This window comes from Mycobacterium kyogaense (assembly GCF_003254575.1).
Lineage (GTDB): Bacteria > Actinomycetota > Actinomycetes > Mycobacteriales > Mycobacteriaceae > Mycobacterium > Mycobacterium kyogaense.
In genome coordinates this window covers 1-57,671 of record NZ_QJUA01000017.1, presented here as the reverse complement: position 1 = coordinate 57,671, position 57,671 = coordinate 1, and the positions used below count along the sequence as shown (strand labels likewise).

48 protein-coding genes and 2 riboswitches (1 of these 50 running past the window's edge) are annotated in these 57,671 nt (G+C 68.8%); of the genes, 23 read left to right on the top strand and 25 right to left on the bottom strand.

Going from position 1 to position 57,671, the window contains the following annotated elements; translation table 11 throughout:
• The 4 genes in view from DMB80_RS13805 to DMB80_RS13790 are tightly spaced (each overlapping or abutting the next) and all read right to left on the bottom strand, a layout consistent with a single transcriptional unit that may run on beyond the window.
• Positions 1 to 787, bottom strand: partial view of a hypothetical protein gene (locus tag DMB80_RS13805; protein WP_240431180.1) — the 5' portion only. 869 nt of this gene lie to the left of the window's left edge; the window shows 787 of its 1,656 coding nt (coding positions 1-787); it begins with the start codon at positions 785 to 787; its stop codon lies off the left edge, out of view.
• A complete protein-coding gene (locus DMB80_RS13800) occupies positions 784 to 2,742 on the bottom strand; it encodes a hypothetical protein (RefSeq protein ID WP_111510359.1) in 1,959 nt (652 codons plus the stop codon). Before DMB80_RS13800 ends, DMB80_RS13805 begins: the two co-directional genes overlap by 4 nt.
• Entirely contained in the window at positions 2,739 to 4,160 is a 1,422-nt protein-coding gene (locus tag DMB80_RS13795; RefSeq protein WP_111510358.1) for a glycosyltransferase family 2 protein, read from the bottom strand. Before DMB80_RS13795 ends, DMB80_RS13800 begins: the two co-directional genes overlap by 4 nt.
• Positions 4,153 to 5,580: a hypothetical protein gene (locus DMB80_RS13790; RefSeq protein WP_111510357.1), complete on the bottom strand. Its 1,428-nt coding sequence runs from the start codon at positions 5,578 to 5,580 to the stop codon at positions 4,153 to 4,155. Before DMB80_RS13790 ends, DMB80_RS13795 begins: the two co-directional genes overlap by 8 nt.
• 216 nt (positions 5,581 to 5,796) lie before the next feature.
• Here DMB80_RS13790 and pta point away from each other — a divergent pair, with 216 nt between their 5' ends.
• Positions 5,797 to 7,878, top strand: a complete 2,082-nt coding sequence (gene pta / locus DMB80_RS13785) for a phosphate acetyltransferase (RefSeq protein WP_111510356.1) — start codon at positions 5,797 to 5,799, stop codon at positions 7,876 to 7,878.
• Positions 7,878 to 9,038: an acetate kinase gene (locus DMB80_RS13780; RefSeq protein ID WP_111510355.1), complete on the top strand. Its 1,161-nt coding sequence runs from the start codon at positions 7,878 to 7,880 to the stop codon at positions 9,036 to 9,038. The genes pta and DMB80_RS13780 overlap by 1 nt, the downstream gene beginning before the upstream one ends.
• Here the strand turns inward: DMB80_RS13780 and DMB80_RS13775 are convergent.
• From DMB80_RS13775 to glnX, 4 genes are all read right to left on the bottom strand, one after another.
• A complete protein-coding gene (locus tag DMB80_RS13775) occupies positions 8,958 to 9,389 on the bottom strand; it encodes an STAS domain-containing protein (RefSeq protein ID WP_111510354.1) in 432 nt (143 codons plus the stop codon). The two genes, DMB80_RS13780 and DMB80_RS13775, sit on opposite strands and share 81 nt — an antisense overlap.
• 205 nt (positions 9,390 to 9,594) lie before the next feature.
• Entirely contained in the window at positions 9,595 to 11,904 is a 2,310-nt protein-coding gene (locus DMB80_RS13770; RefSeq protein WP_111510353.1) for a serine/threonine-protein kinase PknG, read from the bottom strand.
• Entirely contained in the window at positions 11,904 to 12,899 is a 996-nt protein-coding gene (locus tag DMB80_RS13765) for a glutamate ABC transporter substrate-binding protein (protein ID WP_111510352.1), read from the bottom strand. The genes DMB80_RS13770 and DMB80_RS13765 overlap by 1 nt, the downstream gene beginning before the upstream one ends.
• Positions 12,899 to 14,218, bottom strand: a complete 1,320-nt coding sequence (gene glnX / locus DMB80_RS13760; RefSeq protein WP_111510351.1) for a protein kinase G-activating protein GlnX — start codon at positions 14,216 to 14,218, stop codon at positions 12,899 to 12,901. Before glnX ends, DMB80_RS13765 begins: the two co-directional genes overlap by 1 nt.
• A gap of 158 nt (positions 14,219 to 14,376) precedes the next feature.
• On the opposite strand from glnX, the gene DMB80_RS13755 reads away from it, so the two are divergent.
• A complete protein-coding gene (locus DMB80_RS13755; protein ID WP_111510350.1) occupies positions 14,377 to 14,862 on the top strand; it encodes an NUDIX hydrolase in 486 nt (161 codons plus the stop codon).
• On the opposite strand, the gene thiE is transcribed toward DMB80_RS13755, so the two are convergent.
• Positions 14,852 to 15,508 (bottom strand): thiamine phosphate synthase, encoded by a 657-nt coding sequence (gene thiE, locus DMB80_RS13750; RefSeq protein WP_162938523.1) that lies wholly within the window; start codon positions 15,506 to 15,508, stop codon positions 14,852 to 14,854. The two genes, DMB80_RS13755 and thiE, sit on opposite strands and share 11 nt — an antisense overlap.
• Before the next feature lie 45 nt (positions 15,509 to 15,553).
• Positions 15,554 to 15,663, top strand: a riboswitch (TPP riboswitch).
• On the opposite strand from thiE, the gene thiO reads away from it, so the two are divergent.
• The 8 genes from thiO to DMB80_RS13710 all read left to right on the top strand — a co-directional run bounded on the left by thiO (position 15,656) and on the right by DMB80_RS13710 (position 23,814).
• Positions 15,656 to 16,675 (top strand): glycine oxidase ThiO, encoded by a 1,020-nt coding sequence (thiO, locus tag DMB80_RS13745; protein ID WP_240431179.1) that lies wholly within the window; start codon positions 15,656 to 15,658, stop codon positions 16,673 to 16,675. It overlaps the preceding riboswitch by 8 nt.
• Positions 16,672 to 16,869, top strand: a complete 198-nt coding sequence (thiS, locus tag DMB80_RS13740; RefSeq protein ID WP_111510349.1) for a sulfur carrier protein ThiS — start codon at positions 16,672 to 16,674, stop codon at positions 16,867 to 16,869. Before thiO ends, thiS begins: the two co-directional genes overlap by 4 nt.
• Positions 16,862 to 17,623, top strand: coding sequence for a thiazole synthase (gene thiG, locus DMB80_RS13735; protein ID WP_111510348.1), 762 nt, complete (start codon positions 16,862 to 16,864; stop codon positions 17,621 to 17,623). The genes thiS and thiG overlap by 8 nt, the downstream gene beginning before the upstream one ends.
• Positions 17,620 to 18,399 carry an SGNH/GDSL hydrolase family protein gene (locus tag DMB80_RS13730; protein ID WP_111510347.1) on the top strand — a complete coding sequence of 260 codons (780 nt, stop codon included), beginning with the start codon at positions 17,620 to 17,622 and terminating at the stop codon, positions 18,397 to 18,399. The genes thiG and DMB80_RS13730 overlap by 4 nt, the downstream gene beginning before the upstream one ends.
• A 32-nt stretch (positions 18,400 to 18,431) precedes the next feature.
• Positions 18,432 to 19,901, top strand: a complete 1,470-nt coding sequence (locus DMB80_RS13725; protein WP_111510346.1) for a flavin-containing monooxygenase — start codon at positions 18,432 to 18,434, stop codon at positions 19,899 to 19,901.
• Positions 19,902 to 19,911: 10 nt separating this feature from the next.
• On the top strand, positions 19,912 to 20,811 hold the full coding sequence (locus tag DMB80_RS13720; RefSeq protein WP_111510345.1) for an alpha/beta fold hydrolase: 900 nt from the start codon (positions 19,912 to 19,914) through the stop codon (positions 20,809 to 20,811).
• Positions 20,812 to 20,821: 10 nt separating this feature from the next.
• Entirely contained in the window at positions 20,822 to 22,345 is a 1,524-nt protein-coding gene (locus DMB80_RS13715; protein WP_420812180.1) for a M28 family metallopeptidase, read from the top strand.
• Positions 22,342 to 23,814 (top strand): M28 family peptidase, encoded by a 1,473-nt coding sequence (locus DMB80_RS13710; RefSeq protein ID WP_111510344.1) that lies wholly within the window; start codon positions 22,342 to 22,344, stop codon positions 23,812 to 23,814. The genes DMB80_RS13715 and DMB80_RS13710 overlap by 4 nt, the downstream gene beginning before the upstream one ends.
• Here the strand turns inward: DMB80_RS13710 and DMB80_RS13705 are convergent.
• Genes DMB80_RS13705 through DMB80_RS13690 form a run of 4 tightly spaced genes read right to left on the bottom strand, consistent with a single transcriptional unit; the run spans position 23,768 to position 28,028 of the window.
• Entirely contained in the window at positions 23,768 to 24,952 is a 1,185-nt protein-coding gene (locus tag DMB80_RS13705; protein ID WP_111510343.1) for an aromatic ring-hydroxylating oxygenase subunit alpha, read from the bottom strand. The genes DMB80_RS13710 and DMB80_RS13705 overlap by 47 nt on opposite strands.
• 40 nt (positions 24,953 to 24,992) lie before the next feature.
• The gene (locus tag DMB80_RS13700) at positions 24,993 to 25,886 is read right to left on the bottom strand and encodes an ABC transporter permease (RefSeq protein ID WP_111510342.1); all 894 of its coding nucleotides are present in this window, start codon (positions 25,884 to 25,886) and stop codon (positions 24,993 to 24,995) included.
• The gene (locus tag DMB80_RS13695; RefSeq protein WP_111510341.1) at positions 25,883 to 26,788 is read right to left on the bottom strand and encodes an ABC transporter permease; all 906 of its coding nucleotides are present in this window, start codon (positions 26,786 to 26,788) and stop codon (positions 25,883 to 25,885) included. The genes DMB80_RS13700 and DMB80_RS13695 overlap by 4 nt, the downstream gene beginning before the upstream one ends.
• Before the next feature lie 10 nt (positions 26,789 to 26,798).
• Entirely contained in the window at positions 26,799 to 28,028 is a 1,230-nt protein-coding gene (locus tag DMB80_RS13690; protein ID WP_111510340.1) for a polyamine ABC transporter substrate-binding protein, read from the bottom strand.
• A gap of 101 nt (positions 28,029 to 28,129) precedes the next feature.
• On the opposite strand from DMB80_RS13690, the gene DMB80_RS13685 reads away from it, so the two are divergent.
• Positions 28,130 to 29,503, top strand: a complete 1,374-nt coding sequence (locus tag DMB80_RS13685; RefSeq protein WP_240431178.1) for an aspartate aminotransferase family protein — start codon at positions 28,130 to 28,132, stop codon at positions 29,501 to 29,503.
• A gap of 13 nt (positions 29,504 to 29,516) precedes the next feature.
• Positions 29,517 to 30,653 (top strand): ABC transporter ATP-binding protein, encoded by a 1,137-nt coding sequence (locus DMB80_RS13680; RefSeq protein ID WP_111510402.1) that lies wholly within the window; start codon positions 29,517 to 29,519, stop codon positions 30,651 to 30,653.
• Here DMB80_RS13680 and DMB80_RS13675 read toward each other — a convergent pair.
• Positions 30,640 to 31,266 (bottom strand): TetR/AcrR family transcriptional regulator, encoded by a 627-nt coding sequence (locus tag DMB80_RS13675; RefSeq protein ID WP_111510338.1) that lies wholly within the window; start codon positions 31,264 to 31,266, stop codon positions 30,640 to 30,642. The genes DMB80_RS13680 and DMB80_RS13675 overlap by 14 nt on opposite strands.
• 102 nt (positions 31,267 to 31,368) lie before the next feature.
• On the opposite strand from DMB80_RS13675, the gene DMB80_RS13670 reads away from it, so the two are divergent.
• Both DMB80_RS13670 and DMB80_RS13665 read left to right on the top strand, forming a co-directional pair.
• A complete protein-coding gene (locus DMB80_RS13670; protein ID WP_111510337.1) occupies positions 31,369 to 32,994 on the top strand; it encodes a phytoene desaturase family protein in 1,626 nt (541 codons plus the stop codon).
• Positions 32,991 to 34,988 (top strand): acetate--CoA ligase family protein, encoded by a 1,998-nt coding sequence (locus DMB80_RS13665; protein ID WP_240431177.1) that lies wholly within the window; start codon positions 32,991 to 32,993, stop codon positions 34,986 to 34,988. The genes DMB80_RS13670 and DMB80_RS13665 overlap by 4 nt, the downstream gene beginning before the upstream one ends.
• Here the strand turns inward: DMB80_RS13665 and DMB80_RS13660 are convergent.
• Entirely contained in the window at positions 34,973 to 35,320 is a 348-nt protein-coding gene (locus DMB80_RS13660) for a cupin domain-containing protein (RefSeq protein WP_111510335.1), read from the bottom strand. The two genes, DMB80_RS13665 and DMB80_RS13660, sit on opposite strands and share 16 nt — an antisense overlap.
• Positions 35,317 to 36,546 (bottom strand): NAD(P)/FAD-dependent oxidoreductase, encoded by a 1,230-nt coding sequence (locus DMB80_RS13655; RefSeq protein WP_240431176.1) that lies wholly within the window; start codon positions 36,544 to 36,546, stop codon positions 35,317 to 35,319. The genes DMB80_RS13660 and DMB80_RS13655 overlap by 4 nt, the downstream gene beginning before the upstream one ends.
• A gap of 36 nt (positions 36,547 to 36,582) precedes the next feature.
• Here DMB80_RS13655 and DMB80_RS13650 point away from each other — a divergent pair, with 36 nt between their 5' ends.
• Positions 36,583 to 37,758 (top strand): acyl-CoA dehydrogenase family protein, encoded by a 1,176-nt coding sequence (locus DMB80_RS13650; protein ID WP_111510333.1) that lies wholly within the window; start codon positions 36,583 to 36,585, stop codon positions 37,756 to 37,758.
• Here DMB80_RS13650 and DMB80_RS13645 read toward each other — a convergent pair.
• A complete protein-coding gene (locus DMB80_RS13645; RefSeq protein ID WP_111510401.1) occupies positions 37,700 to 38,989 on the bottom strand; it encodes a uracil-xanthine permease family protein in 1,290 nt (429 codons plus the stop codon). The two genes, DMB80_RS13650 and DMB80_RS13645, sit on opposite strands and share 59 nt — an antisense overlap.
• Before the next feature lie 236 nt (positions 38,990 to 39,225).
• Between DMB80_RS13645 and kdpF the strand changes: the two genes are divergently transcribed.
• Genes kdpF through DMB80_RS13610 form a run of 6 tightly spaced genes read left to right on the top strand, consistent with a single transcriptional unit; the run spans position 39,226 to position 47,189 of the window.
• A complete protein-coding gene (gene kdpF / locus DMB80_RS13635; RefSeq protein WP_048423466.1) occupies positions 39,226 to 39,315 on the top strand; it encodes a K(+)-transporting ATPase subunit F in 90 nt (29 codons plus the stop codon).
• On the top strand, positions 39,315 to 41,006 hold the full coding sequence (gene kdpA, locus DMB80_RS13630; RefSeq protein ID WP_111510331.1) for a potassium-transporting ATPase subunit KdpA: 1,692 nt from the start codon (positions 39,315 to 39,317) through the stop codon (positions 41,004 to 41,006). Before kdpF ends, kdpA begins: the two co-directional genes overlap by 1 nt.
• Positions 41,006 to 43,147 carry a potassium-transporting ATPase subunit KdpB gene (gene kdpB, locus DMB80_RS13625; RefSeq protein ID WP_111510330.1) on the top strand — a complete coding sequence of 714 codons (2,142 nt, stop codon included), beginning with the start codon at positions 41,006 to 41,008 and terminating at the stop codon, positions 43,145 to 43,147. Before kdpA ends, kdpB begins: the two co-directional genes overlap by 1 nt.
• 1 nt (position 43,148) lies before the next feature.
• Positions 43,149 to 43,964, top strand: a complete 816-nt coding sequence (locus DMB80_RS13620; RefSeq protein ID WP_111510329.1) for a potassium-transporting ATPase subunit C — start codon at positions 43,149 to 43,151, stop codon at positions 43,962 to 43,964.
• Positions 43,939 to 46,512, top strand: a complete 2,574-nt coding sequence (locus DMB80_RS13615; RefSeq protein WP_111510328.1) for a sensor histidine kinase — start codon at positions 43,939 to 43,941, stop codon at positions 46,510 to 46,512. The genes DMB80_RS13620 and DMB80_RS13615 overlap by 26 nt, the downstream gene beginning before the upstream one ends.
• The gene (locus tag DMB80_RS13610; RefSeq protein ID WP_048423461.1) at positions 46,509 to 47,189 is read left to right on the top strand and encodes a response regulator; all 681 of its coding nucleotides are present in this window, start codon (positions 46,509 to 46,511) and stop codon (positions 47,187 to 47,189) included. Before DMB80_RS13615 ends, DMB80_RS13610 begins: the two co-directional genes overlap by 4 nt.
• Before the next feature lie 138 nt (positions 47,190 to 47,327).
• Here the strand turns inward: DMB80_RS13610 and DMB80_RS13605 are convergent, their stop codons facing one another.
• From DMB80_RS13605 to thiC, 7 genes are all read right to left on the bottom strand, one after another.
• Positions 47,328 to 48,485, bottom strand: coding sequence for an APC family permease (locus DMB80_RS13605; RefSeq protein WP_240431183.1), 1,158 nt, complete (start codon positions 48,483 to 48,485; stop codon positions 47,328 to 47,330).
• A 65-nt stretch (positions 48,486 to 48,550) separates the two neighbouring features.
• On the bottom strand, positions 48,551 to 48,817 hold the full coding sequence (locus tag DMB80_RS13600) for a membrane protein (protein ID WP_046363652.1): 267 nt from the start codon (positions 48,815 to 48,817) through the stop codon (positions 48,551 to 48,553).
• 8 nt (positions 48,818 to 48,825) lie between these two features.
• Positions 48,826 to 50,316, bottom strand: a complete 1,491-nt coding sequence (locus DMB80_RS13595) for a flavin-containing monooxygenase (RefSeq protein WP_111510327.1) — start codon at positions 50,314 to 50,316, stop codon at positions 48,826 to 48,828.
• 37 nt (positions 50,317 to 50,353) lie between these two features.
• A complete protein-coding gene (locus DMB80_RS13590; RefSeq protein ID WP_111510326.1) occupies positions 50,354 to 50,965 on the bottom strand; it encodes a septum formation family protein in 612 nt (203 codons plus the stop codon).
• Between the two features lie 15 nt (positions 50,966 to 50,980).
• Positions 50,981 to 51,598, bottom strand: coding sequence for an alpha/beta hydrolase family protein (locus tag DMB80_RS13585; protein ID WP_420812179.1), 618 nt, complete (start codon positions 51,596 to 51,598; stop codon positions 50,981 to 50,983).
• Positions 51,591 to 52,445 (bottom strand): bifunctional hydroxymethylpyrimidine kinase/phosphomethylpyrimidine kinase, encoded by an 855-nt coding sequence (thiD, locus tag DMB80_RS13580; protein ID WP_111510325.1) that lies wholly within the window; start codon positions 52,443 to 52,445, stop codon positions 51,591 to 51,593. The genes DMB80_RS13585 and thiD overlap by 8 nt, the downstream gene beginning before the upstream one ends.
• Positions 52,442 to 53,995 (bottom strand): phosphomethylpyrimidine synthase ThiC, encoded by a 1,554-nt coding sequence (thiC, locus tag DMB80_RS13575; protein WP_111510398.1) that lies wholly within the window; start codon positions 53,993 to 53,995, stop codon positions 52,442 to 52,444. Before thiC ends, thiD begins: the two co-directional genes overlap by 4 nt.
• Positions 53,986 to 54,097: riboswitch (TPP riboswitch) on the bottom strand. (Overlaps the previous gene by 10 nt.)
• A 135-nt stretch (positions 54,098 to 54,232) precedes the next feature.
• Here thiC and DMB80_RS13570 point away from each other — a divergent pair.
• Complete coding sequence (locus DMB80_RS13570) at positions 54,233 to 55,972, top strand: MFS transporter (RefSeq protein ID WP_240431174.1); 1,740 nt, start codon at positions 54,233 to 54,235, stop codon at positions 55,970 to 55,972.
• On the opposite strand, the gene DMB80_RS13565 is transcribed toward DMB80_RS13570, so the two are convergent.
• On the bottom strand, positions 55,969 to 57,525 hold the full coding sequence (locus tag DMB80_RS13565) for an HNH endonuclease signature motif containing protein (RefSeq protein ID WP_111510324.1): 1,557 nt from the start codon (positions 57,523 to 57,525) through the stop codon (positions 55,969 to 55,971). The genes DMB80_RS13570 and DMB80_RS13565 overlap by 4 nt on opposite strands.
• Positions 57,526 to 57,671: the final 146 nt, after the last annotated feature.

Here is a 57,671-nt window from a genome sequence, read left to right as displayed (position 1 = left end):
GCCGGCCCGCGACCTGGCTGGCGTTGCCGTACTGCGAGGACAGCGTGGCGAAGAACTCGTCGTTGATGATCCAGCCGGTGATCGCCCACACGAAGAACGCTGTCACGACGGGGAAGGCGACGATCACGACGTCGGCCGCGGCGGCCGACCAGCGGACCTCACGGGGGGCCCGCCGCCACGTCATCACGGCGACGAGGCCGACCGCCGCCGCGGCCGCCGGGATCACCTCGTAGCGCGCGAGATAGCCGACCCCCAAGGCGATTCCGGCCCAGCCGAGATCGCCCACCCACCGGCTGGTGCACCAGCGCATCAGGTAGCGCACGCACCACAGCAGGCAGAACATCTGCGCCGCCTCGCTCAACCCCGAGGCGCCGTAGATCACGATCATCGGGTGCAGTGCGAAGCCGGCCGTGGCGACGCGACGCAGGAGCGCGGAAACCCCGGCGTCGAAGGCGATCCGGCGAACCATCAGTGCCGCGCCGGACATGAAGAGCGCGCTCTGGATCACCCCCGCGAGCCCCGCGTGTTTCAGCGCGGACAGTCCGGGCCACTGGCTCAGCCACACCAGCGGGAGCTCCACCAGGCTGGGCAGCGGATTCCACACGAAGCCGATGGCCGACAGGTGGGGGTGCCGGGACTGCAGGGCGAAGCCGGCGTTGGCCACCCGGTTCGGGGCGTCGGGCTCGAAGATGTTGTACCGCAACACCAGAACCGAACCGACGACGGTGTAGAGGAGGCAGAGCGCGCCGAAGAGCGCGACGCCGGGCCACCGGCGTGACGGGGTCACGCGCGGCGGCGGCGGATCAGCACTGTCGCCCCGGCGGCCACGGCGGCGGCGCCGACGGCGGCGATGCTCGCCCAGGCCCACCACTGCCATCCCACGCCCGGTGCGGGCTGGTGGGGCATCGAATCACCCTCGCTGACCGACAGAGTCACCGTCTCGCCGGCGATGCCGGTGGCGACGACGTCGCCGGTGAGCGATCCCCACCGATTCGGCAGGCCGCGGACATGATCGAGCGTGGCGTCGACCAGCGTCCAGTCACCGGTGCCGGTGACCGCGACCACCGCTCGGCCGCTGTCGGTGAACGCCTGGACCATGCCCAGCGGTGCGTGGAGGTCGACCAGCGTGGTGGCCGCCGACGACGGGGCGCTGCCGACGTCCACGGTGTCGGCTGCGCCGGGCAGCAGCGGTGGATGCATCCCCGCGTCGGCCAGCCCGCGCCCACCGCTCACCACGAGTGTGCTCGAGCCGGAGGACGCCGCATCGGACAGTTCGGTCACTCTGGGCCGCAACGTGATCTGCGTCTGCTGGGCGATGAGGTTCAGAGCGGCGGCGGCGTAGCGCAGGTGCTCGGGGCTGTCGATCGCGACGTCGAAGTCGGGTGTGAACGCCATCGGCAGGGCCGCGAAGCCGCCGCGGTTACCCGCGCCGGGCCGCACCGTCACCGTGGACTGCGGATCGATCGAGAACGTCACACGATCGCTCAGCGGCGGGCAGTCCTGGCGGGGGATGTAGCGCAGTTCCACGGCCAGGCCCACATTGGAGGTGATCGATTCGGCCGGGATGTCACCGGTGATGTCGAGGGTGCCGGAGCCGTCGAGACTGTGGGCGGCGAGCACGGTGTCTCCCGAACGCACCAGCACCGATCCTTCGCCGCCGACGACCGGGGTGTAATGGGCTTTCAGATGCACCGCGGCCCCGTTGATCGCGCCGACACCGAACGCGGCGGCGTCGAAACCGGTGTAGAGCGTGGTGGTTCCGACCACCGAAGCCTGGGCCGAGATGCCGAGCTGACCGAACGTCTTCATGGTCGAGGACACGTCGGAGGCCTCCCGGCTCGACACCAGCGTCGCCGAGTTCCCCTGCGCCAGGCCGAGTCGCCGGTCGGTGAACAACCCGACCTGCGTGGCGAGCTGCTCCCCGGTGCCGGTGATCGCGAGGACGGCAGCAGGGGTGCCGGGGTTCTCCACCGTGATGCCGGGACGGCCGCCGTCGCGGATGTCGATCACGCGGGTGGTGCCCGAGAGTGACTGCAGCGAGACCACACCGGGCTCTGCGCCGGTGCTCACGTCGACGCGGACCGGCATCGGCCGGTAGAGCCGGGTGAGCTTGGCGACCAGATCCAGTGCGGCCTGGGCGACGGCAGGCGAGGGGGCGGGGTCGACGCGGATCACTACGTGGTCGAGGTAACCGGGAAGGAAGCCGGCGACAGTGGTGGGGTCGGGCGCGGGTCCGGAGAAGGTGGTGGCCAGACGGCTCAGCGTCACCGCGGGGGGCTGCGTGCACGTCGTCGCGGCGGGTCCGGTGTCGCGGACGACGAAGCTGAGTCTCGTTCGCCCGTCGATCACCTGGGCGGCTGAGGTGTCGATCGTGAACGGGACACTGATGGCGCCGGCGGGCAGTGGGATCACCCCCAGCACGACACCGCGGCCGTCGATGACGTCGACGCGGCCGTTGGTGACGTTGACGATGGAGCCGACCTCACCGGTCAACAGAGTCGGGGTCACCCCGTTGGGCACCGGAACGCTGACGTCTGCAGGCAGGTTCGCGCCGATGATGTCCATCCGATCGGAGAGCCCCAGCTGCGCCCAACCGATCGCCGGCGTCACCGACGGACCCGCCACCGCTTCCACGTACGGTTCGGCTGCGGCGGGCGAGACGCCGGGCAGGACGGCCAGACTGGCGGTCACGGCCAACGCGGTGACCAGGCGGGGGAGGCGTCGGGAAAGCGGGAGCGTCATCGAGGGGAACCTTCCGTGGGGACAGTCGTGGGTGTGTCGAGCGGGTGGCTGAGTCCGTGCACCGTCTTCTCCCAGAAGGACGGCCGAAACACCAACTGGTAGATGGCTTTCAGCGCTGCGATCGACTGCAGCACCCAGTACAGCGGGGTCAGCAGCGCGGCCCAGGCGAGATGCGGTTTGCCGAGCGCTCGGGTGACGATCACCCCGGAGTAGACCGACAGCGGCGAGCCGATGATGAACAACGTCAGGCACACGTAGTAGGTCATCGGCGGAAACAGCATCTCGATGAACGGGGGCCGGCCCAGCACCCAGACCAGCAGCGCGAACCAGAACGCGATGTTCACCGCACTGGTCAGCGGGACGCCACCGGTCATGTTGATCAGGCGCAGCGTGGCTTTGGTCCCGATCGTGCGATGAAGCCCGACGGGATCGCGCAGAGCCACGAGCATGGTCTGCAGGTAGCCCTTGTACCAGCGGGAGCGTTGGCGTATCCAGTTGACCACGTCGGAGTTGGCCTCTTCCAACGTGATCGAGTCCAGGATCAGCGTCCGGTAGCCATGCCGGGCGAGCCGCACCCCGAGATCAGCGTCCTCGGTGACGTTGAATTCGTCCCAGCCGCCGATTTCGCGCCAGACCGAGACGCGCATGTGGTTCGAGGTCCCGCCCAGTGGCACCACACACCGTGCCTGCTCGACGGCGGGCAGCACCACGCCGAACCATTGGTCGTACTCGAGCGAGAAGAACCGGGTGAGCAGGTTCTGCCGTTCGTTGAAGTAGCCCAGTCGGGCCTGCAGGCATCCGATGTCGGCGGGCAGCTGCCGGAAAGCGGCTGCGGCACGGCGTAATTGCAGCGGATCGGGAATGTCCTCGGCGTCGTAGATGGTGAGCAGCTCACCCCGCAGATCAGGCAGGGACATGCCGTAGTTGCAGGCCTTGGGCTTCGTCTTGGGTTGGCTGTGCGGGACGATCACGACGCGCACGGAGGTCAGGTCCGCATCCAGTAGCGCCGTCTGGGTGGCGATGTCGTCTTCTTCGACGAGGAGCAGGATCTCGAGTTTGTCTGCCGGGTAGTCGAGCTTGCCGACACCGTTGATCAGGTTGGACACGATCGAGGGTTCGTCGTAGACCGGAAGCAGCACGGTGTAGACGGGCAGGTCGTCGTCTGGGATCGCCAACGCCTCGTCGGCGTCGATGCGGATCAGCGCCGAGGCATGAAGACCTCTGAGCAGCAGCAGGTTTCGATCCAGGCTCGACACCAGGTACAGCAGAGCCGCCAACGCGGTCACGGCCGGCAGGATCACGTGCGGCCAGCAGGCCACAGCGGCGACGACCGGAACGGCGGCCAGTCCGGTGCGGAACAGGGTGCGCCGGCCCAACAGGGTGCGGGCGGACAGATGCTCCGCGAGGTGATCAGACACTGGCCACCGCGGCCACCGCAGCGACGACGGCGCGGGCCCGCACAGCGACCAGCTCGTCGATGTCCCCGGTGTCGTCGGGTTGTTGGCGGGCCAGCCACAGCAGTGGGCGCACCGACGCGGCGGGCATCGACAGGGGTGCGGGAGGTGGGACCGCTCCGGTCAGCGACTGACTGACGATGACGGTGATCCGCTGGTGCAGCGTCCCGCTGGTCCAGGTCCAGGTCACGGCGTACCAGGGCGCCTCGGCCCCGGTGGTGACGGAATCGGCGTTGCTGTGCAGGATTCGCGCGCCGTCGGGCATCGGGTGCGGTGCGGGGCGGTAGTCCAGAGGGCGGGCCGAGGGATACCAGACTGCGTCGGCCAGGTCGCGTAGAGCGCCCGCGTCGGGCGTGCTCATCACGTCCACGGCCGCCGCGGGCAGCCCGTCCACCGGAAGAATCGAGAAACGCTGCAGCGTGCTGTCCGGACCGAGGTAGTGGGTGATGAACGGGAAACTGCGCGGGGTGCCCCACGCTGTGCGCTGGATCCACCCGGGGTCCACGGACACAGCGGCGGCGCGCGATGGTGGGGCAGGCACGGTGAGCAGGGGCAGGGCCGCGGCCAGCAGGACCAAGAACGCCATCGCCGGCGCGGACCGCTTGGGCAGCGGAAAATCCTGCGGGACGGAGGGGTTGGTGCCCCGGACGGTCAGCATCGTCGCGACGGGTAGGACGGCGGTGACGAGCATCGTCAGCCCGATCGACTGTCCCGTTCCAGCGGCTGCCCACACGATCAGCAGACCGAGGCCGAGGCAGGCCATGGCCGCCACCGAGCGTCGGCGCCACGGCACTCCCGGGGTCCCGATCGCGACCGCCGCGGCGCCGATTCCCGCCGACACGGCCGCCGCCGCGCGGTCGCTGCCGCCGAGCTCCGCGGTGAGGAGCAGGAACGGCAGTGGAGTGGCGGTGGCCAGCGCGAACACCCAGACGGCCCACATGCGCACCACGTGCCGGACGCCGAAGAGCAGGATCAGCACACACGCAAACCAGACCACGCCAGTGAGTGCGGGCAGGCGCCACAGCCCGGCCAGTGTGGGCAGTCGCTCGGCGAGGACCGCGATCCCTGCGACGCCGGCGACGCCGAGGAGGACTGCGACGATCCAGTCCGACTCGGCGTCGCCGACGCCACAGGGCGGGTTCCGGTGACCGGCTGCGAGAGCGACGAGCAGCACGGGGACGGCCAGCAGGTAGGCGCAGCGCGATTCACCCGGTAGATCTCGGAATAACCCGAGGTAGAGCGGTGCCCACCCGGCGGCGCCGAGCGCGGTCGCGGCGAGCATGCGGACCACGAACGGCCTGATCCGGACGGCTTCGGCGACCGCCTCACCGGTGTCTGGCAGCGCTCGCAGAGCCCTCGTACTGCGCAGGTCCAGAACGGCCACGACACCCCCTCTATCGAAAAAACCCCGAGTCGTGCAATTTCAGCGATTCGCTTCAGAACGCTAATTAACGTCTCTGTCAGCATGTTGTACGCAGTGAACCATGTTCAGCAAACTCAGACAACTTACCGCGGAGTAAAATCGATCCCTCCGGTTCCGTAATGTGCGGCACACGCCACCGCGCTGGCCATCGCGGCGGGGATCGGGCAGGCTTTCGATGTGCCTGACGCTCCTCGGACTGCAACAGCGATCTACGTGGCCTCACCCGAAGGCGACACCGGAAAGTCGACGATCGCGCTGGGCATCCTGCACCGGCTCGCGGCGACCGTCGCCCGCGTCGGGGTGTTCCGGCCGATCACCCGCATCAGCGAGGGGCGCGACTACATCCTCGAGTTGCTGCTCACCCACACCACGGCGGGCCTGTCCTACGAGGAATGCGTCGGGGTGAGCTATCAGCAGCTGCACGACGACCCCGACGGCGCCCTCGCCGACATCGTCGACCGGTTCCACCAGGTGGCCGACCGGTGCGATGCGGTGGTGATCGTCGGCAGTGACTACACCGACGTCGCGACCCCCAGCGAGCTCTCCACCAACGCGCGCATCGCAGCCAACCTGGGTGCCCCTGTCGTGCTCGCGGTCAAGGGGCTGGGCCGGACCTCGGAACAGGTCGCCCAGGTCGTCGGCCTGTGCATCGACGAGATCGCCGCCCAGCACGCGCACACCGCGGCCGTGGTGGTCAACCGATGCGACCCTGCCCAGCTCGGTCAGGTCGCCGACGCGCTGAGCAGCGTGACGCCGCCGAGCTATGTATTGCCCGAGGAGCCGCTGCTGGTGGCCCCCTCGGTGGCCGAATTGCAAGCCGCCGTCGAGGGTTCGGTGGTCAAGGGTGACCACGCGCTGCTCGTGCGCGAGGCGGAGGACGTGCTGGTGGCGGGGATGACCGCCGAACATGTGCTGGAGCGGCTGACCGAAGGCGTCGCGGTGATCACCCCCGGCGACCGTTCCGATGTGGTGCTGGCAGTGCTCAGTGCCCATGCCGCCGAAGGATTCCCGTCGCTGTCCTGCGTCATCCTCAACGGCGGGCTGCCGCTGCACCCGGCCATCGACGCGCTGGTGAGCGGGCTCGGGCTACGGGTGCCGATCCTGCAGACGCGGTTCGGCACGTTCGAGACCGCCAGCCGTGTCGCGGCGACGCGCGGCCGGGTCACCACGGATTCGCCCCGCAAGGTCGACACGGCGCTGGCGCTGATGGACACCTATGTCGACACCGCAGATCTGTTGGCGCGCTTGACCCTTCCGATCCCCTCGGTGGTCACCCCGCAGATGTTCACCCATCAGCTGCTGGACCAGGCGCGCAGCGATCGGCGCCGCATCGTGCTCCCGGAGGGGGACGACGACCGCATCCTGCAGGCCGCCGGCCGGCTGCTCAAGCGCAACGTCGCCGACCTCACCATTCTCGGCGACGAGCAACAGGTGCGGGCCCGCGCGGCCGAGCTGGGCGTGGATCTGTCGGCAGCAGACATCCTCGACCCGCAGCGCAGCGAGCTGTGCGACCAGTTCGCCGAGCAGTACGCCGAGATGCGCAAGCACAAGGGGGTCACCGTCGAGCAGGCCCGCGAAACCATGCACGACGTCTCGTATTTCGGCACGATGCTGGTGCACACGGACATGGTCGACGGCATGGTCTCCGGCGCCAGGCACACGACCGCGCACACCGTCCGTCCGGCGTTCGAGATCATCAAGACACTGCCCGATACCTCGACGGTGTCGAGCATCTTCTTCATGTGTCTGGCCGACGAAGTGCTCGCCTACGGCGACTGCGCAATCGTGCCCGACCCCACCGACGAACAGCTCGCCGACATCGCGCTGTCGTCGGCACGCACCGCCGCGCAGTTCGGCATCGAGCCGCGGGTGGCGATGCTGTCCTATTCCACCGGCACCTCGGGCAGCGGAGCCGACGTCGAAAAAGTCAGGAAGGCAACTGAATTGGTCCGGATGCGAGATCCCGAACTACTGGTGGAGGGGCCGATCCAGTACGACGCGGCGGTGGAGCCGTCGGTGGCTGCCACCAAGATGCCCGATTCGCCGGTCGCCGGGCGGGCAACCGTGCTGATCTTTCCCGACCTGAACACCGGTAACAACACCTACAAGGCCGTGCAGCGCAGCGCCGGCGCGATCGCGATCGGTCCGGTGCTGCAGGGCCTGAACAAACCCGTCAACGATCTGTCCCGCGGCGCGCTGGTCGAGGACATCGTCAACACCGTGGCGATCACGGCCATCCAGGCGCAGGGGCGCAGCTGATGCCGGATACCGTCCTGGTCCTCAACTCGGGCTCGTCGTCATTGAAATACTCTGTCGTGCAACTGGATTCCGGGGCCACCGTGGCCGACGGGATCGTCGAGCGGATCGGCGACGATCCGAAGGTGCCCGACCACCGCGCCGCGCTCGACGTCGTTCACGAGGCGCTCGCCGGCGACGGCCACCGCCTCGACGAGCTCGGCCTGGTGGCGGTGGGACACCGCGTCGTGCACGGCGGCCCGGACCTCTACCGGCCCACCGTCATCGACGACGACACGATCGAACGCCTGAAACGTCTGTCCCCGCTCGCCCCCCTGCACAACCCGCCCGCGCTGCTCGGCATCGAGGTCGCCCGCGCGGCGCTGCCCGACCTGCCGCACGTCGCGGTGTTCGACACCGCGTTCTTCCACGACCTGCCACCCGAGGCGGCCACCTACGCGATCGACAACCAGGTGGCCGAGGAATGGCACATCCGGCGCTACGGCTTCCACGGCACGTCACACCAGTACGTCAGCGAGCAGGCCGCCGCCTACCTCGACGTCCCGCTGGCCTCGCTGCGCCAGATCGTGCTGCACCTGGGCAACGGCGCGTCGGCGTCGGCGATCGTCGGCGGCCGGCCGGTCGAGACGTCCATGGGCCTGACCCCGATGGAGGGGCTGGTGATGGGCACCCGCTCGGGTGACATCGACCCGGGCATCGTGATGTACCTCTGGCGCGAAGCGGGAATGTCGGTCGAAGACATCGAGACCATGTTGAATCGCCGCTCCGGCGTGCGTGGCCTCGGCGGGGAGATCGACTTCCGGGAACTGCACCGGCGCATCGACGCCGGCGACGCCGACGCCCGGCTCGCCTACGACGTGTACATCCATCGGCTGCGCAAGTACATCGGCGCCTACCTCGCAGTGCTCGGCGGGGCTGACGTCATCACGTTCACCGCCGGGGTGGGGGAGAACGACGCGCTGGTGCGCCGCGATGCGCTATCGGGGCTCACCGCGTTCGGGATCGAGATCGACGAGCATCTGAACGAGAGCCCGTCCCGCGCTGCGCGACGGATTTCGGCGGCGGGTGCGGCGACGACGGTGCTAGTGGTCCCGACCGACGAGGAGCTTGCGATTGCTCGGGCGTGTACGGATGTACTTGGCGGAGTCGGCGGCGACGGGTAGCTCGCGGTGCGGATCGCAGATGCGCAGCAGCCGCAGCACATGCGAGCCCGCCAGCAGCGACCAGCGCACACCCGCCCGGCTGCACAGCACGTCGATGTGGGTGAGCGCGGCAAAACCGGCGGCGCCGAAGAACTCCACGGTCTGCAGGTCGAGGATCAGCCTGCGGGAGTGGCCGAGCCGCTTCTCGATGTAGTGGGCCAGCGCAGCGGCGTTGGCGGCGTCGATCTCCCCGTGGATGGTGACGAGCACGGTGTGCGGCGGCAGCTCGCAGGCCGAGAAGGTCGCACGGTGCTGTTCCTCGCGCAGATCGAACGACGTCGGATCTGGGCGGAACACGCGCTGAGTGCTCATCGCCGTCTGTTCATGAGAGAGGCCTCCCGGGGCGAGATGCCGGAGTGGGGGATAGCAGCCCTGCGGTCTGAAAGCGTGGCGATGACGATACTACGGATTTCGTAGGTTGACCATAATCTTCTCTGGATTGGCCGAGGTGACGGCGACCGCCTGCCATGTGTCACTAAAGGTATAGACGCTTTCGCAACGGATTTCGTCGTCAGCGTCAAAAGGTCGACATGGGCCGCACACTGTTCGCGAGGTCGATCAGCGCGTAGCGGTGTGCCTGCGTCGGCGCCACCCGCGCGAGGCTCCGCAGCGATGCCTCCACGCCCAGTTGCAGCCCGTGTTCGGTGAACGGGAAACCGAGGATGTGGTTGGTGCTCGCGGTGTGGTCGGCGAGCCAGTCCATCGCGGTGCCGAGCACCAGCGCGCGGATCTGCAGCACCCGCGGTTCGGTGTCCGGCAGCGCCTCGACGCGGCGGGCCGCGTCGCGGATGTGTTGTTCGGTGATCTCCCCGCTGGACCGGCCGGACAGCAGCGTCACCGCGCTCGTCAAGCGGGCAGTCGTGAAATGTCGTGAGGTGGCGGGTACTTCGTCGAGCGTGCGCACCGCGGCGTCGCGTTCGCCCGCCGCAGACTGGGCTCTCGCGAGCCCGAAGCCGGCGGAGATCACGCCGTTGTCCGTACCCCACACGGTCTTGTAGAACTTCCGCTCGTCGGCGTTACGCGCCAGCTCTGCGGTCGCGGCCAGCGCCAGCTTGGGGGCGAGTTCACCGGGCAGGGTGTCCAGCACGTCGGTGAAATACTTTGTCGCGGAATCATAGTCAGCGGTCAGCAGGGCGGCGACGGCGCGGAACCAGACCAGCCGCCACCGCCAGCCGACCCGCTCGGCGAGTTCGTCGAGCTTGCGGGTCGCCTTGGCGACATCGCCGAGGTCCAGCAGCGCGCGGACCTCCATCAGCGGCAGCTCGATCGACTGCGACAGGTCGATCCCCTCCGAGTCCAGCGCGCCGTGGCGCGCAGCCCGCAGCGAATCCAGCGTCTGCACAGGCTGACTGAGCACCGTCGCGCTCAGGATCGTGGCGCCGACGTCGGTCGGGTCGACCAGCGGTACCTGCAGCGCGCGCACGATCTCCTGCGCCGTCAGCTTCTCCGAATGGACCTGGCCGTCGAGATACACGTCGGTGTGGGCAACCAGCAGATCCACCCCGAACGTCGATCGCGACCGGCTGAACGTGGTGGACAACCCGGGCCGCGGCAGCCCGGTGTCCTGCGCCACCACCTCGCGCAGCACGCCCATCAGCTGGCTGGACATCTCCTCGGCGCTGGCGAACCGCCGCCGGGGGTCGGGATCGATGGCGCGGCGCAGCAACCGGCCGAACGAGTCGTACTCGGCGAGCACCGGATCGTCCTCGGGCAGGCCGTCGGCGTAGCGGCCCTTGCGGGTACGCATCCGCAGCGTCAGCGCCGCCAGCGTGCGACCCACCGTGTAGATGTCGGTGGCCACCGTCGGCCCGGTCCGCACGATCTCGGGAGCCTGGTAACCCGGTGTGCCGTAGAGGTATCCGAATGAATTGATGCGTGACACCGCGCCGAGGTCGATCAACTTGAGCTGGTCCTCGGTGACCATGATGTTCTCGGGCTTGAGGTCGTTGTAGACGAGGCCGATGGAGTGCAGATAGCCCAGCGCGGGCAGGATCTCGAGCATGAAGCCGATCGCCTCGGCCACCGGAAGCCGGGTCCGCTCACTGGATTTGAGGTGGGTGGCCTGCTTGAGCGAGGTGCCGCCGACGTACTCCATCACGATGTAGCCGACCGGATTGCCGTGCTTGTCCTCGTGCTCGACGAAGTTGTAGATCTTCACGATGCCGGGATGGGTGACCTGGGCCAGGAATTGACGCTCGGCCATCGCGATGGCCTGGGCCTCGGCGTCCCCGGAATGCACCAGACCCTTGAGCACCACCGGGCGGTCGTTGACGTTCTTGTCGAACGCCAGGTACACCCAGCCCAGGCCGCCGTGCGCGATGCAGCCCTTGATCTCGTACTGGTCGGCGACGATGTCGCCGGCCGCCAACTGCGGCAGGAACGAATACACGCTGCCGCAGTGCGGGCACCAGCCCTCCGACAGCGCCTTGCCGTCCTTCGACGACCGGCCCACCGGCCGGCCGCAGTTCCAGCAGAACCGTTTCGACTCGGCGACCACCGGGTCCGTCATCAACGCGGTCAACGGATCTCGCGCCGGCACTCGCGGGATCTCGACCAGGCCGCCGCCGAGGCGACGGGTGGGGGACAGCGTGCGCGTCAGCGTCGTCGCCTGATCCTGCGGCTCGGTGTCCCCGGTGTGGAAGCCGGAATGGAACGTGTCGTCATCGTCGTCGTCGTCGAAGTTGGGCCGGAACACCGCCTGGGTGGCCATCGGCCGCATCGTCGAGATCGAGTCCTCGTTCAGTTCGGCCAGATCGGCGAACGAGGCGGGCTGGGTGCCGGGATCCTCCGCGTTGTCGTCGGCGTCGTCGGTGCGCTGGTCGGTCATCAGTCCGAGTACCTCGCCACCGGTGGAGAGGGGGCGGGCCCCAACACCGTCAACCACTTGCGGTACAACGTGTTCCACGTGCCGTCGCGGCGGATGCGCTCCAACGTCCCGTTGACGAACCGCACCAGGCCGGGGTTGTCGAGGTTCACTCCGATCCCGTAGGGCTCCTGGTTCATCGAGGGCCCGACGATGTGGAGGTAGGGGTCCTGGGACACCAGCCCGGCCAGGATCGAGTTGTCGGTGCTGACCGCGTCGACCTGGCGCTGCTGCAGCGCCACGAGGCAGTCCGCCCACGTCACCACGCCCACGATGATCGGTGGCGGCGCGATCTCCTGGATGCGCTGCAACGACGTCGTGCCCTTGGCCACGCACACCCGCTTACCGGACAGATCCTGGGCGCGGCGGATGGTGGAGTCCCTCGGGGCCAGGATGCGCTGATCGGCGGTCAGGTACGCCGTGGAGAAGTTGACCAGCTTCTTGCGCTCGCAGGTGATCGTCATGGTCTTCACCACCACATCGACCTCGTTGTTACGCAGCGCGGCGATCCGGTCCGCCGACGACAGGATGCGGTACTCCACCTGCGAGGGCGTGCCGAAGATGTCTCGGGCGATCTCCCCGGCGATGTCGACGTCGAAACCGGTGATCTCGCCGGTGATCGGGTCGCGGAAGCTGAACAGATTGCTGCCGATGTCCAGGCCGACGATCAGCCGGCCGCGGGCCTTGATGTTGGCCACGGCGTCGTCCGCCTCGGCCTCGGTGTCGAAGGGGCGCAGGCTCGCCGTGCGGTCGCACTGGTCGTCGGGCAGCGACGGCGGCTGCGCCGGACCGGGCGGCAGCTCGGCCATGCCCGACGGGGACGGCGGCGCGAGCGTGACCGTCGGCGTCGGCACCATCGGCGCGCTCTGCCCGCACCCGGCCAGCAACAGAGCACCCACCGCGATCGCCGTCAGCCTCTTCACGCGGCCCGGTTGTCTGTTCTTCGCGCGAGCGCTCATCACCTGTACTCGCTCAATCGCGGCCAGATGCCCAGCGCCACCGCGATCGCCGCCATGATCGACAGCACCGCGGCGCCGACCGTGGCCCCGGACAGCACCCGGCGCGCGTTGACGATCTCGTTGCGCAGCTGGGCGCGGCTCTGCTCGATGCCGTTGGTCAGGGCCTCGTCGAGTTTGTCGAACGCCGGCGTCGCATCGTCTTCGCCGACGCCGAGGGCGACCTGCGTCGCGGCCTGGTAGTTGCCGACGGCGATGTAGGCGGTGATCCGGTCGTCGGCGGCGCGCCAGCGGTTGAGCAGCGCGTCGGCATCGGCCAGGTTGGTCTTGTCGATGGAGTTGTCGGTGCCCAGGTAGCGGGCCAGCTGCTCCTGCATCTGGTCGATGCGCTGGTAGTAGGACTGCTTGCGGACGTTCTCATCGCCGCGCCGGATCAGCGACAGCGTCTCGTCGGCGCGGGCCTGCTGAGCGGTGATCGCGAGCGTGGTGACCGTCTTGAGGGATTCGGCCGCCGTCTCCTTGGCGCTGCGGCTGTCCGACGTCGAGATGATCAGCGCCGTCCCCACCCAGATCAGCATGATCAGAACTGCCAGGCCGCCGGCGACGAAGCCGATGTTGACCCGGCGCCGCGTCCGCTTGGCCAGCCACCGGTTGGCGAACGCGCCGAACAGCAGCGTGCCGACGACGATCAGGATGACGGGGCCGGGGATGCGGGTGGATGCGGTGGTCTCGGCGTCGACCCGGGCGGAGGTCTGCTCGTAGAGCCGTTGGGCGTCGGGCAGGATCTGCTGCTGCATCAGCGACGACGCCTCGGACAGATACGAGGAGCCGACCGGGTTGCCGGCCCGGTTGTTGGTGCGCGCGGTCTCGACCAGCCCGGTGTAGACGGCCAGCCGGGCGTTGATGCGGCCGAGCAGCTGCACCAGCGGCTCGTCGGTGAGCCCGCTGGACGCGCGCGCGACGGCGACCGCGGCGTCGGTGATGGCCTGCTCATAGCGTTGCCGCACGGCCCGCGGCTCGGCTCCGGCGATGAACGCGGTGGCCGCGGCGGCGTCGGCGACCGACAGCGTGGTGTAGAGCTGGCCGGCGGCGAACGCCAGCGGCTCGGTCCGGTTCAGCACGGTGGTCAGCGCCTGCTGACGGTCGTTGATCGTGGTCGAGGTCGCGAAGGCGCTGGCGATGACGAGGGCGGCCAGGATCAGCCCGATCGTCAGGATGCGGCCCGGCGTCGTCCACAGGAACCACCACCGCGGATGGGCGGTGACCGTCGGCGACCGTGACGCAAGAGGCTCGGTCGACGGGTGCGCCAACTCGACTGTCACGTGTGCGCGGACCTCATCCCGGTCTCGATCTCAACGGCGGTCATGCAACTCTAACGGTGCAAAATATCTGAGGGAATTCTAAGAGATTCGGGTCCGGCGCGTGCGGATTCGCGGTCGCGACTCGCCCTCGACCCGTTCTCGTTCCTTAAGCTGGACGGGTGCGTGGTGACGGTGACGGGTGGGTGGTATCAGCCGGCGGGACGGCCTACTGGGGCAGGCACGGGGCCGCCGGTCTGCTGCTGCGGGCGCCGCTGTCGGACGGATCGCTGGCGGTGCTGCTGCAGCACCGGGCGCCGTGGAGTCACCAGGGCGGCACGTGGGGACTGCCGGGAGGCGCCCGCGACAGTCACGAGACGGCCGAGCAGGCGGCGATCCGCGAAGCCCACGAGGAAGCCGGTCTGCCTGCCGAGCAGGTCGTGGTCCGGACGACGGTCGTCACCGCCGAGGTGTCCGGCTGGACCTACACGACCGTGATCGCCGACGCCGAGGCGGTGCTCGAGACGGTGCCGAACCGGGAGAGCGCCGAGCTGCGCTGGGTGGCCGAGGACGACGTCGCCGACCTGCCGCTGCACCCGGGCTTCGCGGCCAGCTGGAGCCGCCTGCGTGAACTCGCTGCGGGCATCCCGCCGCTCGCTAACCCGTAGCGCGCCCCGCCGCGGTGAGTGCCGCCTTCAACTCCTGCGCCGCCGCCCGCGGATCATCGGCGCCGGTGATGGCGCGCACGACGACGATGCGACGAGCTCCGGCCTCGAGCACCTCGGGAATCCGGTCGGCGTCGATGCCGCCGATCGCGAACCACGGCTTGGCGGGATGCAGGGCTGCGGTCGCGCGGACGAGGTCGAGCCCGGGCGCGGACCGGCCGGGCTTGGTCGGCGTCGGCCAGCACGGGCCCACGCAGAAGTAGTCGACGGGCTCGGCGATCGCCGCCTGCACCTGGTCGAGGTCGTGGGTGGAGCGCCCGACGGTGCCCGAGAAGATCTGCCGGGCCACCGGTAGCGGCAGGTCGTCCTGACCGAGGTGCAGCACGTCGGCATGCGCTGCGAACGCGACGTCGGCGCGGTCGTTGACCGCGATCAGGGCGTCGTGGCGGCGGGCGGCGTCGGCGAGCACCTCCAGCGCCGCCAGTTCGTCGCGCGCCTCCAGGGGGCCGAACTGCCGTTCACCCGGCGACCCCTTGTCGCGCAGCTGGATGATGTCGACACCGCCGGCCAGTGCGGCGTCGGCGAACTCCGCCAGATCGCCGCGCTCCCGGCGGGCGTCGGTGCACAGGTAGAGAGAGGCGTCACGCACACTGCGAACCGTAGCGTCCCCGCGACGTAGGCTGGACGGCGACAAGACCGTCCACACGGGAGTCCCGGGTACGGGGACTGAGAGTGAGCCCGCCGGCTCTGACCGTCGCACCTGATCCGGGTCATGCCGGCGAAGGGAGTAGCAGCTGTGAACCCGCACCCGAACCGGCTGGCCGTCATCGGCGGCGGCGTCATCGGCCTCGCCGTCGCCCGTCGCGCCGCCCAGGACGGCTGGCGCGTGCGGGTGCATCGGACCGGCACCCCCGGCGCCTCCTGGGTGGCCGGCGGCATGCTCGCCCCGCACAGCGAGGGGTGGCCCGGCGAGGAACGACTGCTGCAGATCGGCCTGGCCTCGCTCGCGCTCTGGCACGACGGCTTCCTCGATGGTCTGCCGCCCGAGGTCGTCACCTCCCGGGAGTCCCTCGTCGTCGCGGTGGACCGCGGTGACGCCGCCGATCTGAGGACGGTCGGGGACTGGTTGTCCGCCCAGGGCCACCCCGTCACCGCGACCACCGCGGCCCGCGACATCGAACCCCTTCTGGCGCAGACGATTCGGCACGGATTCGTGGCCGAGACCGAGCTCGCCGTCGACAACAGGGCCGTGGTCGACGGGCTGGCTGCCCACTGCGAACGGCTGGGTGTCGAGTGGGCCGGGCCCGTCACCGCGCTGGACGAGGTGAGCGACGCGGATGCCGTCGTGATCGCCAACGGCATCGACGCGCCCACGCTGTGGCCGGGCCTGCCGATCCGGCCGGTGAAGGGCGAGGTGCTGCGGCTGCGCTGGCGGCGCGGCTGCCTGCCGATCCCGAAGCGGGTGGTGCGGGCCCGCGTGCACGGCCGGCAGGTGTACCTGGTGCCGCGCGCCGACGGCGTCGTGGTCGGCGCGACCCAGTACGAGCACGGACGTGACACCGCACCCTCGGTGGCCGGCGTGCGGGAACTGCTCGACGACGCGTGTGAGGTGATGCCGGCGCTCGGCGAGTACGAGCTGGCCGAGTGCGCGGCGGGCCTGCGCCCGATGACCGAGGACAACGTGCCGATCGTCGGCAGGCTCGACGACCGGACCCTGGTGGCCGCGGGCCACGGTCGGTCGGGATTCCTGCTCGCGCCGTGGACCGCCGACACGATCGCCGCCGAACTGCGGGTGCGGGAAGGAGTCACGACGTGAAGCTAACGGTCAACGACAAAGCCGTGGAGGTCGACGGTCAGGTCACCGTCGCGGCGCTGCTCGACCGGTTGGGCTACCCGGAGAAGGGCATTGCGGTGGCCGTGGACTGGGCCGTGGTCCCCCGGTCGCAGTGGGACATCGAATTGACCGAAGGAGCGAAGATCGACGTGGTGACGGCGGTGCAGGGTGGTTGACACCGGAAAACTGAGCATTGCGGGCCGCGAGTTCGGCTCGCGGCTGATCCTCGGCACCGGCGGGGCGGCCAATCTCGCGGTGCTCGAGGAGGCGCTGGTGGCCTCGGGCACCGAGCTGACCACCGTGGCGATGCGCCGGGTGGACGCCGACGGCGGCACCGGGGTGCTCGACCTGCTGACCCGGCTGGGCATCACGCCGCTGCCGAACACGGCGGGCTGCCGCGGAGCCGCCGAGGCGGTGATGACCGCGCAGCTGGCCAGGGAGGCGCTGCAGACCAACTGGGTCAAGCTCGAGGTGATCGCCGACGAGCGGACCCTGCTGCCCGACGCGATCGAATTGGTGAGGGCCGCAGAGCAATTGGTCGACGACGGCTTCGTGGTGCTGCCGTACACCAACGACGATCCGGTGCTGGCGCGCCGGCTGGAGGACACCGGCTGCGCCGCGGTGATGCCGCTGGGGTCGCCGATCGGCACCGGGTTGGGGATCGCCAACCCGCACCACATCGAGATGATCGTCGATCGCGCGTCGGTGCCTGTGATCCTCGATGCGGGCATCGGGACTGCCAGCGACGCGACGCTGGCCATGGAATTGGGTTGCGACGCCGTGCTGTTGGCGACGGCGGTCACCCGAGCCGCGGATCCGGCCATGATGGCCTGGGCGATGTCGGCGGCGGTGCAGGCCGGCTACTCGGCGCGGCGCGCGGGCCGCATCCCGAAGCGGTTCTGGGCGCAGGCCTCGAGCCCCTCGCTGTGACCCGGTATGTGGCGCTCGGCTCGTCGATGGCGGCCGGACCCGGCATCGCGCCGCGGGTGTCGGAGTCGCCCCGCGCAGCCGGCCGCTCCGCGCGCAACTACGCGCACCTGGTCGCCACCGCGCGGGGGTACGACCTCGTCGACGTCACCTATTCGGGGGCCACGACCGCGCACATCCTGACCGACTCGCAGCGGGGTGCGCCGCCACAGATCGACGCGCTCGACGGATCGGAAGCATTGGTCACGATCACCATCGGCGGCAACGACGTGGGATACGTGCCGCTGCTGTTCGCCGCGGGGCTGCCGCGGGCGGCCCGTGCGATCCCGCTGCTGGGCGGTCGACTGCGTGGGCTGCTGAACCCGGCCGAGCGGTACCTCGCGCTCGACGCGGTCGGCGCCGCGCTGGTCGAGGTGGGCCGGACGGTCCGACAGCGTTCACCGCGGGCGACCGTGCTGTTCGTCGACTACCTGACGTTGTTGCCGCCCGCCGGCGGCGCCGCCCCGCCGCTGAGCGATCGGGACGTGGCGCTGGGCCGCCACGTCGCCGGTGAGTTGGAGCGGTTGACCGCCGAGGCGGCCGCGACGACCGGCTGCGGAGTGGTTCGGGCGGGGGCCGCCAGCCGCGAGCACCATGCGTGGTCGTCCGACCCGTGGACCACCCGGTTCGGCTGGCCGGTGCCGCGACGGCCGGCGCCGCTACACCCGAACGCAGCGGGGATGCGTGCGGTGGCCGACCTGGTGCTCGACGGGTTGTCGAATTTCTCAACACACTGTTGACCACGTCGACACGATGTTGATAGCTTTACACCATGACCGAATTTGTCGACGTCGTCATCGTCGGAGCCGGGATCTCCGGCATCAGCGCCGCCTGGCACCTCCAGCAGAATTGCCCCGGTAAGAGCTACGTGATCCTCGAGCGGCGTGAGCAGCTCGGCGGTACCTGGGACCTGTTCAAGTACCCGGGAATCCGGTCGGACTCCGACATGTACACCCTGGGCTTCCACTTCAAGCCGTGGGCCACCGACCAGATGATCGCTGACGGCCCGTCGATCTGGAATTACCTCAACGAGGCTGCCACCGAGAACGGCATCGCCGAGCACATCCGCTACGGCCAGCGCGTCACCGCGGCCAACTGGTCCGACGAGCACAGCCGGTGGGAGTTGACCATCGAGCGAGACGGCGAGACGGTCGAACTGCACACCGGCTTCCTGTGGGCGTGCAGCGGCTATTACAACTACGACAAGGGCTTCTCGCCCGAGTTCCCCGGCGCCGAGGACTTCACCGGCACGATCGTGCACCCCCAGCACTGGCCGGAGGACCTGGACTACCAGGGCAAGAACGTCGTCGTGATCGGCAGCGGGGCCACCGCGATCACGCTGATCCCCGCTCTCGTCGACAGCGGCGCAGGCCACGTGACGATGCTGCAACGCACTCCCACCTACATCGGCTCGCTGCCCGACAAAGACCCGTTCGCGGCCCGTGCCTACAAGATGCTGCCGGAGAAGGCGGCCTACACCGCGGTGCGCTGGAAGGCGATCCTGCAGGCCACCGCGCAGTACCAGCTCGCCCGCACCCTGCCCAACGTGTTCCGGAAAGCGTTGCGCACCATGGCCGAACGCCGGCTGCCCGAGGGCTTCGACTACGACCGGCACTTCGCACCCGACTACAAGCCGTGGGACCAGCGCGTGTGCCTGGCCCCCAACGGCGATCTGTTCAAGACGATCCGCAAGGGCAAGGCCGACGTCGTCACCGACGTGATCGACCACTTCACCGCCGACGGCATCGCGCTGAAGTCCGGCCAGGAAGTCAAGGCCGACATCATCGTCACCGCAACGGGATTGAACGTGCAGTTCTTCGGCGGTGCGGAGGTGCTGCGCAACGGAGAGCCGCAGGACCTGTCGAAGTCGGTGGCCTACAAGGGGCTGATGCTCTCGGGTCTGCCGAACGTGGCGTTCACCTTCGGCTACACCAACGCGTCATGGACGCTCAAAGCAGATCTGACCTCGGAGTACGTCAGCCGGCTGTTGCAGCACATGAACAGCAACGGCTACGACACCGTGGTGCCGCGCGATCCGGCCCCCGATGTCGAGGAGCTGCCGTTCGTGGACCTGTCCTCGGGCTACATCAAGCGTGCGCTGGACCGGCTGCCGAAGTCGGGATCGAAGGCGCCGTGGCGGCTCAAGCAGAACTACCTCGTGGATCTGCGCGTCATCCGCAACGGCAAGATCGACGACGGCACGCTGGAGTTCAGCAAGCAGCGGGCCCTGGCGTCCGCGTAGATTCCTGGGCGTGACCGACGCGCAGCGCCTGACCTTCGAGCTCGACCACCTGAAGGTCAGCGCGCTGGCGTGGGGTCCCCCCGACGGCCGGCTGGTGCTGTGTCTGCACGGTTTCCCTGACAGTGCCTGGGGCTGGCAGAAGTTCGCGCGCCTGCTCGCCGAGCGCGGCATGCGGGTGGTCGCGCCGTTCTCGCGCGGCTACGCGCCGACGGGGCCGGCCCCCGACGGGGATTACCGCATCGGGGCGCTGATGGCCGACGCACTGGAGGTGCACGGCGCGCTGGGGGCGCCCGCCGACGCCGTGGTCATCGGTCACGACTGGGGAGCGTTCACCGCGGCCGCGTTCGCCGCGCACCCCGCGTCGCCGTTCGCCGCGCACATCACGATGGCGGTCGCGCCGATCGGCGCGGTCAACCGGGCCCGCGGTGATGCCGCACGGCAGCTGCGGCAACTGCCCCGCCAGCTGCGCAACAGCTGGTACATCCTGTTCTTCCAGCTGCCCGGCATGCCTGAACGCCTTCTGCCGCGCGTGATCCGCCGGCTCTGGCGCGACTGGGGGCCCGCCGGTTTCGACACCGACGCCGAGCTCGACGCCGCGCTGGCCGCGCTCCCCAGCGCGGTACACCGTCGCGCGGCGCTGGGGTACTACCGCGCACTGGTCCGGCCGGGCACACCACCGGCGCGCTACGCCGATCTGCACCGGTACCGCTTCGATCTGCCACGCGTGCCGATCCTGCACCTGCAGGGCGTGCAGGACGGCGCGATGCTGGTCGACTATGCCGAAGCCATCCGCGACGTGCTGCCCACCGGGAGCACCGTCGTCACGCTGCCGTCGGCGGGCCACTTCCTCCAGATCGAGGAGCCGCAGCTGGCCGCCGACGCGGTACTGGAGCATCTGAGCGCGCGCTAACGTGGTGCGGGTGACCCACACCCGACTGCGGCTCGCGATCCTGCTCGCCGTCGCACTGCTGGTCGGCGGCGGATGCAGCCGCGACAGCCGACCTGATCCCGCTGAGTCCTCGTCTGAGTCCGCCTCGCCCTCGGCCGACGCCGGGGCGGCCGGGCAGTTCGCCGACTCGCTGGCCCGAAAGGTCACCGTCGACGCGACGATGGCGCACATGCAGGCGCTGCAGGACATCGCCAACGCCAACGGCGGGAATCGCGCGCTGGGCACCGCAGGTTACGCCGCCAGCGTGGACTACGTGGCAAGGGCGCTGCGCGACAAGGGGTTCGACGTCGAGACCCCGGAGTTCGAGGTCCGGCTGCCGTTCGCCGATGCGCCGAAGCTCACGGTCGCCGGCGGTGACATCACCGCGCGGCCCCTCGAGTACACCGCAGGCGCGCCCGGCGCGGGAGTGTCCGGTCCGATCGTCGCGGCCCGCGTCGAGGACAGTCCGGGCTGCACCGCACAGGATTACGACGGATTGCCGACGCAGGGTGCCGTCGTGGTGGTCGATCGGGGTTCGTGCCCGTTCGGGGAGAAGCAGACCGCCGCAGCAACCCGTGGCGCGGTCGCGCTGATCGTGGTCAACAACGACGACGGCGAGGTCACCGGCGGAACCCTCGGTGAGAGCACCGACGTCAAGATCCCGGTCATCAGCGTCGCCAAGGCCGAGGGTCCCCGCCTGCGCGAGGCAGCCGGTGATCCGGCCACCATCAGGATGAACGCAGGGGTGCGGACCGAGAAGACCCGCAACGTGATCGCACAGACCAAGACGGGCTCCACCAAGGACGTGGTCATGGTCGGGGCGCACCTGGACAGCGTCCCGGACGGGCCGGGGATCAACGACAACGGTTCGGGCACCGCGGCTGTCCTGGAAACGGCTCTGCAACTGGGCAGTTCACCCCAGGTCGCCAACGCGGTGCGGTTCGCGTTCTGGGGTGGTGAGGAACTCGGGCTGCTCGGGTCCTTCAACTACGTCGACTCGTTGAATGTGGACCAACTCACCGACATCGCGCTCTACCTCAACTTCGACATGCTCGGCTCGCCCAACCCGGGCTACTTCACCTACGACGGAGACCAGTCCACCGGCGTCGGCAATCGGGCCGTCCCGCGGGTGCCCGAGGGGTCGGCCGGGATCGAGCGCGCGCTCGTCGGCTACCTGGACAGCGCCGGAAAGCAGGCAGAGGACACGGGTTTCGACGGCCGCTCCGATTACGACGCGTTCACCCGCGCCGGAGTGCCATCGGGCGGATTGTTCTCCGGCGCGGAGGAGAAGATGACCGCCGAGCAGGCCAAGCTCTGGGGTGGCCAGGCCGATCAACCGTTCGACCCGAACTACCACAAGGCGACCGACACCCTCGACCGCGTCGACCGCACCGCGATGGGTATCAACGGTAGCGGCGTCGGCTACGCCGTCGGTCTCTACGCGCAGGATCAGCGCGGCCGCAACGGGATTCCGGTGCGCGATGACCGGACCCGCCACGTCCTGCGCGAGTCATGAGGGGCTGGCCCCGGGCGGCCGTGCTGGTGTTCGCCCTGATTCTGACGGCGTGCTCGTCGCAGACCGCCGCGCCGCGGGCAGATCTGGGCGGCGATCTGGCCGACCGGGTGACCGTCGACGGGGTGTACAACCACCTCGTCGAGCTGCAGAAGATCGCCGACACGCATGACGGCACGCGTGCTGACGGCACACCGGGCTATCAGGCGAGTGTGGACTATGTCGCGAAGGCGCTGCGCGACAAGGGCTTCGACGTCCATACTCCGGAGTTCCAGCGGCTCTCGGGCTCCGGCGGAGGCAAGCCGGCGCTGACGGTCGGTCGGCGTGTCTTCCGTGTCGACCAGGCGTCGCTACTGCTCACCACCGCGCCGGGCGGGGTGAAAGCGCTCACGCTGCGGCCCCGCGCTGCCGCCGGGTGTGCTGCCGCCGACTACACCGGGGTGCGCATCAAGGGCGCCATCGCAGTGGTCGACGACAGCGGATGCTCGGTCGTGGCGAAACACGACGCGGCCAAGGCGGCCGGTGCGGTCGGCGTCCTCGTCGTCAGCCAATCCACGCCGACCCGGCCGGTCGCGGCGCCCGCCGGCCTGTTCACCCCCGGCTACTACCAAGCCATGACGATTCCCGTCGGCATCATCGATCCGGCCACGGATGCGGCGCTGCGGCGCACCGACGACCCCGTCACGCTGGTGCTCGACAACAAACCCGTGATGACGACGTCACGCAGTGTGATCGCCCAGACCTCCTCCGGCAACTCGCACAACGTCGTGGTCGTGGGTGCGCACCTCGACAGCACGGGGGACGGGCCCGGGATCGACGACAACGGTTCCGGCGTCGCGGCGGTCCTGGAGACCGCGCTGCAACTCGGGCCGAAGCCCGATGCCCACAACGTCGTTCGGTTCGCGTTCTGGGGTGGCGGCGAGACGTCTGCCGACGGCTCGGCGGCCTATCTGCGCGCGCTGAAACCCGATGAGCTCAACGACATCGCGCTCTACCTGGATCTCGACGTGATCGGGTCGCCGAACGCGGGTTACTTCACCCTCGACGGTGACCAGTCCGCGCAGACCTCGGCGAACGTCCGTCCACTACCGGAGGGGTCGGCAGGTATCGAGCGGACGCTGGCCGCGCGACTGTACGAACACGGCGTGCGGCCGGCCGACATGCCGCTCACCCGCGGTACCGATTACGCCTCCTTCGTCGCCGCCGGGGTGCCGGTCGGCGGGCTGACCACCGGGACCTCGCAGCTCAAATCGGATGTGCAGGCGCGTATCTGGGGTGGCCGTGCGGGTGTCGCGTTCGATGCCAACTACCACCGGCGCGGCGACAGCATCGACAACGTGGACCGAAAAGCGCTGGGGATCATGGCGTCCACGGCCGCGGATGCCGTGGGCAGCTACGCCCAGTCGATCGACAGCGACGGAGGCGCTAACGGGGTCCCGGCGCGGGATCAGCGGAATCGGCGTACGCCCTAGCCACCCGCGTGACGAACTGATACACCCCGTCCTCGTCGGGGGCGAGCGGACCGGGCCGCGCGTGCGGTGAACTCAGTCCGCGCTGCACCGATTCGCAAGCCGCCCAATCCTGCCGATTCGTCAGGTCCCAGAAGTCGACCGCATACGACGGGTCGAATCCGGGCTCAGCGGCAACCTCTTTCGGGAATGCCCAGGTGCACTCCACGTGGGTCCGATCGGCGGCCAGCGGAGTCATCAGGTGGGTCATCACGTAGTCGGGATGCAGGCTGATCAGGAGGTTGGGGTAGGCGACCACGTACATGACGGTGCGCTGCTCGTGCTCCGAAAGTCCCGCGATGCGCACCCCGCCGCTTTTGCCGTCGAGCGACATCGTCTCTGCCCCGTCGACGATCGACATCCAGCCACCCATCCATGCGCCGTCGTGGTCCAGATTCTCGCCACTGGTGGGCGGGCTGATCCGGGACAACTCGGGGTGAATGCTCTGGCAGTGGTAGCACTCCTGGTAGTTCTCCGCGATGACCTTCCAGTTGGTCGCCAGCTCGTAGGAGTGTCGCGCCACGACGGTGAGGTCTTCGGGACGGTAAGGGGCGATGACCTCCTCCCATCCGGCGACATGCTCGGCGAAGTCGCCGTCGGTTCCGCTGCGGTCGACGAACAGCCACCCGTGCCAGTCCACCAGGCGCAGCTCGATCAGCCCGAAATCGCTCGCGTCGAACCCGTCGGCGTCAGCGAAACCCGGTGCGTTGCGCAGACTTCCGTCCAATCGATAGGACCAGGCGTGGTACGGGCAGACGATGCTGCGCGCCTTCCTGGCCGTCGACTCGGGTGCGCCGCAGGGCAGCAGTTCGTGGCCGCGGTGCCGACACGTGTTGGCGAATGCGCGGAGTGTGCCATCCTCCCCGCGCACGAGCAACATCCCGGCGGCGCCGCTGCCGAGTGCCTTCTGCGCTCCGACGGTCGCGAGGTCGTCGGAGCGCCCGACACACGTCCAGCCCGAGAAGACCTGGCGCTGCTCCCAATCGAACACTGCGGGATCGACGTAGGCCTCGCGCGGCAGCATCCGGGACTGACCGAAGGGCGCGAGTGCGGCGGCCACTCCGTCGGCGGGAACGGGTGCCGGGTCAGGCTGTTTGAACATACAGTCAGTCTAGTGCGGCTTGCCGGGCAGGTCCAGACCGTCAGAGCTCGCCGGCGAAGGCGCCGATACCTCGATCGGCGGTCGTGCCGTCGTTGCGCGTCATCCGGCGGAACACCAGATAGCCGATGGTGACCGCCGCGAGCGCGGTGAACAGCAGCAGCGTCGCCAGAGCGTTCAGAGCCGGTGTGGGCGCCCCGCGGGCGGTGTTGTAGATCTTCACCGACACCGGTTCGGAGGAGGCGCCCCCCGACAGGTAGCGGACCATCACGAAATCATCGATGACGTCGGCGAACACGAGTACGGTGCTGGCGAAGATCGCCGGCATCAGCATCGGCATGACCACGCGCCGCAGCGCGCCCAGAGGTGAGGCGCCCAGATCCATGGCAGCCTCTTCGTACTGCGGTCCGATCGTCGCCAGGCGGGCCCGCACCAGGACTGCGGGATAGGAGATCTGGAACGTCACCAGACCGATCACCTGGGCCGTCGTGCCGAGTCCGATCGGTAGGGCGACGGTGGTGATGACGAAGAGCAGCGACACCGCCAGCAGGACCTCGGGCAGCACGAAGGCCAGCAGCATCAGGAAGTTCGCGCCCGCAGGGAGACGGCCCCGCCACCGGTCGATCCCCAGGGCGAACAGCACCCCGAGCGGCACCGTGATCAGCGTGGTGAGCAGACCGAGCTTCAGCGTCTGCAACAGCGCGTTGTGCAACGTCGCGTCGTGCCAGACCGAGAGCGTCTGATCGCCCCAGTACCAGCGGAACGAAAAGCCTTGCCACACCGTGCGGGATCGCCCGGCGTTGAACGAGAACAGCACCGCGACGAGAACCGGGAGCAGCGACCACAGCAGGTATCCGATCGTGACCGCGATCAGGACCCGAGGCGGCCGCCACGGATCGTGCCACCAGGCGACCGGAGATCTGCGCGGGATGCTCACGACGCCACCTCGTCGCGCCGGCCGGTGACGCGGATGTAGTACAACATCGGGATCAGCGCGACGAGGAACACCAACAGCACGAACGCGCCGGCCTGCCCGGTCTGGCCCGGAGTCAGCACGCTGTCGTTGATCAGGTTGCCGACCATCGCCGTTTTCGGAGAGGCCGAGAGCATGTCGCTGGTGAAGTAGTCGCCCAGCATCGGCAGGCATGTCAGGAGGATCGCGGCCACGATGGTCGGCCGGCTCAGCGGCAGCGTCACCCGCCAGAACGACGACGCCCGATCGGCGCCGAGATCGCGTGAGGCCTCGAGCACGGGTTGGGGTAGCCGGTCCAACCCCGCGTAGAGGGGCAGGATCATGTACGGCACATAGCCGTACACCAGGCCGAGGACCACGACTGCGGGCTGGCCGGTGAGCCAGTCGATGCCGGGGTGGAACACGCCGCCGAGTCCGAGGATCCGGTTCACCAGTCCGTCGTCCTGTAACAGGTTCACCCAGGCGAACATTCGCATCATGTAGCTGATCCAGAACGGTGCGATCAAGAGGGTGAGCAGCAGTCCTTTGCGCCGGCCGGACAGTCGCGCGACATAGTAGGCCACCGGAAACGCGATGAGCAGACACAACGCACTGGCGGTGAGCACGTACAGTGCGGTCCGCAGCAGGGCCGGTCCGAAAACCCCGTCGGCGCCGACGATGTGGGACAACACGTAGGTGAACTGCGTCGGATCCCACTGCACCGGGTTCCAGATGGGCACTGCTGTCCGGAAGATGGGATCGAGCCGACCGAAGACGATGCACAGCACCACGTACATCGGCGCGACGAAGAACAGCAGCAGCCAGATCACTCCGGGAGCGGCCAGTGCGGGCCAGATCCCGCGGGCCCCCTTCGGCCTGCTCGACATGCGGATGAGCCTACGACCCGCCGGCTTTGAAGGTGCGCCAGATGTTCTGCCAGGCGGCGTCGTTGGCCGGATCGAGCTCGAGGATGCGGTAGCCGGCGTCGAACCACTCCGGCTTGACGATCGCCGTCGAGAGGTTCGGCGGGATGAAACCGTCCGCGACCAGCGCATCGGGTTTGATCGAGTTCTGCGGCGGTTGATAGCCGATGGCCTGGAAGTTCTGCATCGCCACCGCCGGATCGAGCATGTGGTCGAGGAACAGGTGTGCGAGTACCGGGTTCTTGCCGCCTTTGAGTGTCACGAGCATGTCGTTGTCGACCATGCCCTTGCCGTCAGCGGGAAACCAGTAGCGCAATATGTCGGGTCCGGTGCCCTCGGGCAGATAGGACTGCGCGTTGATGATGTCACCGGACCACATCTGGGCCAGACCCAGTTGGCCGGCGGGCAGATCGTTGTACGCGGTGATCGTGACCTTCGGTGAGGTGGCCGACACCAGTTGCCCGAGTTGATCGCCGACCATCTTCAGGTCACTTTCCGAGGACGTGTTGACATCAGTTATACCGTTGCGCAACAGCACCATTGCCATGGTCGTGTGCCAGTCGTCCAGCACGGCGGTCTTGCCCTTGAAGGTCGGGTTCCAGAAGGCGTCGTAGGGGTTGCCGAGCGCGCCGATGTCCGCAGGCACCTGATCGGTACGCCAGCCGATGCCGGTGGTGTAGATCGTGTAGGGCACGCTGTAGCGCCACTGCTGGTCGTACCAGGGATTGGTGAAGCTCGGCCAGACATTGGTGATGTTCGGTATGTAGGAGTGGTTCAGCGGCCGGAGCAGGCCGCCGTTGACCAGCCTGCTGATCTCGGTGTAGTTCGCGTTGTAGATGTCGAAGTCCACGCCGCTGCGGAGCTTGGTCAGCGCCTCGCCGCCGTCGTTGAACGTCGAGATCTCCACTGTCACGCCGTATTTCTGCTCGAACGACTTGACCGCGTCCGGGCTCACGTAATCGGCGTAGGTGTAGAGCTTCAGCGTGCCCTTCTCGGGAGCCAAGCCGTCGGCGACAGGGGTGTTGTCGGCGGGGATGTCCCAGGTGACCGGGTTGGCGGGCGATGCGAGTTTGAGTGTGGGGGTGGCGCCCTGATTGTCGGACCCCCCGCCGCATGCGGCCAGGAATGCGCCGAGTGCAGGGGCACCTGCGGCGAGAAGCGCTGCGCGCGTCAGGAATTGACGCCGGGTGGTGGGCTCTGGCATCGCGCCTCCCGATTGATTCCGCGTCTTGTCGCTGCTAGGACTCTCGCATAGACTGAATGCTCAGTCAACCGATAGACCGGAGGTTCGCGGTGGCTGCAACGGTGACGTCTCGTCCCCATCCCGTCGGTGCTCTCGATTCCCTGATCGCCGAGCAGGAGCAGATCTTCTTGCGGCGGCAGCCGCGCAGCGCCGAACTCATCGACGTCGCCGGAGCGCACCTGGCCGGTGGTGCGACCTCGAACTGGCAGATCGCGGAGCCGCAGGCGGTGTGGATGAGCCATGGGTTCGGGTCCAAGGTCTACGACGTCGACGGCAACGAATACGTGGACATGCATGGTGGTTACGGCGCCGCCATCGCCGGGCACGCGCACCCGGCCATCGTGGCCGCGGTCGGCGATCGGGTGCGCCGTGGCACCCACTTCGCCCAGCCGACCGAGGACGCGATCTGGATCGCCGCCGAGCTGGCCCGTCGCTTCGGGTTGCCGCTGTGGCGCTACGCCAACTCCGGCACCGAGGCCACGATGGACGCGGTGCACCTCGCGCGCTCGGTGACCGGACGCGACCTGATCATCAAAGTCGAGGGCTGCTATCACGGCCACCACGACTCGGTACAGGTGTCGGTGCTGCCCGAGGCCGACGAGATCGGACCGCGGGAGACACCCACCCCGGTGCCCGGTAACACCGGCATTCCCCGCGCCATCCGAGATCTCGTCATCGTCGTGCCGTTCAACGACGTCGAGGCCGTCTCGCGGGCGCTCACCGCCCATCCCGGCCGGGTCGCCGCGATGATCGTCGAACCGGTGATGATGAACGCCGGGATCATCCCGCCCGACGAGGGTTACCTCGCCGCGGTGCGGCAGCTGATACACGACGAGGGCGCGCTGCTCATCTACGACGAGGTGAAGACCGGATTCACCACGGGACCGGGTGGGATCACCGCGCGCAGCGGTGTCACACCGGACCTCGTCTGCCTGGCCAAGGCGCTCGGTGGCGGCATCGCCGTCGCCGCGATCGGCGGCACCGAGGCGGTGATGTCGGCGATCGCGGATGGCCGCTACGAGCAGGTGGGGACGTTCAACGGCAATCCGCTGGCGATGGCCGCCACCCGGGCGACGCTGTCCGACGTGCTCACCACGGCCAGTTACCGTCACCTGGACTGCCTGTCGGCGCGACTGCGCACCGCGCTGGAGGAGGTCATCGCCGACCACGGATTCGATTGGCACGTCGTGTCGGTCGGTGCCAAGGGGTGCGTGACGTTCCGCGGCGAGCCGGTCCGGGAGTTCCGCGACTTCCTGGAGATCGACGCCAGACTGGGCCACCTGCACTGGCTCATGCAGCACAACGGTGGCGTGTTCCTCCCACCATGGGGGAAGGTGGAGCAATGGCTGTTGTCGGTTCAGCACACGGAAGACGATGTCGACAGGTTCGCTCGCAACTTCTCGGCTTTCGCGACCGCGGTCGCGGGATCACGCTGACGGTGTGGGTCTGATGGCCGGCGGCGCGATCCGGCTCGAGGCGCTGGTCAAGTCGTTCGCGGGGATGCCGGCCGTCAATGGCATCGACCTCGATATCCCTGCCGGGCAGTTCTTCTCGCTGCTGGGGCCGTCGGGGTGTGGGAAGACGACGACGCTGCGCATGATCGCAGGGTTCGAGCGACCGGACTCGGGTCGCATCGAACTCGACGGACGCGACGTCGCGGCAGATCCACCGCACCGCCGTCCGGTCAACACCGTGTTCCAGACCTACGCGTTGTTCCCGTTCATGTCCGTATGGGACAACGTCGCCTTCGGATTGAAGTACCAGAAGGTCTCCCGGGAGGAGACGCGCCAACGCGTCGGTGACGCGTTGGAGCTGGTGCAGATGACCTCCTACGCCCGGCGCAAGCCCGCTCAACTCTCGGGCGGGCAGCAGCAGCGGATCGCGCTGGCGCGTGCCCTGGTGCTGCGACCGCGGGTCCTTCTCCTGGACGAGCCGCTCGGCGCGCTGGATGCCAAGCTGCGCAAGCAGTTACAGCTCGAGCTGCGTGCTCTGCAGCGAGAGATCGGCATCACCTTCGTCTACGTCACCCACGATCAGGAGGAAGCGCTCACCATGAGCGATCAGATCGCGGTGCTGGCCGAAGGCAGGATCGAGCAGGTCGGCGCGCCGCAAGAGATCTACTCGTCGCCGGCGACGACGTTCGTCGCGGGCTTCCTCGGCGCCGCGAACATCTTCGACGCGGAGGTGGTCGACGTGGTGGGTGCGTCGGTCACGTGTCGCGCGCTCGGAACGCAGATGACGGCCGAGGTGACCGGCGCGGCCGAGCCGGGAGCGGCCGCGATTGTGATCCGACCGGAACGAATCACGCTGCAGGACAGTGGAAGTGCAGTCGAGAGCGGAATGAACTGCATCCCCGGGACTGTCACACACGTTGTCTACCTGGGCAACTGTACCCACGTCCACGTGGACGTCGGTGCACCGAGAGATCTCGTCGTCGAGGTGCCCAACAGATCTGGCCCGACCTCGGTGACCCATCACCCCGGCGCGCAGGTCGTGTGCCTGTGCAGTCATGATGCGGTTCGAGTGCTCCAGCGCAGCACCGCGGCGCTCGTCACCGATCCGGTGACCGCACTCAGTTCCGCTTAGCGGCCGAGGCGGGCAGGTTGAGCTCGCGCTCGGCGAAGCGCATCGCGATGTCGTAGGCCACCTCGGAGTCGACCTCCGGATCCTCCAGCGCCACTTGAATGGACAGCCCGTCGAGGAGGGCCGCGAACGCGAGGGCGAACATCCGCGGATCGGCGTTGGCCTGATCGGCTCCCGAACGGACGGCGTCGACGATCATCGCGCGCCAGCGGGCGTCCAGTTCGACCCGTCCCGCCTTGATCTCGTTGTGTCGGAACGCTTGCGCCCACAGGTCGAACCACAACCCCCACGCCCCGGGGATCTCGTCGTCACCCCGGGGGATGCAAGTCCACCGAATCAGCAGAGACAGCCGCTCCTGCAGTGACGGCACCTCGGCGAGCATCTTCTCGGCCGCCTCGTAGAAGGACTCCTCGGAGTAGCGCAGCGCATCGACGAGCAATCGATCCCGAGTGCCGAAGTAGTAGATCACCAGAGCCGAGCTGACCCCGGCACGCTTGGCCACGTCGGCGATCCTGGTGTCGCCGAAACCGCGCTCGCAGATGAGCTCCGCTGCGGCGCGCAGCATTTCGATCCGGCGGCCCTCGTTCTGCTCGGTCGCCGGGGCGGGTTCTGCCATGGTGGCGCTCCTCCCATCGTGGGGCCGCGTCGCCCCTTGTCCGAAGCCTAACACTTCGTTAGATTGAACAGTCAGTCAGGACCCTTTGGGAGAGGCCTTTCGATGTCCAACAACTATGACGCTCTGGTGATCGGCGGCGGTCACAACGGCCTGGTGTCGGCCGCCTATCTCGCGCGGTCGGGCGCTCGCACCCTGGTTCTCGAATCGCGCGGATCACTCGGCGGTGCGGCCACGACGGAAGCGCCATGGGAGGACGCCCCGCATCTGCGGGTGACCCGGCTGTCCTACGTGGTGAGCCTGATGCCCCCGACGATCGTGCGGGAGCTGGAACTGGAGCGGCACGGCTACAAGGTGCACCCGATGGGCCCCTACTACCAGGCATTCCCCGACGGCGGATCGCTGACGATTTACGAGGACGACCCGGCACGCACCTACGAGCAGCTGGCGAAATGGTCGAAGAAGGACGCGCAGACCTGGCCGAAATGGAATGCCTGGCTCGAGGGTGTCGCCGATGTGATGGGGCCTCTGCTCTTGCAGGTGCCACCGACCATCGGGTCGCACCGGCCCGCGGACCTGCTGGAGCTCGCGAAGCTGGCGTGGAGTCAGCGCGGCATCTCGGTACGCACCACCGCTGACGTCACCCGGCTGCTGACCATGAGCATCGCCGACCTGCTCGACGACTGGTTCGAATCACCGCAGATCAAGGGAGCTCTCGCCGTCAACGGCGTGATCGGGACGTGGGCGGGACCCTACGAACCCGGCACCGCCTACGTGATGGCCCACCATTCGATCGGTGATGTGGGCGACGGCCAGCTCGGCAGCTGGGGATACCCCGAGGGCGGTATGGGCGGCGTGTCCGAGGCGATTGCGAAGTCCGCGCGCAGCTTCGGCGCCGAGATCCGCACCCACGCCCGGGTGGCTCGGCTACTCGTCCGCGGCGGCGAGGTGCGCGGTGCAGTCCTCGACACCGGCGAGGAGATCACCGCGCCGCTGGTGGTCACCACGCTGCACCCGAAAACGGCTTTCCTCGAGCATGTTCCGCGCACCGAGCTGCCGGAGGACTTCGTCACCGACATCGAGCGGTTCAAGACGCGCAGCGGCGTGGTGAAGATCAATCTCGCGCTCGGCGAGTTGCCGAACTTCACGGCCGACCCGAGCAGTGGCCTCGCTGAGCATCACACCGGTTCGGTGGAGATGGCCCCGACGATGGAGTACATCGAGGCGGCGTTCCAGGATGCCCGCGCCGGTCGGCCGGCGCTGATGCCGTTCAGTGACGGGGTGATCCCGACGACGTTGGACACCACCCTCAATCCCGATGGCACACACATCATGTCGCTGTTCACGCAGTGGGTCCCGGCGGCGTGGGCGGATGCCCCGCACACCGAGGAACTCGATGCCTACGCCGACCGGTTGATCGACCTGTACGACCAGGTCGCGCCCGGCTTCAAAGCCTCGATCCTGCACCGCGACATCGTCGGACCTCACGAGATGGAGCAGGAGTACGGTCTGCTCGGCGGGAACATCTTCCACGGCGAGCTCTCGCTCGAGCAGCTGTTCCACATGCGTCCCGCACCCGGATACGCCGACTACCGAACGCCGATCGCCGGGCTGTACAACGGCAGCTCCGGAACCCATGCCGGCGGCGGAGTCTGCGGGATACCCGGATGGCAGGCGGCGCGGGCGGCGCTGGCAGATCAGAAGAAGAAGCGTTTCCGGCGTACGCGATGAGCGCGCGGGCTGCTGCCGTCGCCACGATGCTGGGGGCGCGGTCGATCGCGGTCGTCGGGGCGAGCCCGCGTCCCGACAGCTTCGGCGCCCGGATGGTGATCGAGGCGGCGCGGGGCAGCGCTCGGGTGCATCTGGTCAATCCGCGCTACGACCGGATCGGTGATCGCATCTGTGCCCCGTCCCTGGCAGATCTCGACGAGCCCGTCGACCTCGTGCTGCTGGGGGTGCCCGACGCCGCGCTGCTGGATCAATTGCGCGCTGCCGCTGCCGCGGGCGCGCGGTCGGCCGTCCTGTTCGGCGCCGCTCACGGCCTCCGCGACGACGTGCGGGCGGTGGCCGCGTCGGCAGGAATGGCAGTGTGCGGTGCGGGATGTATGGGCTTCGTCAACGTCGCCTCGGGGGTGCGGGCACTGGGCTATCTGGAGCCCGACCCGCTGCCGGCCGGTCCCATCAGCCTCGTCACGCATTCGGGATCGGCGTTCTCGACGCTCCTGCGGGCCAACCGTGGCTTCGGGTTTCGGCTCGCGGTGTCGTCGGGGCAGGAACTGGTCACCGACACCGCCGATTATCTCGACTATGCGCTGTCCGATGACGGCACCCGGGTGATCGCGCTGCTGATGGAGACGCCCCGCGCGGTGCCGCGATTGCGCGCGGCGCTGGTGCGTGCGGCCGATGCCGGCATACCCGTGATCGTGCTGGCGATCGGCGGCTCGCCGCGCGGCCGCGCGATGGTCGCTGCCCACTCCGGCGCGCTGGCCGGCGGTAGCGATTCCTGGCGTGCGTTCTGCACCGCGACAGGCGCCGTCCACGTCACCGACATGGCCGAATTCGTCGACACCGTCGAGTTGTTCGCGACCGGGCGGCGTGGGCGGGGCAGTGCCGTGGCGACCGTGCACGATTCGGGCGCCGAGCGTGCGCTCACCGTCGATCTCGCCCACGATCTCGGAGTGGACTTCGCGGCGCTGACGCCGGCCACCGTGGCCGCGATCGCCGACGTGCTCGACGACGGGCTGCAGCCGACGAACCCGCTCGACGTGTGGGGTACCGGTGCCGACACCCGCAATCTGTTCAGCGCGTGCTTGCGAGCGATGACCGATGATCCCGGGGTCGCGGTGACCGCTCTTGCGGTGGACCTGGTCACCGAGTTCGACGGAGACACCGCCTACGCCGACGCCGTCGTCGACGTGGCGAAGCAGACCGACGCGCCGCTGGCCGTCCTCGCCTCGGTGCCCTCGGCGATCGACCGGCCGACGGCGCAACGGTTGCGCGATCACGGCGTCGCGGTACTGGAGGGGGTGCGCAGCGGTCTGGCGGCGATGGGGCACCTGGCGGCCTGGCCTGCGCCCGTCGAGACAGCCCCGACCGTCGGGACGGGTCCGACGACGGCGACGGAATTCGACCTCCTGGCCCACTACGGCATCCCGGTGGTGCCGACCCGCTCCGCTGCGGACCTGAACTCGGTGTGCGTCGCGGCCGCGCAGATCGGCTACCCGGTGGCGCTGAAAACGACTGCAGTGGAACACAAGAGCGATGTGGGCGGCGTGCGGCTCGATATCGGCGACGAGGACGAGCTGCGTGAGGCCTACCGCGACCTGGCGCCGTTGGGGCCTGCGGTGACCGTCTCGGCGATGGCATCACCGGGCGTCGAAGTGTCGGTGGGATACGTGTGCGACGCGGCCTTCGGTCCGCTGGTCGTGGTCGCCGCGGGCGGGACGCTGATCGAGCTGCTCGCGGACAGGGCGATCGCGTGCCCGCCGCTGACCCGCGACCGGGCCCGAGACATGGTGGCCACACTGCGCATTCGGCCGCTGCTCGACGGGTGGCGTGGCGGGCCTGCAGTGGATAAGGACGCGCTGGTCGACGTGATCGTGGCCGTCGGGCAGATGGCGGTCGATCTCGCGGATCGCTACCTCGCGGTGGAGGCGAACCCGGTGATCGTCTCGCCGGCCGGCGCGGTGGCCGTGGACGTACTCACCGTTCAGAACAGCACGTAGACCTTGCGGAGGGTCTCGTGGATGACCCAGGTGCCGGTCCAGCCGACCGGGAACACGGCGATGTCCCCGGCCCCGAGGTCGAGGGGCTCGCCACCCTCTGGCGTCACGGTCATCCGGCCCGACAGCACGTAGATCATCTCGTTCTCGTCCTGACGCCAGAACGATGGGCCCGGGCTGCACTGCCAGATGCCTGCGGACCGGTCGCCGTCGGCCCATACTTCGACGCCGTGCACCGCCATGGGGCGGTCGGTCGCCTCGTCCAGCGGGCCCCAGTCCTCGAGGTCGGCTGTACCGGCTCCGGGCAGTAGTGCGGTGAGAATGGCGTTCGTCATCGGGTCAGTGCCTCCGTGGTTTCCGGGAAGGGGAGCGAGATCGGTTCGGGTGCAACGCGACTGCGGCCCTCGGCGTCGAAGCGATCGAGCCCGAGATCGGTCAGGTCCAGCCAGTCGCAGCGCCCGGATCTGACCAGGTCGGCGGCGACCTGGGCGACTGCGGGGCCCCACATCATGCCGTGGCCTGCGGCACTGGCGACGACCGTTCCCTCGATCGGCCCGTCGCCGGTGAGCAGCGGCCCGAGGATCGGCAGGTGATCGGGGGTGTAGTCGATCGTCGCGGCCCAGGTGCGGCGCAGGCCGAGCCCGACCACCGCGGGCAGCAGCGTCTCGATGCGTGCGAGCGCGGTGTGGTAGTAGGCATTGTCGAAATCGATTGCCTCACCGGGTGCTTCGTCGGGATTGCTCATTCCCCACAGCAGGCCGCCGGCCTCGCCGGGCCGCCAGTAGATGCCGGAGGTGACATCGAACACCATCGGCAGCTCGGTGACGTCGAGTTCGCGCAGCGGCTCGGTGACCACCACCTGGTGTCGCGTCCCGCCCGCAGGAATCCGGCCTCCGGCCCTGGCGCCGACCTCGGCCAGTTGGGGGCCACCGGTCAACACCACCCGCTCGGCATCGATCGGACCGTCCGAGGTGTCCACTCCGACGACCCGGCCGCCGGAGGTTCGCAGGCCGGTGAACGCGCAGCGCTCTCGGACGTCGACACCGGCCGTCGCCAGGGCGGCCGTGTAGGCGAGCACGTTGCGCGGCGCGTCGATGTAGCCGTCCCCCGGAGCGTACGACGCACCCCTGGTCACTCCCGGTGCGAGTCCCGTTCTGCGGGAGTCGATGTCGTCGCTGGAGAGCCACTCCACCTCGAGTCCGAGGGAGCGTTGCAGCGCGATCCGGTCGTGCGCGGCCGCGACGTCGGCGTCGCTGAAACACGGCATCAGGTAGCCCTGCCGCACGAACCCGCAGTCCAGTGGGAAACGGTCCCCGCTCTCGGCGTAGAACTGCTGGCTGTGCAGCCCCAGACGGATGGCGGTCTCGGTGCCGCCTTGGGCGCGCACCATTCCGGCCGCGCGACTGCTCGCGCCGTCACCCAGTGTCCGCGACTCCACCAACACCACGTCGGCGCTGCGATTCTCGGCAAGCAGCACCGCCGTCCACGCCCCGACGGTACCGCCGCCCACTACCACGACATCGGCGCTGCGGATGCTGGTCATACCCAGGAACGCTGGCATAGACTGAACGCTCAGTCAAGAGGAGAGGCGGGCCGGATGTACGGGTTGACCGACGAGGATCTGCGCATCCGCGACACAGCCCGCGAGTTCGTGGAATCACTGATGCCCCTTGAGGTGGAGGCCGAGCTGGCCGGTGGTGTGCTGCCCAAGGAGGTCACCGCCGAGCACCGCGCCCGCGCCCTCGCCGAGGGCCTCTACGCGACCAACATGCCCACCTCGCTCGGGGGCGGAGGGTGTAGCGCTCTGCAGCAGATCCTGGTCCAGGAGCAGTGCGGCCGGGTGACCAACGGCCTGGGCTGGGTGATGGCGACCCCGCCGCAGTGGTGGCCGGAGGTGGCGACCGAACACCAGCTGCAGCGCTGGTTGCTGCCGACGGTGCGCGGGGAGATGCACGAGGCGTATGCGATCACCGAGGAGTTCGCGGGGTCGGACACCTCGGCGCTGCAGACCACGGCACGCCGCGACGGCGACGAGTACGTCATCGACGGGATCAAGTGGCACGTCACCTCGTACAACCTCGCCGACTACGTCTTCGTCGAGGCGGTGCTGTCCGACGGACCGCACGCCGGAGACCATGTGCTGCTGGTCGTCGACGTGCCCTGGCCGGGCATGGAAGTCGTTCGCTCACCCAAGTATTCGCACAACATCGCGGACGAGCACCCGATCGTCGCCTTCCGCGACGTGCGGGTGCCGGTGGCCAATCTCGTGGGCGTCGAGGGCGGACCGATGACGTTCACCCAGGACTGGTTCCGATTCGAGCGGATGATGGTCGCCGCACGGTGCGTGGGTGCGGCGCAGCGCCTGCTCGACGAGGTCAGCGCGTTCGCCCGCGAACGGATGGTCGCGGGCCGGCCGCTCGGCGAGCACCAGCTGGTCGCCGGCATGCTGGCCGACAGCGCCACCGAGCTGTTCGCCGCCCGCACGATGCTCTACGAAGTGGCCCGCGCGATCGACGCCGGTCACGACCGCAAGACACTGCACGGGCAAGCGTCGATGACCAAGCTGTACTGCTCGGAGATGGCGGGCCGGGCCGCCGACCGGGCGGTGCAGATCTTCGGTGGCCGCGGGTACATGCGCGAGAACGTGGCCGAGCGGCTGTTCCGCGAGCTGAGGGTGGAACGGATCTGGGAGGGCGCCAGCGAGATTCAGCGCATCATCGTGGCGCGTCAGCTGATGAATCGTGGCCCGGCCGCGCTGCTCGATCCGGTCTGAGGCCGAGCAGCCGCATCCCGTGGTAGATGATCAGCGCGGCGATCGATCCCAACGCGATGCCGGTGAACTGGAGATCGCCCGCGGTCCACGTGAAGTCGGCGATGCCGATGATCAGCGGGATGGCCGCGGTCATCTGGTTGACCGGCAGCGAGAAGTCCACGTGATTGGTCAGCCAGATCCGCACGCCGAGAATGCCGACCAGGCCGTAGAGCACCACGGTCGCACCGCCGAGCACCCCCGCGGGCACCGCCGAGATCACCGCACCGACCTTGGGGCACAACGAGAGCAGGATCGCGACGCCGGCGGCGATCCAGTACGGCGCGGTCGAGTAGACCCGGGTCGCGGCCATCACGCCGATGTTCTCCGCGTACGTGGTGGTGGCCGAACCGCCTCCGAAACCGGCCAGCGTGGTCGCCACGCCGTCGGCGGCCAGCGCCCGGCCCATCAGCGGGTCCATGTCGCGCTGGGTCATCTGCCCCACGGACTTGACGTGCCCGATGTTCTCGGCGATCAGCGCGACCACCGCCGGGAGGAACAGCGGCAGCACCGACAGCGAGAACGTCGGAGTCTGGAACTGCGGCAGCCCGATCCAGGGCGCGGCGGCGATGCCCGCCGTGTCGATCTCCCCGAGGATCAGTGCCAGCACGTAACCCGCCGCGACCGCGAGGAAGATCGCGAGCCGGCCGATCATGCCGCGGAAGAACGCGAGCACCGCGACTAACAGGACCAGCGTCACGATCCCCAGCACGGGGCCCTTCTCGAAGTTCGACTTGGCCACCGGCGCCAGGTTCAAGCCGATCAGCGCGACGATCGCACCCGTCACGACAGGCGGCAGCGTCAGATCGATCCAGCGGGTGCCCGCGACGTGCACGACGAGGCCCACGATCATCAGCAGCACGCCGACGGCGATGATGCCGCCCAGCGCACTGCCCGCGCCGTCGGAGGCGACCGCCGCGGTGATCGGCGCGATCACCGAGAAGCTCGACCCCAGGTAGCTGGGCAACCGATTGCCGGTGATCAGCAGGAACAGCACCGTGCCGACGCCGGAGAACAGCAGCGTGGTGGCCGGCGGGAAACCGGTCAGCACCGGCACCAGGAACGTCGCCCCGAACATCGCGACGACGTGCTGGGCGCCCAGCCCGATGGTGCGCGGCCAGCTCAGGCGCTCGTCGGGCGCGACGACGAACGACGGGTCGGCTCGGGAATCGACACGCTTCCAGGCCAGAGACATCCGGGCGGTGGGCATTCCCGAGACTCTAATGACGCCGTAAAGGTTCCGCTCGGGAGCGTCAAAAGAGCGTAAAGACACTGGCGAGGGGCCTACGCCGGGCAGAAGCTGTGTGAGGCCTGCGAGATCCGCAGGCCCGCATACCTGTGGGAGCAACCCATGTCAGTCGTCGTCTTCACTGTGCTGACAGTGGCGATCTTCGCCCTGCTCGGCATCGTGCAGAGGCTGGTCGAGCGGCTATGAGCTACGACAACATCATCGGCCTCGTGCTGGCCGTCCTCATCGCCGTCTTCCTGTTCGCCGCCCTCCTGTTCCCGGAGAGGTTCTAGTGAACTCGACCACTGCGGGAATCCTGTTCTTCGCCTCGCTGGTCGTCGCACTGGCTGCAGTGCACGTGCCGCTCGGCGACTACATGTACCGGGTGTACGCCTCGGAAAAGCACCTGCGCGGCGAACGCGCGATCTACCGGCTGATCGGCGCCGACCCCGAGACCGAGCAGACGTGGGGCGCCTACGCGCGCAGTGTGCTCGCCTTCTCGGCGGTCAGCGTGCTGTTCCTGTTCGCGCTGCAACTGGTGCAGGGCAGGTTGCCGCTGCACCTCACCGACCCGGCCACCGAGATGACCCCGGCGCTGGCCTGGAACACCGCAATCAGCTTCGTGACCAACACCAACTGGCAGGCCTATTCGGGCGAGTCCACCCAGGGCCACCTGGTGCAGATGGCCGGCCTGGCGGTGCAGAACTTCGTTTCCGCCGCCGTGGGCATGGCCGTGGCCATGGCGTTCGTGCGCGGGCTCGCCCGGCGCAACACCGGCGAGCTCGGCAACTTCTGGGTCGACCTGGTGCGCGGCACTCTGCGCATCCTGCTGCCCATCGCAGTGGTCGGTGCGATCGTGCTCGTCGCCGGCGGGGTGATCCAGAACTTCGCGCTGCACAGCCAGGTGATCGACACGATCGCCGGTGCGCAGCAGACCATTCCGGGCGGACCCGTCGCCAGCCAGGAGGCCATCAAGGAACTCGGCACCAACGGCGGCGGCTTCTACAACGCCAACTCCGCGCACCCGTTCGAGAATCCGACCGCCTGGACGAACTGGATCGAGATCTTCCTGCTGCTCGTCATCGCGTTCTCGTTGCCGCGCACGTTCGGACGCATGGTCGACAGCCGCAAGCAGGGCTACGCGATCGTCGCGGTGATGGGCGTGATCGCCACGCTCAGCGTCAGCCTGACGATGCTGTTCCAGGTGCAGGCCCACGGCACCGTCCCGACCGCTGTCGGCGCCGCGATGGAAGGTGTCGAACAGCGTTTCGGCGTCGCCGATTCCGCGGTGTTCGCGGCGTCGACGACGTTGACCTCGACGGGCGCGGTCAACTCCTTCCACGACTCGTACACCAGCCTCGGCGGGCTGATGACGATGTTCAACATGCAGTTGGGTGAGGTCGCCCCCGGCGGTGTCGGATCCGGTCTCTACGGCATGTTGATCCTCGCGATCATCACGGTGTTCATCGCCGGGCTGATGGTCGGACGTACGCCGGAGTATCTCGGCAAGAAGATCACTCCCCGCGAGATCAAACTGGCCGCAACGTATTTCCTCGTCACACCGCTGATCGTGCTGACCGGCACTGCGGTCGCGATGGCGATGCCGGGGCTGGGCCCACACGGCAGTAGGGGACGGGCGGGCATGCTGAACTCCGGTCCGCACGGCTTGTCCGAGGTGCTCTACGCGTTCACCTCCGCAGGCAACAACAACGGCTCCGCGTTCGCCGGCATCAGCGTCAACACCGAGTGGTACAACACCGCGCTCGGCCTGGCGATGGTGTTCGGCCGGTTCCTCCCGATCATCGTCGCGCTCGCGCTCGCCGGTTCCCTTGCCCGCCAGGGTAAGACGCCGGAATCGATCGGCACACTCCCCACTCACCGGCCGCAGTTCGTGGGCATGGTGGCCGGGGTGACGCTCATCCTCGTCGCCCTGACCTTCCTGCCCATGCTCGCGCTGGGACCTCTCGCTGAAGGACTGCACTGATGTCACTGACCCTGGACACCGAACCCGAGGCCGGGGCGAACCCCGCCCGCGGCAGGAAGATCGGTGGCGGTCTGCTCGATCCCGCGATGCTCGCGAAGTCACTGCCCGACGCGCTGCGCAAGCTGAATCCCCGAACGCTGTGGCGTAATCCGGTGATGCTGATCGTCGAGATCGGCGCCTTGTGGAGTACGGTCCTGGCCATCGCCGATCCCTCCTGGTTCGGGTGGTTGATCGTGGTCTGGCTCTGGCTCACCGTCGTGTTCGCCAACCTCGCCGAGGCGGTCGCGGAGGGCCGCGGCAAGGCGCAGGCCGAATCGCTGCGCAAGACCAAGACCTCGACGATGGCGCGCCGGCTGGTCGGCTGGCAGCCCGGGGCGCACGGGCAGGAGGAGGAGATCGCGGCGCCGCTGCTTGCGCAGGGCGATGTCGTCGTCGTCGAAGCGGGACAGGTGATCCCGGGTGACGGGGACGTCGTCGAAGGTATCGCCTCGGTCGACGAATCCGCGATCACCGGCGAATCCGCGCCGGTGATCCGCGAATCCGGTGGCGACCGCTGTGCCGTCACCGGCGGCACCACGGTGCTCTCGGACCGCATCGTCGTCCGCATCACCCAGAAGCCGGGGGAGAGCTTCATCGACCGGATGATCTCCCTGGTCGAGGGCGCCAACCGGCAGAAGACGCCCAACGAGATCGCGCTGAACATCCTGCTGTCGTCGCTGACGATCATCTTCGTCTTCGCCGTCGCGACGCTGCAGCCACTGGCGATCTACGCCAAGTCCAACAACCCGGGCGTGCCGGACAGCCTGGCGCTGAACGGAAACGGCGTCACGGGCATCGTCATGGTTTCCCTGCTGGTCTGCCTCATCCCGACGACCATCGGCGCGCTGCTCTCAGCCATCGGCATCGCCGGCATGGACCGCCTCGTGCAGCGCAACGTGCTGGCGATGTCGGGACGCGCTGTCGAGGCGGCCGGGGACGTCAACACCCTGCTGCTGGACAAGACCGGCACGATCACGCTCGGCAACCGGCAGGCGTCGACTTTCGTGCCGTTGACGGGCGTGACCGAGGACCAGCTCGCCGACGCGGCGCAGCTGTCCAGCCTCGCCGACGAGACCCCCGAAGGCCGGTCCATCGTCGTGTTCGCCAAGCAGCAGTACGGTCTTCGGGCGCGCACGCCCGGCGAGCTCGACGGTGCGCACTGGGTGGAGTTCTCGGCCACCACCCGGATGTCGGGCGTCGACCTGCCCGGTCATCAGCTGCGTAAGGGCGCGGCCAGCACCGTCGCCGAATGGGTGCGCACCCAGGGTGGTGACGTGCCGCAGCAGCTCGGTGAGGCCGTCGACGGGATCTCCGCGGCAGGCGGTACCCCGCTCGCGGTCGGCGAGGTGCGCGACGGCACGGCGCGGCTGCTCGGTGTCATCGGGCTCACCGACGTCGTCAAGGAGGGCATGCGGGAACGCTTCGACGAGATGCGCCGCATGGGCATCCGCACCGTGATGATCACCGGCGACAATCCGTTGACCGCCAAGGCGATCGCCGACGAGGCCGGCGTGGACGACTTCCTTGCCGAAGCCACCCCCGAAGACAAGATGGCGCTGATCAAGGCCGAGCAGGCCGGCGGGAAGCTCGTCGCGATGACCGGTGACGGCACCAACGACGCGCCCGCGCTGGCCCAGGCCGACGTCGGCGTGGCCATGAACAGCGGCACGTCGGCGGCCAAAGAGGCCGGCAACATGGTCGATCTGGACTCCGACCCGACCAAGCTGATCGAGATCGTCGAGATCGGCAAACAGCTGCTGATCACCCGGGGGGCACTGACCACGTTCTCGATCGCCAACGACATCGCCAAGTACTTCGCGATCATCCCCGCGCTGTTCGTCGGGCTGTTCCCCGGCCTCGACCTGCTCAACGTGATGCGGTTGCACAGCCCGCAGTCGGCGATCCTGTCGGCGGTGATCTTCAACGCCCTGGTGATCGTCGCGCTGATCCCGTTGGCGCTGCGCGGTGTCCGGTACACACCGGGCAGTGCGTCGAAGCTGTTGAGCCGCAACCTGTCCGTGTACGGACTCGGCGGCATCATCGCGCCGTTCATCGGTATCAAAGTCATCGATCTGCTCGTCCAACTCTTCCCAGGAATGTGACATGTTGACGTCCAACGTCTTTCGTCAGCACTGGGCCGCGCTGCGTGCGCTGCTGGTGCTCACCGTGATCCTCGGCATCGCCTACCCGGTGGGGATCTGGCTGGTGGCCCAGCTGCCCGGGCTCGACCGGGACCACGGCTCCCTGATCGGGCAGTCGTTCACCGACGCCAACGGGGCCGCGCTGCCGCAGTACTTCCAGAGCCGGCCGTCGAACGCGGGTGATGGTTACGACACGATGGCGACCGGCGCGAGCAACCTCGGGCCGGAGAGCATCGTGGACACCCCCGACAAGCCGAGCCTGCTGACGCTGGTGTGTTCGCGGAGCAAGGAGGTCGGCGAGCGCGAGGGCATCGACGGGCTGCGGCCGTACTGCACCGGCGGCGGGGTCGGCGCGGTGCTGTCGGTCTCGGCGTCGCGGGTGGTCAGCGTCAACGAACCGTGCGACCAGGTGACCGCCCCGTTCGTCAGTACGTACGCCGGAATGCGCGTCGAGTGCGCCACACCGGGTGAGGACTACAGCGCCGGTTCGACTGCCGGCCGGCTCGTGCCGGTACGCGGTGATGCACCCGCCGATCCCGCGGTGCCCGCCGACGCGGTGACCGCCAGCGGCAGCGGCCTCGACCCCGACATCTCGCCCGCCTACGCCGACCTGCAGGTCGCCAGGGTCGCCCGGGCCCGCGGGGTGTCGCCCGCCGCCGTGCAGGCCCTGGTCGACGACCACACCAGCGGCCGCACGCTGGGATTCCTCGGCGAACCGCGGGTGAACGTGCTGGAGGTGAATCTCGCTCTCGATCAGCGCTACCCCGAGCGACAATAGAGCCGTGTCGCCGAGCAGCCCTGAACCCAGACGCGGAGAGCTGCGCATCTACCTGGGCGCAGCCCCCGGCGTCGGCAAGACGTTCGCGATGCTGGGGGAGGCGCACCGACGCCTCGAGCGCGGCACCGACCTGGTGGCCGGGGTGGTCGAGACACACGGCCGCAAGAAGACCGCCGAACTGCTCGAAGGCATCGAGGTCGTCCCGCCGCGGTACATCTCCTACCGCGGCAGCCGATTCCCCGAGCTCGACGTGCCCGCGATCCTGGCACGCAAGCCCCAGGTGGTCCTGGTCGACGAGTTGGCCCACACCAACACGCCCGGCAGCACGAACACCAAACGCTGGCAGGACGTCGAGGAGCTGCTCGCCGCGGGCATCACCGTGGTCAGCACCGTCAACGTGCAGCATCTGGAGAGCCTCAACGACGTCGTCACCCAGATCACCGGAATCGAGCAGCAGGAGAAGGTGCCCGACGAGGTGGTCCGCGCGGCCGACCAGATCGAGCTCGTCGATATCACGCCGGAGGCGTTGCGGCGCAGGCTTTCCCACGGCAACGTCTATGCGCCCGAGCGCATCGATGCCGCCCTGTCCAACTACTTCCGCCGCGGCAACCTGACGGCGCTGCGCGAGCTGGCGCTGCTGTGGCTCGCCGATCAGGTCGACGCCGCGCTGGCCAAGTACCGCGAAGAGAACGCCATCACCGCGACCTGGGAGGCGCGTGAACGCGTCGTGGTCGCGGTGACCGGCGGATCGGAATCGGAGACGTTGGTGCGCAGAGCATCCCGGATCGCGTCGAAGTCCAGCGCGGAGCTGATGGTGGTGCACGTCGTACGGGGCGACGGCCTGTCCGGGGTCTCGGCGTCGCACATGGGGAAGGTGCGCGAACTGGTGGCCAGCCTCGGCGCGACGCTGCACACCGTGGTCGGTGATGACGTGCCCGCCGCGCTGCTGGATTTCGCGCGCGAGATGAACGCCACGCAGTTGGTCCTCGGGACCTCGCGGCGGTCGCGGTGGGCGCGGCTGTTCGACGAGGGAATCGGTGCGACGGTCGTCCAGCACTCGGCCGCGATCGACGTGCACATGGTCACCCATCCCGAGTCCGCGCGGGGGTTCCGCTGGTCCGCGTTGGTGCCGCGCAACCGCCGGGTCACGTCCTGGCTCGCCGCGATCGCGGTGCCGTGGGTGATCTGCGGTCTGGTGGTGGGCCTGCTCGACTCGGTGCTCGACGTCGCCGGCGAGAGTGCCCTGTTCTTCGTCGGCGTGGTCGTGGTGGCCCTGCTCGGCGGTGTCGCCCCCGCGGCGCTGTCGGCGCTGCTGTCCGGCCTGCTGCTGAACTACTTCCTGGTCACACCGCGGTACACGTTCACGATCGCCGAACCCGACAGCGCGGTCACGGTGGTGGTGCTGCTGCTGGTGGCGGTCGCCGTCGCGGTGCTGGTGGACCGGTCGGTCAACCGCACCCGGGAAGCTCGCCGGGCCTCCCAGGAGGCCGAACTGCTCGCGTTGTTCGCCGGTTCGGTGCTGCGCGGTGCCGACCTGAACACGCTGCTGGAGAAGGTCCGCGAGACCTACGCCCAGCGCACCGTGAGCCTGCTGCGCCGCACCGGAGCAGGAGACGAGATCGTCGGCTGCGTCGGCACCGACCCGTGCGCCGACGTGGACAGCGCCGACACCGCGGTCGAGGTCGGCGACGACGAGTTCTGGTTGCTGCTCGCCGGCCGGAAACTGCCCGCCCGCGACCGGCGGGTGTTGACCGCGGTCGCCACCCAGGCTGCCGGTCTGGTCCGGCAGCGCGAGTTGGCCGCCGAGGCCGGCCAAGCCGAGGCGCTCGCACAGGCGGACAACCTGCGCCGGTCGCTGCTCTCGGCGGTCAGCCACGATCTGCGCACCCCGCTGGCCGCCGCGAAGGCCGCTGTGTCGAGTCTGCGCAGCACCGATGTCGCGTTCTCCCCCGAGGACACCGCCGAACTGCTCGCCACCGTCGAGGAGTCCACCGATCAGCTGACCGCTCTGGTGGGCAATCTGCTGGACAGCTCGCGCCTGGCCGCCGGGGTGGTGAGCCCGGAACGGGATCATGTCTACCTGGAGGAGACGGTGCAACGTGCGCTGTTGGGCATCAGCCGCGGCACCACCGGCCACGGCCGTGCGGAATTGGAGCGGGTCAAGGTCGAGGTCGGTGACGAGATGGTGATGGCCGACGCTGGTCTGCTGGAACGCGTGCTGGCCAATCTGATCGACAACGCGCTGCGGTACGCCCCCGACGGGCCGGTGCGCGTGTCGGCCGGGCGGGTGGGGAACAGGGTGCTGATCGCGGTCGCCGACGCCGGGCCGGGGATCGCCCGCGGGGCGGAGGAACAGATCTTCGACGCGTTCCAGCGCCTCGGGGATCAGGACAACAGCATCGGCGTCGGGTTGGGACTGTCGGTGGCCCGCGGGTTCGTCGAGGCGATGGGCGGCACGATCTCTGTCGGCGACACCCCGGGCGGCGGCCTGACCGTCGAGATCGACCTGCCGGCCGTGACGTCCACAGTGACGGAGGCTGCCCAGTGACCCGCGTCCTCGTCGTCGACGACGAACCCCAGATCCTGCGCGCGCTGCGGATCAACCTGTCGGTGCGTGACTACGACGTCCGCACCGCCGCGACCGGCAAGGAGGCGCTGCGCGTGGCCGCGGACTTCCGGCCGGAGGTGATCGTGCTCGATCTCGGGCTGCCGGACATGAGCGGCATCGACGTGCTGGGTGGCCTGCGCGGCTGGCTCTCCGCGCCGGTCATCGTGCTCTCGGCGCGCACCGACTCGTCGGACAAGGTGGCTGCGCTCGACGCCGGGGCCGACGACTACGTCACCAAACCGTTCGGTATGGACGAGTTCCTCGCGCGGCTGCGCGCTGCGGTCCGCCGCTCCTCGGCGACCGGGAGTGGCAGCGATCCGATCGTCGAAACATCCTCGTTCACAGTCGATCTCACGAACAAGATCGTCACCCGCCACGGTGCGGAGGTGCATCTGACGCCGACAGAGTGGGGGATCCTGGAACTGCTGGTGCGCAACAGCGGCAAGCTCGTGACGCGCGAGCAGCTCCTGACCGAGGTGTGGGGCCCGACGTATGCGAAGTCGTCGCACTATCTACGGGTGTACCTGGCGCAGTTGCGACGCAAACTCGAGGACGACCCGGCGCATCCGGTGCACCTGGTCACCGAGGCCGGGATGGGGCACCGGTTCCGGCCCTGAGATTCAGGCGCCGGCACGTGAGCAGCACGACGGCCGGGGGAGCCAGGATCACCAGCAGCGCAACCATATCGGTCATACGAACCACTGTTCCGCCCGATCGACGGGTGAGGCCAGCGTCTTGACGGGATCTCTACGGCGTCAGCCCGATTTCTGACGGGCCTGTACGGCATAGGTCGCCATTCCGACCGCCACCACCGCGGCCCCGGCGATCACCGAGCTCGGCGGCAGTGTGAAAGCCAGAGTGAGACAACCGATCAGCCCGATCACCGGCACCAGGCGGCGGCCCAGCGTGAACGCCGATGCGTTCGCGATCGCGTAGTACAGCAGCACCCCGAAGCTCGAGAAGCCGATCGCGCCGCGCACGTCGACCAGTGCGGTGACGATCGCGACCACGACGCCCACCGCCAGCTCCGCGCGGTGCGGGGTGCCGTGGCGCGGGTGCACGGCGACGAGCACGTGCGGGAGGTGGTGGTCGCGAGCCATCGCCAGTGTCGTGCGGGACACCCCGAGCATCAGGGCCAGCAGCGCGCCCAGTGCGCCGATCGCCGCGCCGGCGCTGACGATCGGCACCAGGGCACCGAACCCCGCGGCCCGGATCGCCTCGGACAGTGGCGCATCGGCGGCGGCCAGCCGCGTGCTGCCCAGTTCGGCGAGCACCGCAACGGCCACCACCGTGTAGACCACCAGCGTGATGCCGAGGGCGATCATCACCGCCCGCGGGATGGTGCGGGCGGGGTCGCGGACCTCCTCGCCCAGCGTCGCGATCCGGGCGTAGCCGGCGAACGCGAAGAACAGCAGCCCGGCCGCCTGCAGGACGCCGTAGGGCGACGGATCATCACCGACCAGGCGGGCGGCCTGCGGCTCGCCGGCACCGACGATCAGCACCACGACGAATGTCAGCACCGCGAGCACGATGGCCACGATGATGCGAGTGAGCAGCGCCGACTTCTGTACGCCCGCATAGCCGATCGCGGTCAGGGCCACCACCGCGGCCACCGCGACCGCGGTGGCGTGCGCGGGCCAGGCGTAGTGCCCGACCGTCAGCGCCATCGCCGCGCACGACGCCGTCTTGCCGACCACGAAACTCCACCCGGCGGTGTGACCCCAGAACGCGCCCAGGCGTTCCCGGCCATAGACGTAGGTGCCGCCGGACTGCGGGTAGCGCGCGGCCAACCACGCCGAGGACAGTGCGTTGCAGCATGCGACGACCGCGGCGATCGCCAACCCGATCAGCAGCCCGGTGCCGGCGACGGACGCGGCGGGTGCCAGCGCGACGAAGATGCCCGCGCCGATCATGGCACCCAACCCGAGCACGACCGTGTCGACCGTGCCGAGCCGGCGTGCCAGCGCGTCAGGCACGGTTACTTCTGTCGGATGACATTCCCGCCGAGGTACAGCAGGTAGGCCAGCACCCCGACGATCGCGAGCTTGCGCGTCTTGGCCGCAGCGAGGCCGAGCCCGAGCGCGGTCTCGATGCCGCCGTCGACGTAGACGTGGGTCCGGGTGTTCTCCGGGAACGCGGCCTTCGTCATGCCCTCGTAGATCTGCGGGGCGACGAAGTGCGACAGCCCGGTGGCGGCCAGCGCGAGGCCGGCGGTCTTGGCGGCGGGGGAATTCTGTTCCGGCACGTGGGGTCCTAACTGATCTGGTAGTCGCTCAAGGGAAATTCCGACGCTTCCCGGATCGCGGTGCTCGTCGACATCGGCCGCAGCAGGCTCGGTTCGCCGTGCGGATTGAAGTAGTAGGAGCGCGAGCTCACGCAGTTGCCCAGCTTCCAGAGTGAATCGCCGAGCAACTCGGTCATCCGGTCCAGGTACTCGGCGTTGGCTGCCTCGGTGACCTCGAACGTCGTGGCCCCGCGGCGCTTGAGCTCATCGAACAGCCGATCCATCAGCCGCATCTGGTATTCCATCGTGTTGAAGAAGTTCAACCCGAGGAAGGCATACGGGCTCGCCAGCGACAGGTAGTTCGGGAAGTAGGGCATCGACACACCCTGGTATGCCTGGAAGCGGTTCTCCCGCCACCACTTTCCGAGGTTGCGGCCGTCGCGGCCGATCACCTCGATGGCCGGGAAGTTCGCCTCCCACAGGTCGAACCCGGTGGCCAGCACCAGCGTGTCGATGACGGTTTCGGTGCCGTCGGCGTTGACGATCCCGTCGGCGGTGACGTGGTCGATGCCGTCGCTCTGCAGGTGTACGTGCGGCTTCGTGAAGGTCCGGAAGTAGCTGTTGGAGAACGTCGGCCGCTTACAGCCGATGTCGTAATCGGGGGTGAGCCGGCGGCGCAGTTCCTTGTCCCGGACCTGGATGAACTGGTTGATCTTGCACAGGTCCATCGCGGAGATGTTGAGCCTGCGGTTCAGCGGGACCCGGTAGTGCACCACGCCGACGTTGATCATCATCTCGTAGATGGTGTCGGTGATCGCCCGGACGATGCGCTGCGCCAACGGGATTCGCCGGAACACCCGCTTGGTGCGCTCGGAGATGCGGAAGTCGAGCTTGGGGGCGACCCAGATCGGGGTGCGCTGGTACACGGTCAGATCGGCCGCGGTCTTGGCCAACTCGGGGATCAGCTGCACCGCCGTCGCGCCCGTTCCGATGACGGCGATCCGCCGGCCCGCCGGATCGAACGAATCGTCCCAGTCGGTGGTGTGCAGCACCCGACCCTCGAACGTCTCGATCCCGGCGATCTCGGGCAGCCGCGGTTGGGACAGGAAGCCCGTGGCGGTGAGCAGGTAGCGCGCCGACAGCGTCTCGCCGTCGGCCAAGCTCACCTGCCAGCAGGCGGCCTCGTCGTCCCAGCGGGCTCCCGAGACCACCACGTTGAACCGCATGTGGCGCCGGACGTCGTACTTGTCGGCGACGTCGTCGGCGTACTGCTTGATCTCCGACCCGGTGGAGAACAGCCGCGACCAGTTCGGGTTGGGCTCGAAGAAGTAGGAGTAGGTGGTGGTCGGCACGTCGACCGCCAGCCCGGGGTAGTGGTTGACGTACCAGGTACCGCCCAGGTCGTCTTCCCGGTCGAGGATCACGAAGTTCTCGTAGCCCATCCGCTTGAGCTGGATGGCGGCCCCGATTCCGGCGAATCCGGCCCCTACGATGACCGCGTCGTACTGCACCGAAGTCATGCGGTAGACGGTACTAGAGGTCCCGGCAACCGCCGGATCAGCCCTTGATGGAACCCGCGCGCGGCGGGTTGAGCGTCGCCACACAGGTCACCGCGCGGTCGCCGCTGGACCACGTCTCGGCGGTCGGATACAGCACGTAGAGCTGCACCGTGTCGTCGGTGAGCGAGGACGGGGAGTAGCCGGCCAGCGCAGGTGCGCACTTCTGGCTGTAGGCCTCGACGGCGGGCTGCCCGGGGAAGTCCCCGTCGGGCATGTTCAGCACCGCGAACACCTCGCCGGCGTGGGCCTGCTCGCAGCCGACGGTCTTGACCCGCATCACCGTGTCGCCGGTGGGGATCTCGGACAGACAATCCCCGACCTTCACGTCGGTCGCGGTGACGTTGCCGGAATTGGCCACACTCCACACGATTGCCCCGCCGGCGACCACCAGCAGCAGAACGGCGGCAAGCCCACCGAGCAGCCACCACTTCGCGCGGCTCTTCTTCTGCGGCGGCGGGTACTGGCCGGGATAGCCCTGGTAGGGCATGGGTGGAGGCGGCGGATAGTGGGGATGCTGGGGGTACTGCTGGTATCCACCCGGGCCCTGCGGCGGCGGTCCGTAAGGCGGCGGAGGTGGCGGCGGCGGTGGCGGCCCGGGCGGAGTGCTCACCGTGCTGACGATAGCTCAGCCGAGAAGTTCGAGCGCTGCTTCAACAGCGAGAACCGGCACGTCCAGGGTCTTCGACTTCAGGTCGTGGCGGGCGCCGGTGACCTCGACGATCGCTGTCGGGGCGGCGATCAGCGCGGCCGCCGGCCGCAGCTCGTCGAGCGTGCCGAACGGATCGGCGGTGCCGTGGGTGAACACGGTCGGCACGGTGATGCGGGGCAGGTGCTCGGTGCGGGCCTTCTCCGGCTTGCCCGGCGGGTGCAGCGGATAGGAGAACAGCGTCAGCGCGTCCAGCAGCACCCCGTGATCGGCGACGGCCATCGAGGTGAGCCGGCCGCCGTAGGAATGGCCGCCGGCGAGCATCGGGCCGTCGGCGAGCGTGCGCACCGCGGCCACGGCCTCGACGATGCCGGCGAGGTCGGCGGCGGCCCCCGACGGTGGGCCCTTCGGGCGGCGGCGCCGGTACGGCAGGTTGTAGCGGACCGCGAGCCAGCCGCGCCGGGCCCACTCCTCGCAGACGGCGACGAGCATCGGGGAATCGCGGTTGCCGCCCGCGCCGTGCGTGAGGGCGACGGCGCCGACGGGCGTGCCCGCGGGCCGGTGCACGACGCCGGCTATCGCGTCGAGGTCAGCCATCCCCATCTCGACCATCGCCGAGCCGGAACAGCGGCGAGACAGGGCCGTGGCCGTGGCCGAGCGGATAGGCGGCGCGCAAGCACTCGGTGATCCACCCCTTGGCGAACGCCACCGCCTCCGGCATCGGATAGCCGTGCGCGAGCGCGGCGGCCGTCGCCGCGGCCAGGGTGTCACCGGCGCCGTGGTCGTGCGGGGTGTCGATGCGGGTCGAGTCGAACTCGTGGAAGTCGGTGCCGTCGAAGAGCAGGTCCGGGCTGTGCGACGACGCGCGCAGGTGGCCGCCCTTGACCAGCGCCCACTGCGGACCGAGCGCATGCAGCGCCCGGGCCGCGGCCCGCTGGCTGTCGGGATCGACGACGTCGATGCCGGTGATCAGCCTGACCTCGTCGAGGTTGGGTGTCACGAGTGTGGCCAGCGGGAACAGCCGCTCCTTCAGCGATCCCAGCGCACTGGGGTGCAGCAGCGGGTCGCCGTGCATCGACGCGCAGACCGGATCGACGACCAGGGGCACCGTGCCGGTCAGCCCGAGCCGCTCCCAGGTGTCGGCGACGGTGTCGATGATCTCGGCGGACGCGAGCATGCCGGTCTTGGCTGCCTGGACGCCGATGTCGGTGACGACCGCGTCGATCTGCCCGGCGATGATGTCCAGCGGTATCTCGTGGAACCCCTGCACACCGACGGAGTTCTGGATCGTCACCGCCGTCATCGCGACCAGACTGTGCAGGCCGAGCAGCGCCAACGTGCGCATGTCGGCCTGGATGCCGGCGCCGCCGCCGGAGTCGGAACCGGCGATCGTCAGCACGCGCAGCGGGGTCTGCCCCGGCGGCGTCAGCGGCAGGACGTTCACCTCGTCACGACCGGCAGGTGGATCGCGTCGCGGTAGGCCTCTCGCACGTCGTGGCTGATGCGCATCGAGCAGAACTTCGGGCCGCACATGGAACAGAAGTGTGCCGTCTTCGCCGGCGTCGCGGGCAGGGTCTCGTCGTGAAAGTCCCGTGCGGTGTCCGGATCGAGCGACAGATTGAACTGGTCCTCCCACCGGAACTCGAAGCGCGCGGCCGACAGCGCGTCGTCACGCTGCTGGGCGCGGGGGTGGCCCTTGGCCAGGTCTGCCGCGTGGGCGGCGATCTTGTACGCGATCACGCCGTGCTTGACGTCGTGGCGATTCGGCAATCCGAGGTGCTCCTTGGGGGTCACGTAGCAGAGCATCGCGGTGCCCGCCTGGGCGATGAGCGCCGCGCCGATGGCGGAGGTGATGTGGTCGTAGGCAGGCGCGATGTCGGTGGTCAGTGGGCCCAGCGTGTAGAACGGCGCCTCGTCGCACACTTCCTCTTCGAGGCGGACGTTCTCGACGATCTTGTGCAACGGCACGTGACCCGGGCCCTCGATCATCACCTGCACGCCGTGCCTGCGCGCCACCTGGGTGAGTTCGCCGAGGGTGTGCAGTTCGGCGAACTGGGCGGCGTCGTTGGCGTCGGCGATCGACCCCGGCCTCAGCCCATCGCCCAGGGAGAACGTCACGTCGTAGCGGGCCAGTATCTCGCACAGCTCATCGAAGTTGTTGTACAGGAACGACTCTCGCTGATGGGCCAGGCACCAGGCCGCCATGATGGACCCGCCCCGCGACACGATCCCGGTGACGCGGTCGACGGTCAGCGGGATGTGGCGTGCCAACACGCCGGCGTGCACCGTCATGTAGTCGACGCCCTGCTCGCACTGTTCGATCACGGTGTCGCGGAAGCACTCCCACGTCAGGCGCGTCGGATCACCGTCGACCTTCTCGAGTGCCTGGTAGATCGGGACGGTTCCGACGGGCACCGGAGAGTTGCGCAGAATCCACTCGCGGGTGGTGTGGATGTCGCGGCCGGTCGACAGGTCCATGATCGTGTCGGCGCCCCAGCGGGTGGCCCACACCATCTTGTCCACCTCTTCGGCAATGGACGAGGTGACGGCCGAATTGCCGATGTTCGCATTGACTTTCACCGCGAACGCCTTGCCGATGATCATCGGCTCGGCCTCGGGGTGGTGGTGATTGGCGGGGATGACGGCGCGGCCTCGGGCCACCTCGTCGCGGACCAGCTCGGGATCGACACCTTCGCGCGCGGCGACGAACACCATCTCCGCGGTGATCTCCCCGGCGCGGGCGCGCTGCAACTGCGTGCCGCGGTCGGCGACGACGCCGGCCCGGGCCGGCAACCCGGCCTCGAGGTCGATGATGGCGGCGCTGTCGGTGTAGGGCCCGGAGGTGTCGTAGAGGTCGAGATGGTCGCCGGTGCTCAGGTGCACGCGGCGCACCGGCACCTTCGCCCCGCTGTCCTGCGGGAGGTAGACCTTGCTGCTGCCGGTGATCGGTCCGGTGGTGACGGTCAGGTGGTCGGGGGTCGACAAATCAGCCATCTTCGCTTCTCCCTACGCCGGCATTACCCGGTCAGGTTCGTACGGTCGACGGGCCTACCCGTCCTCTCAGCGCGCTCGGTGCGTGCTCCCGTGGGGACGGCTCCCAACATAGTCGAAGCGGGCCGGGCCGGGGAATACGGTTTGGCCCCGATGATTTATATAGCTAACATATGTGTTTTCCGGCGCGCTGCTGCGCCGGCCCCCGATACGAAACGTGACAGCGAAAAGACGGCAACCATGGCGACGACTGAGACGACCGGTACGAGCGCGACCAGTGGCATGAGCGAGACCACGATCCGGCGCACTCGGATGGATCACGAACACCCCTTCTACAAGTGGATCGTGCTGTCCAACACCACATTGGGCGTCCTGCTGGCGACCATCAACGCCTCGATCGTGCTGATCTCCCTGCCCGCGATCTTCCGCGGTATCGGGTTGAACCCGCTCTCTGCCGGCAACGTCAGCTACCTACTGTGGATGCTGATGGGCTACCTCGTGGTCACCGCCGTGCTGGTGGTGCCGTTCGGTCGGCTCGGCGACATGTTCGGCCGGGTGCGGATCTACAACCTGGGCTTCGCGGTGTTCACCGTCGCGGCCATCGCGCTGTCGTTCGACCCGTTCCAGCTCGACGGCGGCGCGATCTGGCTGATCGCGTGGCGCGTGGTGCAGGGCGTCGGCGGCGCGATGCTTATGTCGTCGTCGGCGGCGATCCTCACCGATGCGTTCCCCGCCAACCAGCGCGGTATGGCGCTCGGCGTGAACATGGTTGCCGCTGTCGCGGGCTCATTCCTCGGCCTGCTGATCGGAGGGTTCCTGTCCGAATGGCACTGGAAGGCGATCTTCTGGGTCGGCGTACCCATCGGCATTCTCGGCACCATCTGGAGCGTGCGTTCACTCAAGGAACTCGGGGTGCGCAGCCCCGGCAAGCTCGACTGGGCCGGGACGCTGACGTTCGGCATCGGCCTGACCGTGCTGCTGATCGGCATCACCTACGGCATCCAGCCCTACGGGGATTCGACGACGGGCTGGACCAACCCCGCCGTGCTCGGCGCGATCGGCCTCGGGGTGGCGCTGCTCGTCGCGTTCTGCATCGTCGAGCTGCGCGTCAAAGACCCGATGGTCAACATCCGGTTGTTCCGCTCCGCCTCGTTCGGCATGGGCAATCTCGCCGGGTTGATGTCGTCGGTCGGCCGAGGCGGGCTGCAGTTCATGCTCATCATCTGGTTGCAGGGCATCTGGCTTCCGTTGCACGGCTACAGCTTCGAGTCCACACCGCTGTGGGCGGGCATCTATCTGCTGCCGTTGACGGTCGGGTTCCTGGTCGCGGGTCCTCTCGCGGGTTCGCTGTCCGACCGGTTCGGTGCGCGGCCGTTCACCGTCGGCGGCATGTTGCTGATGGCTGTGAGTTTCGTGGCGTTGGTGATGATTCCGGTGAACTTCGACTACTGGGTGTTCGCATCGCTGGTGTTCCTCAACGGGCTCGGTGGCGGCATCTTCACCGCACCCAACAGCGCGGCGATCATGTCGAGCGTGCCCTCGGCCGAGCGCGGCGCCGCCTCCGGTGTGCGCGCGACGTTCTTCAACGCCGGCTCCTCGCTGTCGATCGGCGTGTTCTTCTCGCTGATGATCGTCGGGCTGGCCAACACGCTGCCGTCGGCGCTCAGCAGCGGCCTGCAGGCCCAGGGAGTATCCGCCTCGGTGGCTCACGACGTGGCCAACCTGCCGCCGGTGGGCAGCCTGTTCGCCGCCTTCCTCGGCTACAACCCGATCGCCGAGCTCCTCGAGCCGTCGCACGCGCTGCAGCAGCCCGGTGTCAACGCCGACGTGCTGACTGGCAAGACGTTCTTCCCCGAGCTCATCACCGAACCCTTCCACTCCGGGCTGACGGTGGTGTTCCTCGCCGCGGCGGCGATGATGCTGATCGGCGCTGTCGCGTCGATGTTCAACCCCGGTCGCTACGCCGAGGACCGCACCTAAAACGGCGGCGGCTCGTCCGGGACGCTGATGGTCAGTGGTGGTGGTTGCCAGTTCGGTTCTAGTTCTTCGAGTTCGATGGGGTGGTTGACGAACCGGGCGAACGGGCTGGTGCTGGGCTTCGTAGCGGTCGATTCGCCGTGGAAGAACTCGCGGAAGCGACGGAACTGATTGCGCCAGCACCGAACCCGGATCTCCTCGCGTGCCGCGCGGTTGCGGTGCCGGGTGACGGTGTTGGCGTGGCGGGTGGTGCACATCTGATCCCGCCGCGTGGCGACGTTCTCGGTGTCGGGTATACGGTGACGGCCGGCGAGGTCGGGGAACAACGCGGCCCCGCCCGGTGTGGTGGTGTAGGTGTGGCCGGCCGGGGAGGTCCACACGATGGTGCCGTCGGCCAGTTGCCGATCGCGCCAGCCTTCGTCGAAGGTCTTGCGGCGGTGATGTTCTCGGCAGTAGCAGCCCAGGTTCTCGGCCACGGTCAGTCCGCCGGAGGCGGGGTCGGCGTGGTTGAAGGGCTCGGTGTGGTCGATGTCGCAACGCGCGGCGGGAACGGTGCAGCCCGGGAAGCGGCACGTCAGATCGCGGGTGCGGATGTAGCGGGCCAACGCCGCGCTCGGCCGGTAGCGGTGCGCCTGCTCGACGCTGACATGCGGTAGCCCGACCAGGTGCCGGGTCGCCTCGCGGGCGAGCTCGCGCACCAGTTCGGCGTCGATCACCCCGTGCCCGGCGAGGTAGCCCGGTTGATCACTGCGCCCGGTCACGGTGTCAGCTGTCGCGACGATGTTCAGCACGACCGGAACGACGGGCGCGGGCGTCCGATCGCGGGCGGGACAGTCGGGTTCGGTGCAGGCGCAGGCCAACTCGAGGCAGCCGTGCCCGAGGGCGGTCAACGCATCGGCGCGGCGCTGCATCAGCGTGCGCTGATCGTTCGGGCACACCGAGGCGGCCATCGCAGCCAGCCGCCGATCCAGGACCGCACCGTCGGCGCGCGACAGGTTCGCCCGCACGCGCGCCATGCCGTCCAGATCGGGCCGCACGTCGACGCGGCGCTGGTCGTAGGCCGCGCTGCGGCGTGCCTTGGCGGCCTCGGAATCCATCGCGGTGACCACGGCGTCGATCGTGGTGATGAGTTTCTCCCGCGACCAGCACCGCCAGCTGCCGATCTGCTCGGCCAGGGCCGCGTCCACCTCGGCGATGACAGCGTCGGTGACCAGCTCGGTGCGGGCGCAGATCAACTCGGTGGCACGCCAGTCGATGTGCCCGGCGGCCAGCGCGGCAGCGACCGCGGGCAGCCGCACCGCCAGGGTTTCGGCATGCCCGACCAGCACCCGCGCCCCGGCGGCGGTCATGTTCAGTGCCGCCGACACCTCGGCGGCGGTGCGGTTGAACCCGCTCATCACCGCGGCCGCGTCCTGCTCGACGGCCAGCTCCTGCTCGGTCCGGCGGCCCAGCAGCTCGGCGATCGCGGCCAGTTTGCGCGCCATCACCATCGACTCTTGACGATGCGCATCATCGACCGCGGCGACAAGATCACCATCGGACCATTCTTCGAACACGTGTTCGAGTGTAGATGGTTCCACTGACTCAAACTTTCTGTCAGGGTCGCCGGAGAATGATGGTGACACGTCCAGAAGGAGTGTCAGATGGCCAGATCGCGAAAGGCGAAGGTCAGCGCCGAGGAGAAGACCCGTTTGGTTCTGGC

Coding starts and splice junctions, on each gene's coding strand:
- DMB80_RS13605 (WP_240431183.1), bottom strand. CDS start 48,485: ATGATCGGCGCGGGCATCTTCGTCGCGCTGGCACCCGCCGCGTCCGTC.
- DMB80_RS13775 (WP_111510354.1), bottom strand. CDS start 9,389: ATGAGCACTCAGCGCGTGTTCCGCCCAGATCCGACGTCGTTCGATCTG.
- DMB80_RS13675 (WP_111510338.1), bottom strand. CDS start 31,266: ATGGCAGAACCCGCCCCGGCGACCGAGCAGAACGAGGGCCGCCGGATC.
- DMB80_RS13655 (WP_240431176.1), bottom strand. CDS start 36,546: ATGCCAGCGTTCCTGGGTATGACCAGCATCCGCAGCGCCGATGTCGTG.
- DMB80_RS13725 (WP_111510346.1), top strand. CDS start 18,432: ATGACCGAATTTGTCGACGTCGTCATCGTCGGAGCCGGGATCTCCGGC.
- DMB80_RS13570 (WP_240431174.1), top strand. CDS start 54,233: ATGGCGACGACTGAGACGACCGGTACGAGCGCGACCAGTGGCATGAGC.
- DMB80_RS13710 (WP_111510344.1), top strand. CDS start 22,342: ATGAGGGGCTGGCCCCGGGCGGCCGTGCTGGTGTTCGCCCTGATTCTG.
- DMB80_RS13585 (WP_420812179.1), bottom strand. CDS start 51,598: ATGGCTGACCTCGACGCGATAGCCGGCGTCGTGCACCGGCCCGCGGGC.
- DMB80_RS13800 (WP_111510359.1), bottom strand. CDS start 2,742: ATGACGCTCCCGCTTTCCCGACGCCTCCCCCGCCTGGTCACCGCGTTG.
- DMB80_RS13665 (WP_240431177.1), top strand. CDS start 32,991: ATGAGCGCGCGGGCTGCTGCCGTCGCCACGATGCTGGGGGCGCGGTCG.
- kdpF (WP_048423466.1), top strand. CDS start 39,226: ATGAGCTACGACAACATCATCGGCCTCGTGCTGGCCGTCCTCATCGCC.
- kdpB (WP_111510330.1), top strand. CDS start 41,006: ATGTCACTGACCCTGGACACCGAACCCGAGGCCGGGGCGAACCCCGCC.
- DMB80_RS13680 (WP_111510402.1), top strand. CDS start 29,517: ATGGCCGGCGGCGCGATCCGGCTCGAGGCGCTGGTCAAGTCGTTCGCG.
- DMB80_RS13670 (WP_111510337.1), top strand. CDS start 31,369: ATGTCCAACAACTATGACGCTCTGGTGATCGGCGGCGGTCACAACGGC.
- DMB80_RS13765 (WP_111510352.1), bottom strand. CDS start 12,899: ATGAGCGCTCGCGCGAAGAACAGACAACCGGGCCGCGTGAAGAGGCTG.
- DMB80_RS13705 (WP_111510343.1), bottom strand. CDS start 24,952: ATGTTCAAACAGCCTGACCCGGCACCCGTTCCCGCCGACGGAGTGGCC.
- DMB80_RS13650 (WP_111510333.1), top strand. CDS start 36,583: ATGTACGGGTTGACCGACGAGGATCTGCGCATCCGCGACACAGCCCGC.
- thiC (WP_111510398.1), bottom strand. CDS start 53,995: ATGGCTGATTTGTCGACCCCCGACCACCTGACCGTCACCACCGGACCG.
- DMB80_RS13620 (WP_111510329.1), top strand. CDS start 43,149: ATGTTGACGTCCAACGTCTTTCGTCAGCACTGGGCCGCGCTGCGTGCG.
- DMB80_RS13780 (WP_111510355.1), top strand. CDS start 7,878: ATGCCGGATACCGTCCTGGTCCTCAACTCGGGCTCGTCGTCATTGAAA.
- DMB80_RS13660 (WP_111510335.1), bottom strand. CDS start 35,320: ATGACGAACGCCATTCTCACCGCACTACTGCCCGGAGCCGGTACAGCC.
- DMB80_RS13695 (WP_111510341.1), bottom strand. CDS start 26,788: ATGTCGAGCAGGCCGAAGGGGGCCCGCGGGATCTGGCCCGCACTGGCC.
- DMB80_RS13595 (WP_111510327.1), bottom strand. CDS start 50,316: ATGACTTCGGTGCAGTACGACGCGGTCATCGTAGGGGCCGGATTCGCC.
- DMB80_RS13690 (WP_111510340.1), bottom strand. CDS start 28,028: ATGCCAGAGCCCACCACCCGGCGTCAATTCCTGACGCGCGCAGCGCTT.
- DMB80_RS13770 (WP_111510353.1), bottom strand. CDS start 11,904: ATGACCGACCAGCGCACCGACGACGCCGACGACAACGCGGAGGATCCC.
- DMB80_RS13645 (WP_111510401.1), bottom strand. CDS start 38,989: ATGTCTCTGGCCTGGAAGCGTGTCGATTCCCGAGCCGACCCGTCGTTC.